The 57,671-nt window shown below is 72.1% G+C and carries 43 protein-coding genes (2 of these 43 only partly in view); 15 read left to right on the top strand and 28 right to left on the bottom strand.

Features of this window, described 5'->3' with window-relative positions:
• On the bottom strand, positions 1–21 hold the 5' end (the start) of the coding sequence (pta, locus tag ABFY07_RS15330; RefSeq protein WP_346175025.1) for a phosphate acetyltransferase. It extends 2,085 nt beyond the left edge of the window; 21 of the gene's 2,106 nt are visible here — the first part of the coding sequence; the start codon lies at positions 19–21; its stop codon lies beyond the left edge, outside the window.
• 269 nt (positions 22–290) lie between these two features.
• Here pta and ABFY07_RS15335 point away from each other — a divergent pair, with 269 nt between their 5' ends.
• From ABFY07_RS15335 to ABFY07_RS15355, 5 genes are all read left to right on the top strand, one after another.
• On the top strand, positions 291–1,316 hold the full coding sequence (locus ABFY07_RS15335; RefSeq protein ID WP_065964717.1) for an ATP-dependent 6-phosphofructokinase: 1,026 nt from the start codon (positions 291–293) through the stop codon (positions 1,314–1,316).
• 178 nt (positions 1,317–1,494) lie between these two features.
• Complete coding sequence (locus tag ABFY07_RS15340) at positions 1,495–2,889, top strand: hypothetical protein (protein ID WP_346175026.1); 1,395 nt, start codon at positions 1,495–1,497, stop codon at positions 2,887–2,889.
• Positions 2,889–4,049, top strand: a complete 1,161-nt coding sequence (locus ABFY07_RS15345) for a hypothetical protein (RefSeq protein ID WP_346175027.1) — start codon at positions 2,889–2,891, stop codon at positions 4,047–4,049. Before ABFY07_RS15340 ends, ABFY07_RS15345 begins: the two co-directional genes overlap by 1 nt.
• Positions 4,050–4,172: 123 nt before the next feature.
• Positions 4,173–4,388 (top strand): type II toxin-antitoxin system VapB family antitoxin, encoded by a 216-nt coding sequence (locus tag ABFY07_RS15350; RefSeq protein ID WP_014179945.1) that lies wholly within the window; start codon positions 4,173–4,175, stop codon positions 4,386–4,388.
• Positions 4,385–4,801, top strand: coding sequence for a PIN domain nuclease (locus ABFY07_RS15355; RefSeq protein ID WP_346175028.1), 417 nt, complete (start codon positions 4,385–4,387; stop codon positions 4,799–4,801). The genes ABFY07_RS15350 and ABFY07_RS15355 overlap by 4 nt, the downstream gene beginning before the upstream one ends.
• A gap of 80 nt (positions 4,802–4,881) precedes the next feature.
• Here the strand turns inward: ABFY07_RS15355 and ABFY07_RS15360 are convergent, their stop codons facing one another.
• The 4 genes from ABFY07_RS15360 to ABFY07_RS15375 all read right to left on the bottom strand — a co-directional run bounded on the left by ABFY07_RS15360 (position 4,882) and on the right by ABFY07_RS15375 (position 8,261).
• On the bottom strand, positions 4,882–5,682 hold the full coding sequence (locus ABFY07_RS15360) for a carbohydrate ABC transporter permease (protein ID WP_346175064.1): 801 nt from the start codon (positions 5,680–5,682) through the stop codon (positions 4,882–4,884).
• 291 nt (positions 5,683–5,973) lie between these two features.
• The gene (locus ABFY07_RS15365) at positions 5,974–6,627 is read right to left on the bottom strand and encodes a class I SAM-dependent DNA methyltransferase (protein ID WP_346175029.1); all 654 of its coding nucleotides are present in this window, start codon (positions 6,625–6,627) and stop codon (positions 5,974–5,976) included.
• A 28-nt stretch (positions 6,628–6,655) separates the two neighbouring features.
• The gene (gene pip, locus ABFY07_RS15370) at positions 6,656–7,636 is read right to left on the bottom strand and encodes a prolyl aminopeptidase (RefSeq protein ID WP_346175030.1); all 981 of its coding nucleotides are present in this window, start codon (positions 7,634–7,636) and stop codon (positions 6,656–6,658) included.
• 172 nt (positions 7,637–7,808) lie between these two features.
• Positions 7,809–8,261 carry an ATP-binding protein gene (locus ABFY07_RS15375; RefSeq protein ID WP_346175031.1) on the bottom strand — a complete coding sequence of 151 codons (453 nt, stop codon included), beginning with the start codon at positions 8,259–8,261 and terminating at the stop codon, positions 7,809–7,811.
• Positions 8,262–8,472: 211 nt separating this feature from the next.
• Here ABFY07_RS15375 and ABFY07_RS15380 point away from each other — a divergent pair, with 211 nt between their 5' ends.
• Together ABFY07_RS15380 and ABFY07_RS15385 are read left to right on the top strand one after the other, a co-directional pair.
• Entirely contained in the window at positions 8,473–9,336 is an 864-nt protein-coding gene (locus ABFY07_RS15380) for a helix-turn-helix domain-containing protein (protein ID WP_346175032.1), read from the top strand.
• A gap of 3 nt (positions 9,337–9,339) precedes the next feature.
• Positions 9,340–9,540 (top strand): DUF397 domain-containing protein, encoded by a 201-nt coding sequence (locus ABFY07_RS15385; RefSeq protein WP_346175033.1) that lies wholly within the window; start codon positions 9,340–9,342, stop codon positions 9,538–9,540.
• Here ABFY07_RS15385 and ABFY07_RS15390 read toward each other — a convergent pair.
• From ABFY07_RS15390 to ABFY07_RS15415, 6 genes are all read right to left on the bottom strand, one after another.
• Positions 9,510–10,418, bottom strand: coding sequence for a carbohydrate ABC transporter permease (locus ABFY07_RS15390; protein WP_346175034.1), 909 nt, complete (start codon positions 10,416–10,418; stop codon positions 9,510–9,512). The two genes, ABFY07_RS15385 and ABFY07_RS15390, sit on opposite strands and share 31 nt — an antisense overlap.
• On the bottom strand, positions 10,418–11,779 hold the full coding sequence (locus ABFY07_RS15395; protein ID WP_346175035.1) for an extracellular solute-binding protein: 1,362 nt from the start codon (positions 11,777–11,779) through the stop codon (positions 10,418–10,420). Before ABFY07_RS15395 ends, ABFY07_RS15390 begins: the two co-directional genes overlap by 1 nt.
• Positions 11,780–11,923: 144 nt before the next feature.
• Positions 11,924–12,982, bottom strand: a complete 1,059-nt coding sequence (locus ABFY07_RS15400; RefSeq protein WP_346175036.1) for a chitinase — start codon at positions 12,980–12,982, stop codon at positions 11,924–11,926.
• A gap of 208 nt (positions 12,983–13,190) precedes the next feature.
• Positions 13,191–13,907 (bottom strand): response regulator, encoded by a 717-nt coding sequence (locus ABFY07_RS15405; protein ID WP_346175037.1) that lies wholly within the window; start codon positions 13,905–13,907, stop codon positions 13,191–13,193.
• Positions 13,904–15,610 carry a sensor histidine kinase gene (locus ABFY07_RS15410; RefSeq protein ID WP_346175038.1) on the bottom strand — a complete coding sequence of 569 codons (1,707 nt, stop codon included), beginning with the start codon at positions 15,608–15,610 and terminating at the stop codon, positions 13,904–13,906. The genes ABFY07_RS15405 and ABFY07_RS15410 overlap by 4 nt, the downstream gene beginning before the upstream one ends.
• A 72-nt stretch (positions 15,611–15,682) precedes the next feature.
• A complete protein-coding gene (locus ABFY07_RS15415) occupies positions 15,683–16,903 on the bottom strand; it encodes an RNA-guided endonuclease InsQ/TnpB family protein (RefSeq protein ID WP_346175039.1) in 1,221 nt (406 codons plus the stop codon).
• A 394-nt stretch (positions 16,904–17,297) separates the two neighbouring features.
• Here ABFY07_RS15415 and ABFY07_RS15420 point away from each other — a divergent pair, with 394 nt between their 5' ends.
• Complete coding sequence (locus ABFY07_RS15420; protein WP_428836930.1) at positions 17,298–18,737, top strand: cation:dicarboxylate symporter family transporter; 1,440 nt, start codon at positions 17,298–17,300, stop codon at positions 18,735–18,737.
• Between the two features lie 82 nt (positions 18,738–18,819).
• Here ABFY07_RS15420 and ABFY07_RS15425 read toward each other — a convergent pair whose 3' ends face one another.
• Positions 18,820–18,963: a hypothetical protein gene (locus ABFY07_RS15425; protein WP_346175040.1), complete on the bottom strand. Its 144-nt coding sequence runs from the start codon at positions 18,961–18,963 to the stop codon at positions 18,820–18,822.
• A 137-nt stretch (positions 18,964–19,100) separates the two neighbouring features.
• Between ABFY07_RS15425 and ABFY07_RS15430 the strand changes: the two genes are divergently transcribed.
• A complete protein-coding gene (locus tag ABFY07_RS15430; protein WP_346175041.1) occupies positions 19,101–23,054 on the top strand; it encodes an nSTAND1 domain-containing NTPase in 3,954 nt (1,317 codons plus the stop codon).
• Positions 23,055–23,193: 139 nt separating this feature from the next.
• Here the strand turns inward: ABFY07_RS15430 and ABFY07_RS15435 are convergent, their stop codons facing one another.
• Positions 23,194–23,361, bottom strand: a complete 168-nt coding sequence (locus ABFY07_RS15435; protein WP_346175042.1) for a hypothetical protein — start codon at positions 23,359–23,361, stop codon at positions 23,194–23,196.
• Between the two features lie 444 nt (positions 23,362–23,805).
• Here ABFY07_RS15435 and ABFY07_RS15440 point away from each other — a divergent pair, with 444 nt between their 5' ends.
• Positions 23,806–26,757 carry an AfsR/SARP family transcriptional regulator gene (locus ABFY07_RS15440; protein WP_346175043.1) on the top strand — a complete coding sequence of 984 codons (2,952 nt, stop codon included), beginning with the start codon at positions 23,806–23,808 and terminating at the stop codon, positions 26,755–26,757.
• A gap of 34 nt (positions 26,758–26,791) precedes the next feature.
• Here the strand turns inward: ABFY07_RS15440 and ABFY07_RS15445 are convergent, their stop codons facing one another.
• The 9 genes from ABFY07_RS15445 to ABFY07_RS15485 all read right to left on the bottom strand — a co-directional run bounded on the left by ABFY07_RS15445 (position 26,792) and on the right by ABFY07_RS15485 (position 42,569).
• Entirely contained in the window at positions 26,792–28,264 is a 1,473-nt protein-coding gene (locus ABFY07_RS15445; RefSeq protein WP_428836931.1) for a glycoside hydrolase family 16 protein, read from the bottom strand.
• A 140-nt stretch (positions 28,265–28,404) separates the two neighbouring features.
• Positions 28,405–30,768 carry a 1,4-alpha-glucan branching enzyme gene (gene glgB, locus ABFY07_RS15450; protein WP_346175067.1) on the bottom strand — a complete coding sequence of 788 codons (2,364 nt, stop codon included), beginning with the start codon at positions 30,766–30,768 and terminating at the stop codon, positions 28,405–28,407.
• Between the two features lie 254 nt (positions 30,769–31,022).
• Positions 31,023–32,624, bottom strand: coding sequence for a maltokinase N-terminal cap-like domain-containing protein (locus ABFY07_RS15455; protein WP_346175044.1), 1,602 nt, complete (start codon positions 32,622–32,624; stop codon positions 31,023–31,025).
• 311 nt (positions 32,625–32,935) lie between these two features.
• Positions 32,936–34,672 carry a maltose alpha-D-glucosyltransferase gene (gene treS / locus ABFY07_RS15460; RefSeq protein WP_346175045.1) on the bottom strand — a complete coding sequence of 579 codons (1,737 nt, stop codon included), beginning with the start codon at positions 34,670–34,672 and terminating at the stop codon, positions 32,936–32,938.
• Entirely contained in the window at positions 34,669–36,663 is a 1,995-nt protein-coding gene (locus tag ABFY07_RS15465) for an alpha-1,4-glucan--maltose-1-phosphate maltosyltransferase (protein ID WP_346175046.1), read from the bottom strand. Before ABFY07_RS15465 ends, treS begins: the two co-directional genes overlap by 4 nt.
• A gap of 329 nt (positions 36,664–36,992) precedes the next feature.
• Positions 36,993–37,943 carry a helix-turn-helix domain-containing protein gene (locus tag ABFY07_RS15470; protein ID WP_346175047.1) on the bottom strand — a complete coding sequence of 317 codons (951 nt, stop codon included), beginning with the start codon at positions 37,941–37,943 and terminating at the stop codon, positions 36,993–36,995.
• Between the two features lie 74 nt (positions 37,944–38,017).
• On the bottom strand, positions 38,018–38,818 hold the full coding sequence (locus ABFY07_RS15475; protein WP_346175048.1) for a pectate lyase: 801 nt from the start codon (positions 38,816–38,818) through the stop codon (positions 38,018–38,020).
• A 62-nt stretch (positions 38,819–38,880) separates the two neighbouring features.
• Positions 38,881–40,785 carry a rhamnogalacturonan lyase gene (locus ABFY07_RS15480; protein ID WP_346175049.1) on the bottom strand — a complete coding sequence of 635 codons (1,905 nt, stop codon included), beginning with the start codon at positions 40,783–40,785 and terminating at the stop codon, positions 38,881–38,883.
• A gap of 215 nt (positions 40,786–41,000) precedes the next feature.
• Entirely contained in the window at positions 41,001–42,569 is a 1,569-nt protein-coding gene (locus ABFY07_RS15485) for a sensor histidine kinase (protein WP_346175050.1), read from the bottom strand.
• Between the two features lie 149 nt (positions 42,570–42,718).
• Between ABFY07_RS15485 and ABFY07_RS15490 the strand changes: the two genes are divergently transcribed.
• The 4 genes from ABFY07_RS15490 to ABFY07_RS15505 all read left to right on the top strand — a co-directional run bounded on the left by ABFY07_RS15490 (position 42,719) and on the right by ABFY07_RS15505 (position 46,305).
• A complete protein-coding gene (locus ABFY07_RS15490) occupies positions 42,719–43,360 on the top strand; it encodes a LysE family translocator (protein WP_065964836.1) in 642 nt (213 codons plus the stop codon).
• A 109-nt stretch (positions 43,361–43,469) separates the two neighbouring features.
• A complete protein-coding gene (locus ABFY07_RS15495) occupies positions 43,470–43,943 on the top strand; it encodes a carboxymuconolactone decarboxylase family protein (RefSeq protein WP_346175051.1) in 474 nt (157 codons plus the stop codon).
• A 47-nt stretch (positions 43,944–43,990) separates the two neighbouring features.
• Positions 43,991–44,914 (top strand): RNA polymerase sigma-70 factor, encoded by a 924-nt coding sequence (locus ABFY07_RS15500; RefSeq protein ID WP_346175068.1) that lies wholly within the window; start codon positions 43,991–43,993, stop codon positions 44,912–44,914.
• A gap of 167 nt (positions 44,915–45,081) precedes the next feature.
• Positions 45,082–46,305: a right-handed parallel beta-helix repeat-containing protein gene (locus tag ABFY07_RS15505; protein WP_346175052.1), complete on the top strand. Its 1,224-nt coding sequence runs from the start codon at positions 45,082–45,084 to the stop codon at positions 46,303–46,305.
• Between the two features lie 75 nt (positions 46,306–46,380).
• Here ABFY07_RS15505 and ABFY07_RS15510 read toward each other — a convergent pair whose 3' ends face one another.
• The 3 genes from ABFY07_RS15510 to ABFY07_RS15520 all read right to left on the bottom strand — a co-directional run bounded on the left by ABFY07_RS15510 (position 46,381) and on the right by ABFY07_RS15520 (position 52,394).
• Positions 46,381–48,066 (bottom strand): M4 family metallopeptidase, encoded by a 1,686-nt coding sequence (locus ABFY07_RS15510; RefSeq protein ID WP_346175053.1) that lies wholly within the window; start codon positions 48,064–48,066, stop codon positions 46,381–46,383.
• Between the two features lie 130 nt (positions 48,067–48,196).
• Positions 48,197–49,885, bottom strand: a complete 1,689-nt coding sequence (locus tag ABFY07_RS15515; RefSeq protein ID WP_346175054.1) for a M4 family metallopeptidase — start codon at positions 49,883–49,885, stop codon at positions 48,197–48,199.
• Between the two features lie 286 nt (positions 49,886–50,171).
• On the bottom strand, positions 50,172–52,394 hold the full coding sequence (locus ABFY07_RS15520; protein ID WP_346175069.1) for a M4 family metallopeptidase: 2,223 nt from the start codon (positions 52,392–52,394) through the stop codon (positions 50,172–50,174).
• A 488-nt stretch (positions 52,395–52,882) separates the two neighbouring features.
• On the opposite strand from ABFY07_RS15520, the gene ABFY07_RS15525 reads away from it, so the two are divergent.
• Entirely contained in the window at positions 52,883–53,407 is a 525-nt protein-coding gene (locus ABFY07_RS15525; protein ID WP_346175055.1) for a DinB family protein, read from the top strand.
• A gap of 49 nt (positions 53,408–53,456) precedes the next feature.
• On the opposite strand, the gene ABFY07_RS15530 is transcribed toward ABFY07_RS15525, so the two are convergent.
• The 3 genes from ABFY07_RS15530 to glgX form a co-directional block, all read right to left on the bottom strand.
• Positions 53,457–55,343, bottom strand: a complete 1,887-nt coding sequence (locus tag ABFY07_RS15530; protein WP_346175056.1) for an ABC transporter ATP-binding protein — start codon at positions 55,341–55,343, stop codon at positions 53,457–53,459.
• Positions 55,340–57,268, bottom strand: a complete 1,929-nt coding sequence (locus ABFY07_RS15535) for an ABC transporter ATP-binding protein (protein ID WP_346175057.1) — start codon at positions 57,266–57,268, stop codon at positions 55,340–55,342. The genes ABFY07_RS15530 and ABFY07_RS15535 overlap by 4 nt, the downstream gene beginning before the upstream one ends.
• Before the next feature lie 35 nt (positions 57,269–57,303).
• Positions 57,304–57,671, bottom strand: part of the annotated coding region (gene glgX / locus ABFY07_RS15540; RefSeq protein ID WP_428836932.1) for a glycogen debranching protein GlgX (this coding region is incomplete at its 5' end). Its footprint extends 1,871 nt past the window's final position; 368 of its 2,239 annotated nt are in view.

The following is a 57,671-nucleotide window of genomic DNA, read 5'->3' on the forward strand; positions in this document are numbered from 1 at the left end:
CACGTACACGCTGCGCGTCACGCCCTGCACTCCGATCCTTGTCGACTCTGTCCTTCTCGACTGCGCTCGACTGCGTCAGGCCGAAACTTCCCCAAAAACGGCCGTAAAGGCGGCCCTGTCCCCTTGACAATACCTGCGGGCGCGGATAAAGCGCGCGTCAGGTATGCGTCATGTGCGGGTCAGTCAAGCGTTACCCACGGGTCAGCTCCAGCGGGGCCACAGCACGGCCGGGCCCATGAAACAATCGGACTGGCTCACATCTACCCGTAGGCAGCAGGAGACACAGCACGATGCGCATCGGAGTTCTCACCGCAGGCGGCGACTGCCCCGGCCTGAACGCTGTGATCCGGTCGGTCGTCCACCGCGCGGTGGCCGGACACGGTGACGAGGTCATCGGGTTCGAGGACGGTTTCAAGGGGCTGCTCGACGGCCGCCATCGCAAGCTCGACCTGGACGCGGTGGCCGGCATCCTCTCCCGCGGCGGCACCATCCTCGGCTCCTCCCGCCTGGAGCGGGCGCGGCTGCGCGAGGCCTGCGAGACCTCCAAGGACCACGCCCGCGACTACGGCATCGACGTGCTGATCCCGATCGGCGGCGAGGGCACCCTCACCGCGGCCCGGATGCTCTCCGACGCCGGGCTGCCCATCGTCGGCGTGCCCAAGACGATCGACAACGACATCTCCTCCACCGACCGCACCTTCGGCTTCGACACCGCCGTCGGCGTCGCCACCGAGGCCATGGACCGGCTCAAGACCACCGCCGAGTCGCACCAGCGGGTCATGGTCGTCGAGGTCATGGGGCGCCACGCGGGCTGGATCGCGCTGGAGTCCGGCATGGCCGGCGGCGCCCACGGCATCTGCCTGCCGGAGCGGCCCTTCGAGATCGACGCGCTGGTGAAGATGGTCGAGGAGCGCTTCTCCCGCGGCAAGAAGTTCGCGGTGATCTGCGTCGCCGAGGGCGCGCACCCCGCCGAGGGCACGATGGAGTACAAGAAGGGCGAGATCGACCAGTACGGCCACGAGCGGTTCACCGGCATCGGCAACCGCCTCGCCGCCGAGCTGGAGCGCCGCCTCGGCAAGGAGGCCCGCCCGGTCATCCTCGGCCACGTCCAGCGCGGCGGCACCCCCACCGCGTACGACCGGGTCCTGGCCACCCGCTTCGGCTGGCACGCCGTGGAGGCCGCCCACCGCGGCGACTTCGGCATGATGACCGCGCTGCGCGGCACCGACATCACGATGGTGCCGCTCGCCGAGGCGGTCACCGAGCTCAAGACGGTGCCGGTGGACCGCATGGACGAGGCCGAGTCGGTCTTCTGAGCTGTCGGTCTTCTGAGCTTCTGACGCGCGCTTCGACCGCTTCCGGTTCCGCTCCCGCACCTCTCCCGGCCCGCGCCCCGGCGGACACGCCTCTGGTACTGTCCCGGCTTGATCAACGCCACTGGCCGATCGGACTGATCAAGGCTCTGATCAAGGGGGACGAAGGAGCGGGGGCGGGATGCGTCGGTTGTGGGCCCGCGTGTGGCTGCGCCACACGGCCCTGGTGGTACTCGTCACGGCACTGGTCGCGGTCGTCGTCATCGCGGTCCGCGACGGCGACGACGGCGGCCATCTCGCGGCCAACCGCGCCCAGTTGCGCAAGGCGTGCGACGGCGCCCTGCCGTACGAGGACCTGAGGCGGCTGGTCCCCGACGGCCGGGCGGGGGAGCTCACCCAGCACGGCACCATGCTCGAACCCGGCCAGGAGTCCCGCTCGCTGCTGGACTGCTCGCTGTCCTGGGGAGACGGGTACGGCGTCACGGTCCACGCCGAGGCGCTGGTCTCCGACGTCCCCGAGGGCATGCAGACCGACGACCTCCTCGGCACCGCCGGCGCCGACGGCACGTACGTGGCCCCCGGGACCACTGGCCAGTACGGCAGGCGCGGCGCCTGGGTGGTGGCCGAGTGCGTGGGGGGCCTGCGCGGCCGGGTCCGGCCCACGACCGACCTGTATGTCGCGGTCCTCGTCACCGACGGCGAACACCAGGGCGGCGACAGCCAGGCCGAGCGCGAGAAGCGCGCCAGGGCCGACCGGGCCACCGCCCTCACCGGCTTCCGCACCGCCGTCCACGTCGCGAACGCCATCACCAAGGCACAGAACTGCGGAAGCGCCCCGCTGAAGGTGCCCACCCGGGTGCTGGACACCTACCAGGCGTACAACGACAACGCCGACTGGCAGTCGGAACGCGTCGAGGAGCCCGGCCGCGACCTGCGCAAGTGCGGCTGGATCAACCCCCGCTCGCTGCCCGGCCTGATGTCCGGGCCCTGGACCACGCTCGGCGACATCGAGGACTCCGGCCTGGTGAGCGCCTGCCAGGGCACCTGGGACGCCGAGGCCGAGGACAACGACGGCACACAGCCGCGGGACTGGCAGATCACCGGGGTCGAGGCGGCCAGTTGGGCGGGCATCCTCGGCCGGACCGCGTACGACGCGTACGAGCGTGAGGGCCATGTGCCGGGGTGGGGAGCGACCCAGAGCCGGGGAAGGCCGTCGGGCGACGGCGGGAACGGCGACGACGGGAACAGCGACAGTGGGAAGGGCGGGAACGGCGGCCGGGAGCAGGCGGGCGCCCAGGGCGAGGACCGCATCTCCTCCTACGCCGACGACCCCCAGCTCGCCCTGTGGGCCCGCTCGGTGTGCGACGGCCGGGAGACCTACCACCGCGTCTCGGTGATCCCCGCGATCCTCATCGAGGACGGCGCGACCGCCACCCTCAGCGCCAAGGAGCACGCCAAGCTCTCCCGTACGGCGCGCACGGTGCTGGACCGCTACCTGAGCGCCGCGGACGGCTGGCCCAAGTCGGCGGGGTGCCGCGACACGAAGGTGCTCGGGGAAGTCGAGGAGTGGCACTGATGGCACTGAACGGACCGGCACTGAACGGACTGCGCGGTGCCGGGTGGCTCACCCGCCGCCGGCTGTGGGGCCTCGGGGCCGCCGTACTGGCGCTCGCCGCGCTGGCGGGCGCGATCGTGTGGATGGCGGGCAGCGACGACCGCGCGCTCGACGCGGCCTGCGACGGGGTGCTGCCCGCGAAGGATGTCCGCGCGGTGCTCGGGGACGGCGACATCAGCGTGAGCAACCGCACCGAGGGCACGTTCGACGCCGAGGCCAAGAGCACCAACACCCTGGCCGTACGCTGCGAGGTGACCGCGGACGGCAAGGGCAGCGTCCGGGTGACCATCGCGGGCGCGCCGCGCCCCCGCACCGGGTACGGCATCGCCGGGCTGTACACCTCCGTCCCCGGGGGAGACACCATCGCGGTCCCCCTCGGCCACGGCTGGTCCGGCCTCTTCGGCACGGAGAACGTGCGCCAGGGCGACAGCGAGGACGGCGAGGCGACCACCGCCGTGCTGCTCGACTGCGCCAAGGGCGGCAGCAGCCTGCTCATCACGGTCGAGACCAAGCTCGGCGGCGTCACCCTCGACGACCCCGCCGCCCGCCCCGACTTCGTCCGCACCGCGACCGCCACCGCCAAGGCGGCCAACGACCACTGGGGCTGCGGCGCGCGCCTGGGCACCCCGGTCCGCACGGTCGGCCTGCCGGTCAACGAGGACGAGTACGAGCCGCTCCTGGGCGCCAAGGGCACCTGCGCCGGCGTCCCGACGGCCGCCCGCTCCAGCGTGTCCACGGCCCGCGAGACCGCCCGCGACCGGGCCCCCCGCGAGACCTGCGCCCTCGGCGCACGCGACGGCTCGCCGCGCTACCGCCTCGACGCCTACTACGGCCCCTACGCCGAACAGGCCCGCGCCGAATACGCCGACGCCCCCACCCAGGACGGCCCCGCCCCCGCCGACAAACCCGCCGGCCGCCTCGGCCGCAGCGCCTACTGGGCCACCGCCGCCTGCCCGGACGGCGCCGAGGACGCGCTGTTCCTGGTCCGCGCCGACGGCACCGAGGACAACACCCGCCGCCGCCCCGACCTGTCGTACGAGCGCACCGCCCTCAAGGCCTTCGCGGAACGCTCGGCCCGCGGCCACGGCTGCGGGGCGCCGGTCACGCCGAAGGGCGGGTGACCAGGGCCGGCGGCCAGGGGTATGCAGTCGCCGCTCTGGTCGCACGGCCCACCGCGCGATATCTGATCGCGTAAAATTCGATATCCTGAAAGAGGTATGGGGCATCGTTCCGGAGGAGGGCACATGGCACGAACCGTCATCGACGTCGACGACGAGATGCTCGCCGAGGCCGCGGAGATCTTTGGCACTACGACCAAGGTCGCTACGGTGAATGCCGCGCTGGAAGACGCGATCAAGCGTCGCAAACGCGCATCGTTCCTGAACTGGCTGGCCGAAGGTGGGCTGCCCGACCTGACGGGTCCCGTGGAGGCTCCGGCTGATCCACACCAGGCCGCATGACCGATCGCTACCTCATCGACAAGTCCGCGCTCGCCCGTTACCCGAAGCCGGCCGTCCGTGCGGTGATCGAGCCGCTGCACAACGCGGGTCTGCTTGCCGTGTGCGGCGCCGTCGAGCTGGAGGTGTTGCACAGCGCCCGGTCGAAGACGGACGCGGAACGCATCCGCGACGAGATGCGCGGCTTCGACTGGCTTCCGACCCCTGATGAGGCATGGGACCGTGCCCTTGATGTGCAGACCCAGCTCATCGCGGCTGGTAACTGGAAGGCGCTCTCGGTATCGGACCTCGTGATCGCGGCGACCGCCGAACGTCACGGTGCTGTCGTCCTGCACTATGACGGCGACTACGACATGATCACAGCCGTGACGGGGCAGCCAATGCGATGGGTCGTGCCCCCCGGCACAGCGGACTGAGGCGCCCGCCTGCCCGGCTGGCGCCGAGGCCGCGCTGCTCCCGGTGCCCGCGGACGGCGGGCGCCCACGGCGGGTTCCCATCACCCCTTGACCGCCCCTCCGAGCGCGAAGCCGCCGCCCATCCGGCGGGCGATCAGCACGTACAGCAGGATCACGGGGGTCGAGTAGAGGATGGAGAAGGCCGCGAGCTGGCCGTAGGCGACCTGGCCGTAGTTGCCGAAGAAGGTGAAGATGGTGACCGACGCCGGAAGTTGGTCGGGGCTGAGCAGCAGCATGAAGGGCACGAAGAAGTTGCCCCACATCATGATGAAGCTGTAGATCATCACGACCGTCATGCCCGGCCCCATCAGGGGCAGGATCACGCGGGTCAGGGTCTGTGGCCAGGACGCGCCGTCCGTCCACGCGGCCTCTTCGAGGATGACCGGGACGCCGTCCATGAAGTTCTTCATCAGCCAGACCGCGAACGGGAGTTGGGAGGCGGCCAGGAACAGGGCCGTGCCGTACATCGTGTCGACGAGATCGACCTGTACGAAGAGGCCGTAGACCGGGACCATGATCGCGGTGATCGGTAGGCAGGTGCTGAACAGGATCGTCATCAGGTACGGGCGCACGAGGCGGGAGCGGAACCGGGACAGCGGATAGGCCGCGAGCGCCGCGCAGGCCACGGTGAGGACGGTGGCTCCGCCGCACAGCAGCAGGCTGTTGAGCATCGGAGTGAAGGTGATCTCGTCCGTCCACACCGCCTGGAAGTTGTCCAGCGTGGGGGAGTCGGGGACGGACACGCGCAGGGTGGCCTCGCCGTCCAGGGAGGCCAGGAGGAGCCAGGCCAGGGGGAGCACGAAGGCCGCGGCGACGACGAGCAGGGCGGCGTCGGCGGCCAGTCGGCGGCGGGTGCGGGGGGACCAGGCGGCGGGGGACCAGGCGGCGGGCGGCCCGGCGGTACGCGGTCCGGACGGCGGCTGGGACGTGGTGGGCCGGGACAACGTGCGGCCGGGCAGTGCGGACAACCTCGGACCTCCTCGCGCCTGCCGGCGCAGTCGATCAGCGTGTTGATCAGCGTCCCGTCTATGAAACCGTCCGCCCGGCCGTGGGGGAAGACTCCCGTCACATCAACGGAATCGAGCCGCGAGCGCGGCGCGTAGCACCGCGCTCGGCCGGCTCGTGGAGCGAGGTCACCCGAGCCGCTCGTCCTTACGCATCAGCAGACGGCCATGGCGGAGCGGCCGTTCGCCCTCGCACGGCTGGCGCGTCATCCGGCCGATCTCGGTGAATCCGGCGTCGCCGGCCAGCCGCGCGAGGTCGTCGATCGGCCACGCGTAGGCCGTGGTCACCTTGTGGTCGAACGGCGTGACCTGCTCGTCCTCCGCCTCGAAGAAGCCGGGCAGGAGGTGGCCGCCGGGTGCGAGCACCCGCCGGAACTCGGCGAAGTACGCGGGGAGGTGCTGCGGTGGGGTGTGTATGACCGAGTACCAGGACAGGATGCCGCCCAGCTCGCCGTCGGCGAGGTCCAGGGCGTCCATGGAGCCGACCTCGAACCGCAGGTCCGGGTAGGTCTCCCGGGCGGTGTCGATCATCACCGGCGACAGGTCCACGCCGAACACGTCCAGCCCCAGGTTCCGCAGATGCGCGGTCACCCGTCCCGGGCCGCACCCCAGCTCGGCGACGGGCCCGCCGCCGGCGGAACCGGCCAGCTCGGCGAACGCGGCGAGCACGGCCCGGTCCAGCGGTTGTCCGTCGAGTTCGTTCCGGAAGAGTTCGGCGTAGAGGACGGCCACGGCGTCGTAGGAATCCGCCGTGGTGGCGAGGTAGGAGGAAGGTTCAGTCACAAGCGAGGACCTTAGAACGTCCCCCGCCTCACCTCGACTTGTTTGAACGGCCGTTCGCACCGAACCGCGCGATCGCCTCCAGGACCGCGTCCCGCATCGCGGGGCTCCCCGTGTGCCCCGAGTCGTCGATGACCTTCAGCTCCGCGTCCGGCCATGCCTTGGACAGCTCCCACGCGGTCTTCAGCGGGCTGCCCAGGTCGAGCCGGCCGTGGATCAGCACCGCCGGGATCCCCGCCAGCCGGTGCGCGTCACGGAGCAGTTGTCCGTCCTCCAGCCAGGCGTCGTTGGCGAAGTAGTGGGCGCAGATCCGGACGAAGGCCATCAGTCCGTCATCGGGCTTGTCGCTGTAGTAGCCCGGGTGTCCCAGGGCCTCATGGGCGATGACGGCGTCCTCCCAGGCGCACCAGTCCCGCGCCGCCTTGACCCGGACTGCCTCGTCCGGGCTGTTCAGCAGCCGGTTGTACGCGGCCACGATGTTGCCGCTCCGGTCCGACTCCGGCAGCGCGTCGCGGAACGCCTCCCAGGCGCCGGGCAGCAGGCGTCCGACGCCCCGGTAGAGCCAGTCGGTTTCTTCCGGCCGGGTCATGGTGACACCGGCGATGACGATCTCGGAGACCCGCTCCGGGTGGCGCTCCGCGTAGGCGAGGATCAACGTCGAGCCCCAGGAACCGCCGTAGAGCAGCCAGCGCTCGACGCCCAGGTGCTCCCGCAGCCGCTCCATGTCGGCGATGAGGTGGTCGGTGGTGTTGTGATCGAGGCTGACGGCCGGGTCGGAGGCGTGCGGCAGGCTCTCACCACAGCCCCGCTGGTCGAACAGGACGATCCGGTAGACCTCGGGATCGAACATCGCGCGACTCCCGCGCCCGCCCCCGCTGCCGGGGCCGCCGTGCACACACAGGGCCGCCTTCCCGTCGGGGTTCCCGCTGGTCTCCCAGTAGATCCGGTTTCCGTCGCCGACGTCGAGGAGGCCGTGCGCGTACGGCTCTATGGGCGGGAAGGGCTCGGTCATGGCGGTCTCCTCAAGGGCGCGAACAACGACCTTGCGAGGCTAGACCCGTTGCCAGTGACTTTCCCCCCAATACGTGGGTGCGGTGAGTATCGGACAGCGACACGCCGACACCACGGCGTGTCGCTGTCCGATACTCACCGCAAAGTCGCTGGCATCGAGGCGGCTGGGGTGGTCAGGGTCCGGCCAGTGGGCGGGCGATGTCCAGCTCGACCCACACCTCCTTGCCCACGATCCGCTCCCGCACGCCCCAGCGGGCCGCCAGCGCACGGACGATGAGGAGCCCGCGCCCGAACTTGTCGTCGGGGGTGGGGCGGCGCGGCCGGGGGACACGTTCCCCCTTGGCGTCGGAGACGGCGATGCGCAGGTGGTTTTTGGTGAGGGTGAGCCGGACGCGGAAGTGGCGCCCCGGCACGCTGCCGTGGAGCACGGCGTTGGCGGCCAGCTCGGAGACGATCAGCTCGGCGTCCTGCGCGAGGGCGGGATGGCCCCAGTGGGCGACCAGCCGCGCGGTGTAGCGGCGGGCGGAGGTCACGCTTCTGGGGAAGGGGGCGTAGTCGACGCGGTCGTCCTGGAGGACGGGGTCGTCGGGGTCGGGGATCCGGGGGTCTTGGGGCGCGAATGCCATCGCGTCACCTCCAGCAGGCGGTTTCGGGCCTGGGCGCGCGAGGGCGTGGCGGATCGCCGGTCCGGACAACCTCGCTGCGCAAGCGGTTCATCACGGACCGTATTGCCGACTTCTAGATCAACACAAGTTCCTCCCGGAGGAAATCCTCCGGACGTGTTTGCGGTGCTGTGCCCGGCGAGGCCAGACTGTCCATGTGACGAGAAGTCAGCCGATGCAGGGAAACAGCACCTCGACCGTTCTGGGCCGCAGACTTGGCGGTGAGCTGATCAAGCTCCGCACCGGGGCGGGGCTCACCCAACTCGACGCCGCCACAGCGCTTACGGCGTCAACGACCAAGGTCGCCAAGATGGAACGCGGCTGGGTCCCCATGCGCGATCCGGACATCCGGGCCCTGTGCGAGCTGTACGGCGTGAGTGATCCGGCGGTGGTGGGCGGACTGTTGGAGCTGGCGCGGGTGGATCGTGGGCGCCGTAAGGCCAAGGGCTGGTGGAACGACTTCCCCGACCTCGGTGAGATGCAGGAGTACGTCGCCCTGGAGAGCGTGGCGACCAGCATCAGGACGTGGCAGCTCAGCTATGTGCCTGGTCTGCTGCAGACTCCGGACTACCTCCGCGCATTGGCTCAAGGCGCCTCGATGCGCGACCACCCGGACAAGGGCGAGAAGTTGGTCGCCGCCCGAGTCGCCCGTCAGCGGCGGCTCTCCGAAGAACCCGTACTGGCCCTGTGGGCGGTGATCCACGAAAGCGTGCTTCGGCAACAGGTCGGCGGACGCGAGGTGATGCGCTCGCAGTTGGCGCATCTGTGCCACGTCGCGGAAGAACCGCACGTCACGATCCAGGTGCTGCCGTTCACGGCCGGGGCGCACGTGGGTATGGGTGGCGCCTTCAACATCATCTCGTTCGCCGAGCCCGGGGCGATGGATCTGGTGTATACAGAGATCGCCCTCGGTCAGTTGTGGGTCGAGGGAGGCGACGAGGCAGCCCAACATCAGAAGCTGTTCGAGTGCATTTCCCGAAGCGCCCTCACTGAGCCAGAGAGCAGGTCATTCATCAACGTCCTCCGCGAAGAGGTGTGAGAAATGAACGCTCTTGAGTTTCGCAAGTCGAGCTACAGCTCCGCAGACCGCGAGTGCGTCGAGGTGGCCACCAACCACCCCGACACCGTCGCGATACGCGACTCCAAGCAGCCCGGGGGCCCCATACTCCACGTGGCGCCCGCTGCCTGGGCCGCCTTCCGGGAGGCCGTCGTTCAGACCTCCTCGCGCATCAGCCGCAGGTAGACCACCGAGAACACCGCGCCGACCAGCAGCAACAGCAGGGCCACCGCCGTGCCGTAGCCGATGAGCGACTTGTTGAACGCCTGGTCGTACATGAAGACCGGGAGGGTCTGGCTGCGGTTGCCGGGGCCGCCTCGGGTCATGGCCCAGATGAGGCCGAAGACGGACAGGGTCTGGAGGGTGTTGAGCATCAGGTTGGTGCCGATGGAGCGGCGGATCATCGGCAGGGTGACGTGCCAGAAGCGGCGCGGGCCGCTCGCGCCGTCGACTTCCGCGGCCTCGTTGATCTCCTGGGGGATCTCGGAGAGCGCGGCGGAGTAGACGAGCATGGAGAAGGCCGTGCCGCGCCAGACGTTGGCGAAGGAGACGGCGAGGATGGGGAGGGTGTAGAGCCAGTTCTGGGACGGCAGGTGGAGCCAGTCCAGAACGGCGTTGAGGGTGCCCTCGCGGCGGAAGAAGGCGTACAGCAGGAAGCCCGCGACGATCTCGGGCACCACCCAGGCCGCGATGACGATGGAGCCGGTGAGGGTGCGGATCGGCTTGGAGGCGCGCCGCATGGCGGTGGCGAGGGCGAGGCCGAGGGTGTTCTGGCCGATGAGCGAGGACAGGAAGGTGAAGACGAGGGTGAGGACGACGGCGTTGCGGAAGTCGTCGTCGGCGAAGGCGCGCCGGAAGTTGTCGAGGCCGACGAAGTTCGTGGTGGCGGCCCCGGTCAGCTGCATGTCGGTGAAGGCGATGTAGACGCAGTAGCCGATCGGCCCGCCGAGGAAGAGCAGCAGGAGGGCGGTGGCCGGGGCGAGGGGGAGCCAGCGCAGGGGGCGGCGGCGCCCCGGCCGCGTCGGGGCGGCCGGGGCCGCCGCCACCTTGGTCGCGGTCGCCATCAGCCCTTGGCCACCGTGGCGCCGTCGGCGATCGAGTCGAGTTGACCGCCGTACGACTTCGCGGCCTCGCCGGGTGAGGCGTCACCCGTGGTCACCGACTCCATGGCCTCGCCGATCGCGGTGGAGACCTGCGGGTAGACGGGGAGCGCCGGCCGGTAGTGGGTGTACTTCACCAGGCCGGTGAAGAAGGTGATGCCGGGCATGGAGGACAGATAGCGGGGGTCCTTGGCGACGTCGTCGCGGACCGCGATCTGGGCGCCGACCACGCACCATTCGACCGCGTTCTTCTTGGTCTGGAGCTGCTCGATGAACTTCCAGGCCAGGTCGGGGTTCTTGGACTTGGCGGTGATCGCCCAGGTCCAGCCGCCGGACATGCTGACCTTGCCGGGTGCCTGGCCGTTTTGCGTGGGCATGGCCGCCTGGCCGAGGGTCTTGGACCACTCCGGCCAGGGCTTGCCGCCGGTCTTCAGCCAGTTCTGGCCGAGCCAGGAGCCGTCGAGGGCGATGGCGAGCTTGCCTTCCGGCAGCCACTCGCTGTAGACGGTGGTGCCGACGTTGGGGTCGAGGGCGTCGGAGACGTCGGGGCCCAGCTTCTCGGAGTAGACGGTCTTGAGGAAGTTCAGGGAGTCCTCGAAGCCCTTGCCGCCGGTGACCCACTTCTTCGCCTTCGGGTCGTACAGCGGGTTCTCGCCCGTGCCGTACAGCAGCATCTCGAAGCTCTGCATGACGGCGGTCTCGCCGGGGGCCTTGCCGGTGTAGACGTTGAGCGGGGTGACGCCGGGGACCTTCTCCTTGATGGTGCGGGCCGCGTCGAGGATCTCGTCCCAGTTCTTGGGCTGCCAGTCGGCCGGCAGCCCGGCTTTCGCGAAGATCTTCTTGTTGAACCACAGGCCGCGGGTGTCGGTGCCGTCCGGGACGCCGTACGTCTTGCCGTCCTCGGCCTTGGCCGCGGCCTTGGCGGTGTCGACGAACCGGTCCCAGGTCTTCCACTTGTCCAGATAGTCGTCGAGGGGGCGGAGATAGCCGGCCTTGATGTCGGAGTTGATCCGGAAGGTGTCCTCGTAGACCAGGTCGGGCGCGGTCTTGGGGGACCGCATCATCTGCTGGACCTTGGTGGCGTAGTCGTTGTCCTGCGCCTGGATCGGGATCAGCTTGACCTTTTTGCCGGGGTTCGCCTTCTCGAAGTCCTTCTTCACCCCGGCCAGGTAGTTGTCCTTGAATCTGATCTTGTTGTCGGTGCTGCGGGGGTAGGCGACCTTGACGGTGTCCGGGTCGCTGCCCGAGCCGCCGCCGCAGGCGGTGAGTCCCGCGGCGGCGACGAGCGTGACTGCGCTGAGGATCAGTGGGGCGGTGGGGCGCACGGGCACGACCTCCTTGCTGGCCTCTGGGGCTGCGGGCCGACCGTACGGTCGGCTCCCGGGCAAGGTCAATCCCCGTGACCAGGAACGCCCTTGATCGAACGTCAGCCCGTAAACCCCGGATCCGGCCTGGCCGTGCCCGCCCGCTCAGCCGGTGTAGCCCGCCAGCACCTTGGTGAAGTCGTACGTGCCCTGGTTGATGCCGCTGCATGCGTCCGCGTCCGAGCCGGAGCCGCACGCGCGGTCGCGGTTGAGCGACCAGAAGCTGACCCGGGCCAGGTGGTGGCTCTTGGCGTAGGAGACCACGGACTTGAAGTTGTCGAGGGTGACCGTCTCGCCCGCGACATCGGTCTTGCCATTCATGGAGGAGAAGCCGGACTTGCGGTACGCGGCGTCGGAGGACAGGCCGTAGGCGCTCGCGACCGTGTTCTTCAGGCCGTCGACCGCCGACTTGGTGGCCGCCGCCATGTCGAGGGAGCCCTGGCCGAAGTCGAACGGCATGACGGTCCAGCCGTCCACGTCCACGCCGCTCGCCGCGCCGCGCCTGACCAGGTCCTTGCCATTGGCGTCGGGGCCGCTGGTGGTCGTCCCGAAGGTGACGTACACCTTGATCCCGCTGTTCTTCTGCTTGACGATCTTCAGCGCGTCGATCACCCGCTGCCGGACCGTGGCGTTCTCGAATTCGCTCGCCTCGATGTCGATGTCGATCGACTTGAGCTTGTAGGCGTCGATCACCTTCTGGTACGCGCCGGCCAGCGCGGAGGCCGAGGAGCACTTCTCGCCGAGCTTGGCGCCGCTCCAGCCGCCGAAGGATACCGTGACGTCGCCGCCGGCCGAGCGTATGGAGTTGATCGTGGACTGGTCGGCGCCGCCGGTGAGCGCGCGGGAGCCGTCCCACTTCGGGTTGCAGCCGCCGTCCGAGAGGATGAAGGCCATCGTGAACTGGGTGGTGCCGGTGGCCGCCATCACATCCGTGGCCCTGGGCGGGCTGCCCCACCCGAGGTAGAGGTACGGCCCGGTCTGGCCGCTGGCCGCGGCCATGGCGCCCGGGGCGGCGGAGTGCGCGGCCGTGGCGTTCGGGGCGGCGGCGCGAGGGGCGGCGGCCTGGGCGCCGGTGGCGGCGAGGGCGGCCGTACCACCGGTGGTTATCAGCCCACAGGTGGCGACGAGCGCGAGTCTGCGGGAGCGCTTGGACTTCTTTTCCATGGGGGGTGTCCTCCGGGACAACACGCGCAACGAGGGCGACAGGGGAGCATACGTGCACCGAACAGCTGTCCATTGAGCGAGGTTGCGGACGTGAACGCTAGCGAGTGGTGTGGTCGGCCGACAAGATGTCGGATAGGAAAGTTTCCTATTGCTCTACGAGCCGGAGTCCGGGGCCCGGCTCGCACCGTGGTCGCTCAGTCCTGATCGCTCAGTCCGCGTGGTGCCCGGTCAGCCAGCGGTAGACCAGTTCCGGGCGGCCGACCTGCCCGTACTGCGGGGCCCGCGCCGCCCGGCCCGCGTCGACCAGGTGCTCCAGATAGCGGCGCGCGGTGATCCGCGAGATCCCCACCGCCTCGGCCGTCGAGGCGGCCGAGATGCCCTCCTCGGCCGCGCGCAGCGTGTCGGTCACGGCTTGCAGGGTGGCCGGGGTCAGCCCCTTGGGCAGCTCGGCCGGCTGCGGCGCGCGCAGCGCGGCCAGCGCGCGGTCCACCTCGTCCTGTCCGCTGGCCTCGCCCACGCTCGCGCGGAACTCCGCGTAGCGCAGCAGCCGGTCCCGCAGCGTTGCGAATGTGAACGGTTTGAGGACGTACTGCACCACCCCGAGCGAGACCCCTTCCCGGACCACCGCGAGGTCGCGGGCCGAGGTCACCGCGATGACGTCCGCGGTGTGGCCCGCCGCGCGCAGCCCCCGCACGAGCTGCAGCCCGTGTCCATCGGGCAAATACAGATCCAGGAGCAGGAGATCGGCGGGCGTCCGCTCCAGCAGGCGCTGCGCCTCGCCGCGCGTCCGCGCCGCGCCGACGACGGTGAAGCCGGGGACGCGCTCGACGTACATCCGGTGTGCGTCGGCGGCGACGGGGTCGTCCTCGACCACGAGGACCCGGATCGGGCCGGGCGGCGCCGGGTTCGCCTGCGCCGGGCTCATCGGGCGGATTCCTCTCGCGAGGCGGGGGACGCCGGCTCGTTGCGGGGCGCGAATTCGGCTGCCGGTTCGTCGCGGGGCTCGGTGTCGTCCCCCTCCGCCGGGTCGGCCAGGGGCAGGCGGACCGTGAACTCCGCGCCGCCGTCCGCCGCCCGGGAGACCTCGATCGTGCCGCCGTTGCGGGACACCGCCTGCCGGACCAGGGCGAGCCCCAGCCCGCGGCCCGGGGACTTGGTGCTCCAGCCCCGCCCGAAGGCGTCCTCGACCGCCGCCGGGTCAAGACCGGCGCCCGTGTCGCGTACGCACAGCGTCAGCTCGCCGCCCGCCGCGCGGGCGGTGACCGTGACCCGGGCGCTGCGGGCCGCGCCGCGGCCGGCGCCCTCGGCGGCGGCGTCCGTGGCGTTGTCGATGAGATTGCCGAGGATCGTCACCAGGTCGCGGGCCGGGAGGCCGGGTGGGAGCAGCCCGTCGTCGATGCGGCTGTCGGGGGCGAGGACGAGTTCCACGCCGCGCTCGTTGGCCTGGGCGGCCTTGCCGAGCAGCAGGGCGGCCAGCACCGGCTCGGCGACGGCCCCCACGACCTGGTCGGTGAGCACCTGCGCCAGCTCCAGCTCGGCGGTCGCGAAGTCCACCGCCTCCTCGGCGCGCCCCAGCTCGATCAGCGAGACGACGGTGTGCAGCCGGTTGGCGGCCTCGTGGGCCTGGGAGCGCAGGGCCTCGGTGAAGCCGCGTACGGAGTCCAGCTCGCCCGACAGCGCCTGGAGCTCGGTGTGGTCGCGCAGCGTGACGACGGTGCCGCGCTGCTCTCCGCTGCTGACCGGGGAGGTGTTGACGACCACGACCCGCTCGGCGGTCAGGTGCAGCTCGTCCACGCGCGGCTCGGCGGCGAGCAGGGCGCCGGTCAGCGGCGGGGGCAGGCCGAGGTCGGCCACGTACCGGCCGACCGAGTCCCCGGAGAGGCCGAGCAGCTCCCGCCCGGCGTCGTTGATCAGCGCGATCCGCCGCCGACCGTCGAGCATCAGCAGCCCTTCCCGCACGGCGTGCAGCGCGGCCTGGTGGTAGTCGTGCATCCGGCTCAGCTCGGTGGCGTTCATGCCGTGGGTGTGGCGGCGCAGCCGGGCGTTGATGACGTAGGTGCCGATGCCGCCGATCGTCAGCGCGGCGAACGCGACCACGAGCAGCGCCAGCATCTGGCGGCGCACCTGCGCGCTGATGGTGTCCACGGTGATGCCCGCGCTGACCAGCGCGGTGATCCTGCCCCCGGCCCGCGCGTCGCGCACCGGGGCCACCACGCGCACGGACGCGCCCAGGGTGCCGGTGTACGTCTCGTCGAAGATGTGGCCGCGCAGCGCGGGCCCGGTGTTGCCGAGGAACTTCTCCCCTATGCGGTCCGGGTCGGGGTGGGTCCAGCGGATCCCGCGCGGATTCATGATCGTGACGAAGGCGACCCCGGTGTCGCGGCGCACCCGCTCGGCGTACGGCTGGAGCCGGGCGGAGGGGTCGTCGGAGCGTACGGCCTCGGCGACCGCGGGGGAGTCGGCGACCGCGGTGGCCGCGGCGGTGGCCTGGCGCCGGGCGGACTCCTCCGCCTGGCTCCGCCCGGAGACGTACGAGAAGATCGCGCACCCCGCCACCACGGCCGCGACCAGGACGACCTGCATCGCGAACAGCTGGCCTGCCAGGCTCCGGGGGCGGGGGACGCGCATGCCACACAGTGTGCCCTGCACATGGCCGTTTCTTGAATCCTCCCCTCCCTGCAAGGGGAGGGGATTCCTGGCTCAGGCTGCCTGCGGGAGCAGCGCTCCCGCAGGTCTTACGCCCTCGGCACCAGCCGGGTCGAGACCGGCCCGGACCAGCATCACGCGGGCGGAGTTCTTGTCCCTGGGGGAGACGGCTCCGCACGCAGCGCAGGTGTAGGTGCGTTCGGACAGCGGGAGTGCGTGCTTGGTTCTCGCTCCGCACGATCCGCAGTCCATGGTGGTGTACGCGGGGTGCACCAAGCGGATGTCCCGCCCGTGCTTGCGACCCATCTCGATCAGGGCCTTCTTCACCGCGCCGATCGCCGCGTCCGCCGCCTTCCGCGTCATCGAGGACTTGGCCAGGAACTGGGGTTTGAAGTCCTCCACGGCGATGGCGTCATGGTCGCGCACGGTCTTCTTCGCCCACTTGCGACCGGTGTCCTGGCGCTGCCGGGCGATCTTCGCGTAGGTCTTCGCCCGCCACTTCCTCGCCTGGCGGTAGCCCCTCGAGGCGGCCTGCCCCTTCTTCGGTCTGCGGCGGGCCATCATCCGGTCATACCGGCTCAGCCTGGCCTGCGCCTTGCGGCCGTACTGCGCGTGCGGGAGATCGTGGGCGTTGGAGGTGGTGGTCGCTATCTGCTTCACGCCCCAGTCCACGCCCAGCACCCGGCCGGTCTCCGGCAGCGGCTCCACCTGGGCGGGGACCACGAACGAGCAGTACCAGTGCCCGACACTGTCCTGGTACACGCGCACCGAGGAGGGTTCGGCGGGCAGGCCCCGCGACCACACCACCGACAGCACGATCCCGCCCGCCAAGTGCAGACGCCCGTCCCTGAGCCTGAACCCGCGCCGGGTGTAATTCAGCGTCGGCAACGCCTCACGCTTCCTCTTCCATCCCGGCATACCCGCCCGCCGCCGCTGAGGCACACGCTCCCGGATGTCCTTCTGAGCCTTGGCACGCGACTTAGCGAAGTCCCGGATCACCTGCTGCTGCACCACACTGGAGCCCTCACGCAGCCACGGCATACACTCCCGCGCCCGCGTCAGCATCCTGTCGAGCTGCGCCGGGCCACAGGTCCGCTTCTCACCCGTGGCCTTGTTGTGCAGGTGGGTGGCCCTGGACTTGGCCACGCACTCGTTCCAGATCCACCGGCACCGAGCCCATTCCGCCAACAGCATCGTATGGGCGGTCGAGGACACGCGAAGCCGGTACGTGTACCGGGCATACCCGGCCCCCTCGGCTTCACTCGACGTCGTCATGCCGTCAACGTAGTGTCATCGTTCGGATTCCACTCCGTGTTCCGGCAGCACTACTCGAACGGGTGACCGCCCAAGCTGCTACGGAATGGCGGCCCCTCAACTCCGGGAGAATTACCACCCTTCTTGGAGGTCGCCCTCACAGCTCCCCGGGCGCGGACCTCGGATCCACCCGGCGGCGACCCTGCTTCCCCTGCCCCGTTACGCGGGAATCCGGACTCCTCCCCGGTCTGAAGGCCAGGGCATCCGCCGGGAAATCCCGGTGAACGAAATGAACGGAAGGGTGACCGCCGTCACAGGCGGGGTGCATAGTCCTCGGGACCGTCCAGGGCGAAGTGCGAGCCGCACGACGCATCAGCCGGGACAGCTGGACGGCAGAGCAGAAGGGGGCAGCACCGTGGCTGCGCAGACCTCGCCGCCCGATTCCGTGGGTACGGATGCCGGGCGGCCGAAGAAGGACCGGATTCACTACCTCTACATCGCGGTGATCGCCGCGGTCGGGCTCGGCATCCTGGTGGGCTTCGTCGCCCCCGATACGGCGGTGGAGCTCAAGCCGCTCGGCACCGGCTTTGTGAATCTCATCAAGATGATGATCTCGCCGGTCATCTTCTGCACGATCGTGCTCGGCGTGGGTTCGGTGCGGAAGGCCGCGAAGGTCGGCAAGGTCGGTGGCCTCGCGCTCGGCTACTTCCTGCTGATGTCGACCGTGGCGCTCGCCATCGGCCTGGTCGTCGGCAACATCATCGAGCCGGGCAGCGGGCTGCACCTGACCCACGAGGCGGCGCAGGCCGGGCAGGGCCAGGCGGAGGGCGCCCACGAGTCCACCACGGACTTCCTGCTCGGGATCATCCCGACCACGATCGTCTCCGCCTTCACCGTGCCCGAGGTGCTGCAGACCCTGCTGGTCGCGCTGCTGGTCGGCTTCGCGCTGCAGGCCATGGGCAAGAGCGGCGAGCCGGTGCTGCGCGGGATCGGCCACATACAGCGGCTGGTGTTCCGGGTGCTGGCCATGATCATGTGGGCGGCGCCGGTGGGTGCCTTCGGCGCGATAGCCGCGGTGGTCGGCGAGACGGGCGTGGACGCGCTGAAGTCGCTCGCCGTCATCATGATCGGCTTCTACATCACCTGTGCGCTGTTCGTGTTCCTCGTACTGGGCACGGTCCTGCGGCTCGTCTCGGGCGTGAGCATCTTCTCGCTGCTGAAGTACCTGGCCCGCGAGTTCCTGCTGATCGTGTCGACCTCGTCGTCGGAGTCCGCGCTGCCGCGCCTGATCGCCAAGATGGAGCACGCGGGCGTCAGCCAGCCCGTCGTGGGCATCACCGTGCCGACCGGCTACTCGTTCAACCTGGACGGCACCGCGATCTACCTGACCATGTCCTCGCTGTTCATCGCCGAGGCCATGGGCAACCCGCTGTCGATCGGCGAGCAGATATCCCTGCTCGCGTTCATGATCATCGCGTCGAAGGGTGCGGCGGGCGTGACCGGCGCGGGCATGGCCACGCTGGCCGGCGGGCTGCAGTCGCACCGCCCGGACCTGGTGGACGGCGTCGGCCTGATCGTCGGCATCGACCGCTTCATGAGCGAGGCGCGCGCCCTCACCAACTTCGCGGGCAACGCGGTCGCGACCGTCCTGGTCGGCACCTGGACCAAGGAGATCGACAAGGAGCGCATGCGGGAGGTGCTCGCCGGGCGGCTGCCGTTCGACGAGACGACGCTGTCGCCCGACGGGCACGGCGTGGAGGCCGCGGACGACTCGGACGGCGCGGACGGCGCGGGCTCGGCCGTGCCGGAGCGGCGCGGCGGCCCGGACACGGCGAAGGAGCACGCCGCCCTCTGACCCGCTCCGCCCGTGCGGCGCGCACCGCACGCACGGCCGACGCGGCCCTGCCCTCCTGAATCGGGGCAGGGCCGCGCTCGTTTCACCCCCCGCCCGCGGACCTCGCGGGGACGTGCACGACCCCCGTCGCCGTCTCCGCGTGCACCCCCGGGAAGACGGGGAGCAGCGGGGCGACCAACAGGGCGACCCCCAGGACCGCCGTGGCGATCCGCCCCCAAAGAGACATACGTCCGGCTCCCTTCCCTCCGCCACGTCTTCACCCCCGTGGAAGACGTACGGTCCACTTCAGCGGCCCGGCGGTTGTTCGGCAGCCCCCGCCGCCGTACGGAACAATGGGAAGAGCGTCTGACGGGGGGATGGAGCATGGGCCGTCGGGAGAGTCCGCTGGATCCGAGCGCGGGCCCGGTCCAGCGTTTCGCCTACGAGCTGCGCAAGTTGCGGACCGAGGCGGGCGGGCCGACCTATCGGTCCATGGCCCAGCGGGCCCCGTACTCCGTCACCACGCTGTCCCAGGCCGCCGCGGGAGAACAACTCCCCTCGCTGCGGGTCGCCCTCGCGTATGTGGAGGCGTGCGGTGGCGACCGGGCCGCATGGGAGGCCCGCTGGCGCGAGGCCGCGGAGGAGGTGGCCGGCCGCCCCGCCGACGACGAGGACGCCACCCCGCCGTACCGCGGCCTGGCCCGCTTCGAGCCGGGCGACCACGACCGCTTCTTCGGCCGCGACCAACTCTTTGCCGAGCTGCTGGAGTTGGTGGCCGAGAGGAGGTTCGTCGCCGTCTTCGGCCCCTCGGGCAGCGGCAAGTCCTCGCTGCTGCGGGCCGGCCTGATCCCCGCCCTGCGCGACGGCGCGCCGACCGTGCCGCGCCCGGCCGTGATCCGCGTCCTCACCCCGGGCGACCGCCCCCTGCGTACCCACGCCGCCGCGCTCGCCCCGCTCGGCTCCGACAAGGGCGGCGGGGACGGGGACACCTGGCTGGTGGTCGACCAGTTCGAGGAGGTCTTCACCCTCTGCCGGGACCCGGCGGAGCGCGCCGGGTTCATCGAGCGGCTGCTGTCCGCCCGGGACGAGAACAGCCGGCTGCGCGTGGTCCTCGGCGTACGGGCCGACTTCTTCGGCCGCTGCGCCGAACACCGGGAGCTGACCGCGGCGCTGCGCGGCGCCACCTTGCTGGTCGGGCCGATGGGGCGGGCGGAGCTGCGGGAGGCGATCGTCAAGCCGGCCGCCGCGGAAGGTCTGATCGTCGAACGGGCGCTGACCGCCAGGATCGTCGAGGAGGTCGCCGACGAACCCGGCGGTCTGCCCCTGATGTCCCACGCCCTCCTGGAGACCTGGCGCCGCCGCCGGGGGCGGACGCTGACCGAGGAGGCGTACGAGGAGGCGGGCGGCGTCCAGGGGGCCATCGCCCTGACCGCGGAACGGGTGTACGGGGAGCTGAGCGAGCGGCAACTGGAGGCCGCCCGGCGGATCATGCTCCGGCTGATCACCCCGGGCGAGGGGGCCCAGGACACGCGGCGCCCGGTGGACCGGGAGGAGCTGGGGCTGGACCCGGCGGAACGGGGGGCGGGCCCCGGCGGCACCGACCACGATTCCGCCCGGGGTCCCGGCCCCGGCACCGACCCCAATTCCGACACCGACCCCCTCCCCGACACCGACAGCACCCCCGACACCGACGCCGACACCGACCCCGATCCCGGCGCGGCCGGCGACACGGCCCTGGTGTTGGAACGCCTGGTACGGGCGCGGCTGGTCACCCTCGACGAGGGCACGGTCGACCTCGCCCACGAGGCGCTGATCACGGCCTGGCCCCGGCTGCGCGGCTGGATCGACGAGGACCGCCAGCGGCTGCGGACGCACCGCAAGCTGACGGAGGCCGCCCGGGCCTGGGAGGAGCTGGGGCGGGACCCCGGCGCGCTCTACCGGGGCGCGCGGCTGGCGGAGGCGTGGGAGGCGTTCGGCGAGGCGGGCCGGTCGGACGAACTCACCGCAGCCGAACGGGACTTCCTGACGGCCAGCCGGGCGGCGGGCAAGCGCGAGCGCCGGCGGCTGCGGGCGTTCGTGGGCTCGATGGCGTTGCTGCTGGTGCTGGCGCTGGTGGCCGGGGTGGTGGCGTGGCAGCAGAACCGGACGGGTGAGCAGCGGCGCGCGGAGGCCACCTCCCGCCGGATCGCCTCCGTCGCGGAGAACATGCGGTACGCGGACCCGGTGACGGCGCTGCGGCTGAGCGTGGCCGCGTGGAAGATCAGCCACACGGTGGAGGCGAGATCCGCGCTGCTGGGGGCGGTGGCGCAGCGCGAGCGGGACACCTTCACCGCCACCGGGGCCGGTGTGAACGACCTGGCGTCGCTGAGCGCTGACGGCCGTACGCTCGTCACCTCCGACGGGCAGAAGGGCCGGACGGTCGCCTGGGATGTGCTCACCCACCGCCGGATCGGCTCGTTCAGGACGAGCGACGAGTCGGAGACCGTGACGGCCGTCTCCCCGGACGGGCGGCAGGTGGTGACGGACGGGGAGAGCGGGTTGCAACTGCGGGACCGCGCCTCCGGTCGGCCCATCGGCCCTCGTTTCCCCTTTTCCGGGAACGGTGAAGTCTCCTTCGGGCCGAGCGGACACACCCTCCTCGTCGAGGACGGACACCGGCTCCGGCTGTGGGACATCCGGCACCGCCACGTCCTGTTCCAGCGCGCCGGCGAGACCATGCAGCAGCCGGCGCTCAGCGCGGACGACCGGAGGCTGGCGCTGTGTTCGGACCAGAACGAGCTGGAGGTCTGGGACGTCCCCGCGCACCGCCGGATACGCACGCTCCCGGCCGCCGCCTCGCGCGCGGCCTGCCCTGCGGGCGAGGACAGCGACGGCGTGGAGTTCGTGCTCACTGCGGACGGCGGGAAGCTGCTGGTCAGCACCGTGAAGGGGGTCCGCGACTGGGCGCTGGACTCCGGGAAGGAACTGCCGGGCATCTCCCACGCCGGGCTCTGGGACCTCGCCCCCAGCCGTGACGGGCGACTGCTGGCGGCCACGGATGGCCAGGAGATCCTGATGTGGCGGATCGACAGCCCGGACAGGCCGGTCTACCGGCACCCCTTGGCGGGGCGGCAGATCGCCGGTCTGTGGCTGGACGCGGACCACGGGGTGATCCGCTACCAGGAGGGCGAGGGCATGGGGGGCGACCCGGTGCGCACCCTCCACCTGGGAGGCGCCACAGCCGCCGGTTGGGGGCCGAAGCGGGACGGGGAGGCCCTGTTCAGCCCCGACGCGAGCCTGATCGCGGAGGTACGGACCTCGGGCGGGCGCGCACGGATCGAGCTGCGGCACACCGGCGACGGAACCCCGGCCGCCGCCCTGCCCCCGGCCGACTGCCGGGCCACCGCGCGACCGGGGCACAAGGGTTGGTCCTGCCAACCGCTCATGGCGTTCAGCGCGGACGGGCGCACCTTCGCCTATGGGTTCAGCGAGCGGGACGACCGCACCGGCGGGCACCGGGCGGAGCGGGTCACGGTGTGGGATGTGCGCCACGGCCGCAAGACGGCAGACCTCCCCCTCACCCCGAAGGAAACGAGCGACCCGGGTGTGGAGTCGATCGCGTTGACACCGGACGGCGGGACCGTGGTCGCCTATCGGCGGTTCTCGGAGATCCTCGACCTGTGGCGAGTGCGTAGCCGTACGAGGGTGACGCGGCAGGCGCCCGGACTGGCGGACGTCCTGGTCGGCGGTTCCGGCGACCTCGCGATGTCCTTCACCGACTCCGCCGCCCTCGCCGTGCGTCCCGACGGGCGATTGGTCACCACGGCGTCCGGCCGGCGATTCACCCTCCCTTCAGGACACCCGGCCCGGTCGACCCCCTCGCAGGACTCGGTCTACGCGCTGGCCTACAGCCCCGACGGTGAACAGCTGGCCCTGGGCACGGACTCGGGACAGGTGACGCTGTGGGACGGGGACGCGCTGCGCCGCCTGGGCGTCGTCTCGGGGACGCTCACCGGCGAGGGGCGCGAGACGGCCGAGCCCGTGGAGGCCCTGGCCTACTCGCCCGACGGCACGATCCTGGCCGTGGCGGGGGACAAGGGGACGGTGCGGCTGTGGGACACCGCGTCCAGCCGCCCGCTGGGATCCGCCCTGATCACCGCGGGGGACGCGGTCCGGGCCCTCTCCTTCGGCAAGGACGGCCGGACCCTGCTGGTCGCCGGCGAACACGTCCCCCTCCAGAGGTACGCCGTCGACCCCGACCGGGCCACCGCCGCCGTCTGCGCGCGGGCCGGGGGCGGGCTCTCCCGGGCCGAATGGAAGACGTACATCCCGGAGGTCCCGTACCGCGAGGTGTGCTGAAGTCCCGTACCGCGAGGTGTGCCGATACCGCGGATCGGGGACAGCCGACAACCCCGCGCCTCCCCCCGTGGAAGGCGCGGGCGAACAGGGACGCTCGTATCAGCGAGAGATAAGCGCGGGTTAAGCGCTTGCTGAGTGATTACCGAGCGTTATCGGAAAACCGGCGTTCGCCGTCCACGGCGACCCGGAGCTGCTCGGGCAGCGCGGTCCATTCCGGGCCGTCGTTCTGGGGCTTGACCCAGGCGACGTTCCCGCCGGTGTCGATATAGGCGACGCGGCCGATGGCCTCGCGCTCGATGTCGTACACGAGATCGCCTATCCGAGGAAGTGTGCGAGCCTGTCCCGGTGCCGTCATGAGCTGCCCTTTCGCCGTCGCGCCACCTGTCGGTGCGCGTCTAGCCGCCTCGGCCCTGTGACCGGCCGCCCCGAGGAATCCGACCGCGAGGAGTCCCGCGGCCAGGGCTCGGTGGTACCGGCCGCTCGACCGGCGTGGTCTCGCCGGTCTGGTGGTCGATATGCGAGTCAAGCCCCCCATGCCGCCCCCGTTTGTCTTCGTGCGGAGGGCTCCCCGTTACCGCGGGCTCCCCACCCGGCGGATATGAGCCGGACGTGAGCGTGGGTGCGCCGCGGCGCCCTCGTTGCCCGTAGCGTGCAATGGATTGCTGATCTCCCGCTGATGCGGCGCTGACCTGTGACTGTGGGTAGGCTGCGAGATGGCCGCAGGAATCTCAGGTACCGACGGGGGAAACGCGTGCACGGGACCGAGTTTCGTCTGTTGGGCCCGGTCGGGATATGGCAGGGCGAGCAGGGGCTCGGCCCGACCGCCGCCCAGCAGCGATCCGTCCTGGCGATGCTGTTGCTGGAGCCCGGCCGGGTGGTGTCCGTGGACCGGCTGGTGATGGCCGTCTGGGGCGAGGACCCGCCGGGGTCGGCGCGCAACGCCGTACAGGTCCAGATATCCAAGCTGCGCAGGATCCTGGCCGCCCTGCCCGACACCGAACTGTCCACCTCCGCGCAGGGCTACTGCCTCACCGTCGACCCCGAGCGGGTGGACCTGCACCGGTTCCGGGAGCTGGTGCGCGAGGCGCGGAAGGCCGGCGACGGCCCGGCGGGCGAGCTGCTGCACGCGGCGCTCCAGCTCTGGCGCGGCCCGGCGCTCGCGGATGTCGCGGGCGGCTGGCTGCCCGGGACCGTCGGGGCGGGGCTGGAGGAGGAGCGGCGCGCCGTGGTGGAGGAGTGCGCCGCGATCGATCTGCGCTCGGGGCGGCATCAGCAGGCCGCCGCCGTGCTGTCGCCCCTGGTGGCGGAGCACCCCTTCGCCGAGCGGTCCGTGGGCCTGCTGATGGAGGCGCTCAGCCGGTCCGGCCGGCGGGCGGACGCGCTCGCGCTCTTCCGCGCCACGCGGCGGCGCTACGTCGAGGAGCTGGGCATCGAGCCGGGGGACGACCTCCAGCGGCTGCACCAGCAGGTGCTGGAGGAGGAGACCTCCCCCGAGCCGTCCCCGACGCCGTCCTCGTCCCCGGCCCCGACCCCCTCCCACGCCCCGTCCCCGGCCCACACCTCTGCCGACCCCCCTTCCGACGCTCCCTCCCCACGCCCCTCCCCGTCGGCGTCCCCGCCCCCTTCCGCATCGCCATTGCCTTCGGGGTCCCCGCCGGCCGGCGGGCTCGCGGTGCCGCAGCAACTCCCCGCCGACGTCGCCCACTTCACCGGGCGCGAGCGGGAGCTGGCCGGCCTGGACGCGCTGCTGCGACCCGAGCCGGAGCCCGGGGCCGAGGCCGGGCGGGCGCCCACCGCGGCGGTGATCTCGGTGATCGCGGGCAGCGGCGGGCTGGGCAAGACGACGCTCGCCGTGCACTGGGCCCACCGGGTCCGCGACCGCTTCCCCGACGGCCAGCTGTATGTGAACCTCCGCGGCTTCGGCCCGACCGGATCGGCGATGACCCCCTCGGAGGCGGTGCGCGGCTTTCTGGACGCCTTCCAGGTGCCCGCGCACCGGATACCGGCGACCGTCGAGGCCCAGACCGCCCTGTACCGCAGCCTGTTGGCCGACCGGCGGGTGCTGATCCTCCTCGACAACGCCCGCGACGCCGACCAGGTCCGTCCCCTGCTGCCCGGGGCGCCCGGCTGTCTGGTGCTGCTGACCAGCCGTAACGAGCTGACCAGCCTGGTCGTCGCCGAGCAGGCCCAGCCCCTGCCGCTGGACCTGCTCGACCGCGCCGAGGCGCGTGAACTGCTCGCCCGGCGGCTGGGCTCCGAGCGGGTGGCGGCCGAGCCGGGCGCGGTGGAGGACGTCATCACGGTGTGCGCGGGGCTGCCCCTCGCGCTGGCCATCGTCGCGGCCCGCGCGGCCACCCACCCCGGCTTCACCCTCGAGGCCCTCGCCCGCGAACTGCGCGACGCCCGCGGCAGCCTGGACGCGTTCGACGGCGGGGACGCCACCACCGACGTCCGCGCGGTGTTCTCCTGGTCGTACCACGCCCTCGGCGCCGACGCCGCCCGGCTGTTCCGGCTGCTGGGCGTGCACCCCGGCCCGGACATCGCGGCCGCCGCCGCGGCCAGCCTGGTGGGGCTGCCCGTGCCACAGGCCCGCCGGCTGCTGCTCCAGCTCACCCGGGCCCATCTGCTCACCGAGCGCAGCCCGGGCCAGTACGCGCTGCACGACCTGCTGCGCGCCTACGCCATCGAGCTGACGCAGGCGTACGACTCCGAGGCCGACCGGCGCGCCGCGCTCCACCGGACGCTCGACCACTACCTGCACACCGCCCTCGCCGCCGGCCGCGTGTTCACCCCGCACCGCACGCCCATCACCCTCCCCGCCGCGCGGCCCGGCGTCAGCCCCGAGCCGCTCGCCGAGTACGGGGAGGCGCTGACCTGGTTCACCGTCGAGCACCCGGTGCTGGTCGCGGTGCAACAGCAGGCGGCGGAGAGCGGATTCGAGACCCACGCCTGGCAGTTGGCCTGGACGCTCGCCGAGTTCCTCGACCAGCTCGGCCACTGGCACGACCAGGACGTCGTGCACACCGTCGCGCTGGAGGCGGCCCGGCGTACGGACGACCTGGCCGGCCAGGCCCACGCCCTCCACGGCCTCGGCCTCGCCGACCTCCGCATGGCCCGCTACGACCGGGCCCGCGAGCGCCTGCTGCGCGCCCTGGACCTGCACGGCAAGACCGGCAACCCGGCCGGCCAGGCCCTCATCCACGTCGCGCTCAACCTGGCCGGCGAACGGCAGGGCCGTCACAAGGAGGGCCTCTACCACGCGCAGCGCACCCTCGAGCTGTACCGGGAGGTCGGCCACCGCGGCGGGGAGGCGTACGCCCTCAACAACGTCGGCTGGGCCTACGCCATGCTCGGCGAGTACCAGCAGACCCTGATCCACTGCGAGAAGGCCCTGCGCATGCTGCAGGAGGCCCATGACGGACGCGGCGCCTCCGCCGCCTGGGACAGCCTCGGCTACGCCCACCACCGCCTCGGCGACCACCAGCAGGCCATCACCTGCTACCGGAACGCGGTGGAGCTGCGCCAGGAGCGCGGCGAGCGGGTCCGCGGGGCCGAGTCCCTCTACCGCCTGGGCAGCGCCCAGCTCGCCGCCGGTGACATCCCCGGCGCCCGCGACTCCTGGCAGCAGGCCCTGACCATGTTCGACGTCCTCGGCCACCCCGACGCCGGCCGGGTCCGCGAGGAACTCGGCCGGCTGGGGTGATTCCGGGCCGGACGCCGACGGGCCCGGCTCGGACTCAGCCGAACGGGATCCGGACGTACGACTGGTTGCCCGTCCCCAGGGTGCTGCTGCCGTTGCCGATGGCGTTCCAGACCTCCACCCGTACCTTCCCGTTGCTCAGGTTGCCGAGCGATCCGGTGGCGGACTTGAGCCCGCGGGCCTGGGTGTAGTGCTCGTAGCCCGCGACGGGGTCGGTGGCGAAGTACTGGTAGGTCTCGGTGCGGTCCCAGCTGCCGTCGCCGGTCAGGTCGTAGGAGATACGGACCTGCTGACCGTTGGCCACGGTGGTGCCCGCGTCCACGAACAGGTCGAACTGGGTGGCGCCGCCGTTGTAGGTGGCGTTCAGCCCGGAGGCGAGGAAGGTCTGCGGCTGGTACGGGGTGCCGTCGTGGTTGGTGCCGCCCGCCGAGGCCAGGGTCGCGGCGGAGGCGGAGGTGGAGGCGGCGCCGAGGGTTCCGCCGCTGCCGAGGTAGCGGGTGGCGGAGCCGGTGGGCGGGTCGGTGGGGCCGCCGCCGCGGGTCCAGACGGCGACGTAGTCGACGAGCATGGGGTGGCCGGGTTCGGTGGCCGCGGTGGGGGTGGCGGAGCCCTGGACGGCGTCGGGGAAGGCGCCGCCGATGGCGACGTTGAGGAGCAGGAAGTAGCCGGCGTGGTCGGTCATCCGCGACCAGGTGTCGGCGTCCACGCTGTTCTGGCTGACGCTGTGGAACTGCTGGTCGTCCACGTACCAGCGGAGCTGGTTGGGTGTGGTGGAGCGGTCCCACTCGAAGCGGTAGGTGTGGAAGGCGGACTGGCAGCTCGCGCCGGGGCAGGTGCGGCTGGCGCCGAGGCCGGTGGTCTCCTGGCAGGGGCCGCCGGGGTTGACGCCGCAGTGGAGGGTGCCCCAGACGGAGTTGATGCCGTTGACGTTCTCCATGAGGTCGAACTCGCCGACGCCCGGCCAGTTCTGGTAGTTGCCCCGGTACGGGCTGCCGAGCGCCCAGAAGGCGGGCCAGTAGCCGAGCGCGGCGTTCCCGGTGACGTTCGGCATCTGGATCCGGCCCTCGATGCGCAGCACGCCGCCCGCCGGGGCCTTGAAGTCGGCGCGCCGGGTCTCGATGCGGGCGGAGGTCCAGTTGCCGGAGCCGTCCCGGAGGGGGGTGATGCGCAGGTTGCCGTTGCCGTCGAGGCCGAGGTTCCGGGTGGAGTCGGTGTAGCTCTGGATCTCGCCGGTGCCCCAGTTGCCGGGGCCGCCGGGGTAGGAGTGGCCGGTGTCCAGCTGCCAGTTGGCTGAGGACGGCAGGGTGTTCGCGGAACCGTTGAAGTCATCGCTCCACTGCAGGGTCCACCCGGCGGCGGGCGGCACCGCGCCCCGCGCGGGCGCGGTGCCGAACAGCGTGGCGAGGGCGGTCAGCGCGAGCACGGCGGCGGCCAGCGCGGCGGTGAGGGGTGTGGTGAGGGGTATGGCGAGGGGTGCCCTGGGTCTGGTGCTCGTACGTCTCGTGTTCACGGGGACGACCTCCAGCAGGCTGTGGGGGGTGTCGCGGGCATGAGAGCGCTCTCACGTTTATGTAGGTGCACGCGGGGAGGTCGTCAATGGTCCGCGCGCGTTCGTTTCCCGAAGATGGGAAAGGGCCTGCCGCGGTGGTGTCAGGCGGGCCGCAGCCAGATGGTGGCCAGCGGCGGCAGCACCGGCAGGATGCTCGCGGGCCGTCCGTGCCAGGCGGTGGGCTCGGCCTTGAGCGGTTCCGGGTTGCGGACGCCGCTGCCGCCGTAGCGGCCGTCGTCGGTGTTCAGCACCTCACGCCACAGGGGGATTCCGTCGGGCACGCCGACGCGGTACTCCTGGCGCACCACGGGCGAGAAGTTGCTGATGGCCAGCAGGGGGGAGCCGTCCGCGTCGAAGCGCAGGAAGGCGAAGACGTTGTCCTCGGCCCCGTCGCCCTCGACCCAGGCGAACCCCTCCGGGGCGGTGTCCCGCTGCCACAGCGCGGGCGTGGCCAGATACGTCCGGTTCAGGTCGCGCACCAGGTCGCGCACGCCGCGGTGGTCGGGCTCGGCGGAGTACGAGGGGTCGAGCAGCCACCAGTCGGGGCCGTGGCTCTCCGACCACTCGGCGCCCTGCGCGAACTCCTGCCCCATGAAGAGCAGTTGCTTGCCCGGGTGGGCCCACATGAAGCCGAGGTACGCGCGGTGGTCGGCGCGCTGCTGCCACCAGTCGCCCGGCATCTTGGACACCAGCGACCGCTTGCCGTGCACCACCTCGTCGTGGGAGATGGGCAGCACGTAGTTCTCGCTGTAGGCGTACACCATCGAGAAGGTCATCTCGTGGTGGTGGTACCTGCGGTGCACCGGCTCGTGCGCGACGTAGTCGAGCGAGTCGTGCATCCACCCCATGTTCCACTTCAGGCCGAAGCCGAGGCCGCCGAAGCCGCTGGGGCCCACGTGGTGGGTGGCGCGGGTGACGCCGTCCCAGGCGGTGGACTCCTCGGCGATCGTCACCACCCCGGGGCAGCGGCGGTAGACCGTCGCGTTCATCTCCTGCAGGAACGCGACGGCGTCGAGGTTCTCCCGGCCGCCGTGCGCGTTGGGCGTCCACTGGCCCGGCTCGCGCGAGTAGTCCAGGTAGAGCATGGAGGCCACGGCGTCCACGCGCAGGCCGTCCACATGGAACTCCTCGCACCAGTACACCGCGTTGGCCACCAGGAAGTTGCGCACCTCCGTGCGGCCGTAGTCGAACTCCAGCGTGCCCCAGTCCGGGTGCGCGGCCCGGGCCGGGTCGGCCGGCTCGTACAGCGGCCTGCCGTCGAACTCGGCCAGCGCCCAGTCGTCCCGGGGGAAGTGCGCGGGCACCCAGTCGACCAGCACCCCGATGCCCGCCTGGTGCAGGGCGTCGACCAGGTACTTGAAGTCGTCGGGGGTGCCGAGGCGGGCGGTGGGCGCGTAGAAGCCGGTCACCTGGTAGCCCCACGAACCGCCGAAGGGGTGCTCGGCCACCGGCATCAGCTCGACATGCGTGAAGCCGAGGTCCTTGACGTACGCGGGGAGCTGCTCGGCGAGCTGCCGGTAGTTCAGTCCCGGCCGCCACGAGGGCAGATGCACCTCGTACACCGAGAACGGCGACTCGTGGACGCGGTGGCCCGCCCGCGCGGCCATCCACGCGTCGTCGCCCCAGCGGTGGTGGGAGGTGTGCACGACCGAGGCGGTGGCGGGCGGACACTCCGTGCGGCGCGCCATCGGGTCGGCACGCAGGGTGTGGCTCCCGTCCGGGCGGGTGATGTCGAACTTGTACACCGCGCCCTCGCCCACACCGGGCAGGAACAGCTCCCATACGCCGCTGCCGCCCAGCGAGCGCATCGGGAAGGCCGTGCCGTCCCAGTAGTTGAAGTCCCCCGCCACCCGCACGCCCCGCGCGTCCGGCGCCCACACCGTGAACCGCGTCCCGGCGACGCCCTGGTGCGTCATCGGCCGCGCGCCCAGCGCGCGCCACAGCTCCTCGTGGCGGCCCTCGCCGATGAGGTACAGGTCCAGCTCGCCGAGGGCGGGGAGGAAGCGGTACGCGTCGTGCTGCTCCTCTTCCCTGTCCCCGCCCTTCTCGCTGTCCTCGTAGGTGACCAGCAGCCGGTAGTCGGGGATCTCCCGCAGTGGGATGACCCCGGAGAACAGGCCGTCCCCGTCGGGCCGCAGCCGCGCGCGCAGCCCGCCGGCGGCGACGGTCACGGACCGGGCGTACGGGCGCAGCGCGCGGAACAGGATCCCGTCGCGCACGGGGTGGGCGCCGAGCAGGGAGTGCGGGTCGTGGTGCGAGCCGGAGAGCAGCCGCTGCCGGTCGGTGTCCCCGAGCGGCGCCGCGGCACGTACGCCGTCGTCACTGCCCTCGCGACGATCCCTGCCGCCGCCGATGGCCGGTGGCGCGGCCTCGGCGGGCGGCTGTCCGGTGGGTGCTGGGGGTGTGGTGGGGGGTGTCGCCGGGGCCCGGGGGGTGGGTGGGGCGGTGTAGGAGGAGCGGGACATGGGGCCGTCGCCCGTGCCGTGCGCGGCGGCGCGGTGGGCCGGGGGTCGGCCGGCGGTCGGGCGGAAGGTGGCCGGTACGGAGGCGTCGCCGGCGTGGGCGGAGGCGGGGCCGGCGTCGGCTGGTCCGGTGGAGGCGGGGCCGGTGGGGGCGCGGCCGGGGTCCGGGGCCTCGTCGGACGGGGAGGGGTTGGCGGGCGGGCGTGCGGTCACGGGGATGTCCTCCCAGGAGGGGCTGGGGATCGGCACGGGTGGGGTCAGGGGCGGGCCGCGGCCAGGCGGCGGATGGCGGACATCGGGACGGGCAGCCACTCGGGACGGTGGCGGGCCTCGTAGACCACCTCGTACACCGCCTTGTCCGTCTCGTGGGCCCGCAGCAGCTCCGGCTCGTCGCGCGGGTCGGCGCCGGACGCCTCCGCGTAGCCCGCGCAGTACGCGGCCCGGGTACGGCCGGCCCAGTCCTGGGGGCTGTCGTGGCCGCCCACGGCCGCCGCGTAGTCGAACGAGCGGAGCATGCCCGCGATGTCGCGCACCGGGGGCTGCGGGCGGCGGCGTTCGGCGAGCGGGCGCGAGGGCTCGCCCTCGAAGTCGATCAGGGACCAGCGGACCCCGGTCTCCTCGCTCCCGCCCCCGCCGCTCCCCGCACCACTCTCCCCGGCCCCGGTAGCGGCCCCGGCCCCGGTCCCGCCGTCCTGGACCGTCCGCAGCACCTGGCCCAGGTGCAGGTCGCCGTGGATGCGCTGCGCGGTCCAGGTGCGGCCCGCGCGGCCGAGCGCGGCCAGGTCCTCGTACGCGGCGTGCAGCGCGGCGCGGTAGGGGTGGAGCGCGGGGACGGCCGCGGCGGCGGAGTCCAGGCGCTCGGACATGGCGGCCGCGAGGTGCTCGATCTGCGGGCGGCGCAGGACGGTGGTGGGCAGCGCGCGGGCCATCGCCAGGTGGACCTCCGCGGTGGCCTGCCCGAGGGCGTGCGCGGCCTCGGTGAAGTCGTCCCGCGCGGCCAGCGCGTCGAGGGCGAGCTGCCAGCCGTCGGTGGAGCCGGCGAGGTAGGGCTGCAGCACACCGAGGGTGAAGGGGTCGGAGCGGGGGCCGGCGCCCTCGGCGGGCGGGGCGGCCTCGAACCAGGCGGCGGGGGCGGGCACCCGGGTGCAGCCCGTCCGGGCGAGGGCCAGGGGCAGCTCGAGGTCGGGGTTGGTGCCGGGGCTCACCCGACGGAAGAGCTTGAGGATAAACGTATCTCCGTAGATGACGGAGGAGTTGGACTGTTCGGCGGTCAGCAGCCGGGGAGCGAGCGCCTGGGGGATGGCCGCGGACGGCTCGCGCAGGAAGCGCAGCGGCCCGAGGGTGCCGGGCATCCGCAGCCGTTCCAGCAGGAGGGTGGCGAGGTGGGGGTCGAGCAGCGCCTCGTAGACGGCCCGGCCGTCCAGCGGCCCGCCGGTGGGGCGGCCGATGAGGGCGGGGGCGAGCCGGGGCGGCAGGGCGGGGCGCACGCCGAGCAGGAGCTGGTAGCAGTCGCTGGCCGCCGCGCCGCGCGGGTGGCCGCAGCCCGAGCCGTGCCGGTGGCCGGGGGGCTCGGGCTGCTGGGCGCGGACGAGCAGGTGGAGCAGCCCTGGTGTGGTGCCGGTGGTCGCGCAGGGCAGCAGTTCGGTCGCGGACACGAGGGAGAAGCCGGTGATCGGGCGGCCCTTGCCGGCGAACCAGCGCTGGCGGGGCAGCCATTCCGCGAGCAGGGGGGCGAGGGAGGTGAGCAGCCCGGCGGGGCCCGCGGCCGTGGTGGCAAGGGGCGCGGAGGGCGGGGGGTCGACCCGCGGTACAGCGGTCGGCGGGTGCTGTGCCCCCCGGGAGAATGAAGCTTCCGGCATGGCGTCGCGTCCTTTCCCCGGGCACACGACAGTCAGGGCAAAGTGTCCCGGATTGCGGCATTGACCGTGCGACGGTGCGGGACGTGTCGGGCGAGGATCGTCCGTACGGCCAATCTTCCGTGTGGCCACTAGGCCGTACGGCCAATCCTCCGTAGGACCCCCTACGGAGTGCGCGGTCGGCTTCGCCCGTGCGGTAGTAGGGAACCTGCCCCCGATGTGGGGTCGAAAACGCCCGTACGCGCCCCAGGTGGGCGCGTACGGACGGAAGCGGGCCAGGCGCGGGGCCGCCGGGCCGCCCAGGGGACGGCGGGTCAGTCGGTCCAGTGGCCCGCCGCGTCCGAGGGCCGCAGCCGGAACCAGTAGAAGCCGTGGCCCCCGAGGGTCAGCAGGTAGGGCAGCTCGCCGATGGCGGGGAAGCGCACGCCGCCGATCAGCTCCACCGGGTGACGGCCGCTGAAGGCCTGCAGATCCAGCTCGGTGGGCTGGGCGAAGCGCGAGAAGTTGTTCACGCACAGCACGAGGTCGTCCCCGCCCTCCTCGTCCCCGGGTGCCTCGCGCAGGAAGGCGAGGACGGCGGGGTTGGAGGAGGACAGCTCGGTGAAGGAGCCGAGGCCGAAGGCGGGGTTCTGCTTGCGGATCTCGATCATCCGGCGGGTCCAGTGGAGCAGCGAGGAGGGGCTGCTCATGGCCGCTTCGACGTTGGTGACCTGGTAGCCGTAGACCGGGTCCATGATGGTGGGCAGGAACAGCCGTCCGGGGTCGCAGGAGGAGAAGCCCGCGTTGCGGTCGGGGGTCCACTGCATGGGGGTGCGGACGGCGTCGCGGTCGCCGAGCCAGATGTTGTCGCCCATGCCGATCTCGTCGCCGTAGTAGAGGATCGGCGAGCCGGGCAGGGACAGCAGCAGCGCGGTGAACAGCTCGATCTGGTTGCGGTCGTTGTCCAGCAGGGGGGCCAGTCGGCGGCGGATGCCGATGTTGGCGCGCATCCTCGGGTCCTTGGCGTACTCCGCGTACATGTAGTCGCGCTCTTCGTCGGTGACCATCTCGAGCGTCAGCTCGTCGTGGTTGCGCAGGAAGATGCCCCACTGGCAGCCGGAGGGGATGGCCGGGGTCTTGGCGAGGATCTCCGAGACCGGGTAGCGGGACTCGCGGCGCACCGCCATGAAGATGCGCGGCATCACCGGGAAGTGAAAGGCCATGTGGCACTCGTCGCCGCCCTTGCTGAAGTCGCCGAAATAGTCGACGACGTCCTCGGGCCACTGGTTCGCCTCGGCGAGCAGCACGGTGTCCGGGTAGTGGGCGTCGATCTCGGCGCGGACCCGCTTGAGCATCTCGTGGGTGCGGGGCAGGTTCTCGCAGTCGGTGCCCTCCTCCGCGTACAGATACGGGACGGCGTCCAGCCGGAAGCCGTCGATGCCCAGGTCCAGCCAGAAGCGCAGGGCGGCCAGTACCTCTTCCTGGACGGCGGGGTTCTCGAAGTTGAGGTCCGGCTGGTGCGAGAAGAAGCGGTGCCAGTAGTACTGCTTGCGCACCGGGTCGAAGGTCCAGTTGGAGGTCTCGGTGTCGACGAAGATGATCCGGGCGTCCTGGAACTGCTTGTCGTCGTCGGCCCACATGTAGTAGTCGCCGTACGGTCCCTCCGGGTCGCGGCGGGACTCCTGGAACCACGGGTGCTGATCGCTCGTATGGTTCATGACAAAGTCGATGATCACCCGCATGCCCCGCTGGTGGGCGGCGTCCACGAACTCGACGAAGTCGGCGAGGTCCCCGAACTCCGGCAGCACGGCGGTGTAGTCGGACACGTCGTAGCCGCCGTCGCGCAGCGGGGAGGCGAAGAAGGGCGGCAGCCACAGGCAGTCCACGCCCAGCCACTGGAGATAGTCGAGTTTGGCCGTGAGTCCCTTGAGGTCGCCGATGCCGTCGCCGTTGCTGTCCTGGAAGGAGCGCACCAGCACCTCGTAGAACACGGCGCGCTTGAACCATTCGGGGTCGCGGTCCTTGGCCGGAGTGTCCTCGAACTTGTCCGGTACGGGCTCGTTGACGGTCATGATGTGGGTGACCCTCCGATCGGTGAGGACGGTCGCAGGGACAGCACATGCGCGGGAGCCATGGGGCGGCCCGGCTCCAGGCGCACATAGTTGTCCCTGCCCCAGTGATAGGTCTCGCCGGTGAGCTCGTCGCGCACCGGGGCGGACTCATGCCAGTCGAGGCCGAGTTCCGGCATGTTCAACGAGACCGTCGCCTCCTGGGTGTGGTGGGGGTCCAGGTTGACGACCGTGAGCACGCACGAGTCGCCCGTCCGCTTGGAGTAGGCGATGACAGACTCGTTGTCGACGTGGTGGAATCGCAGGTTGCGCAGTTGCCGCAGGGCCGGGTGGCGGCGCCGCAGCCGGTTGAGGCAGGTGAGCAGCGGGGTGATGGTGCGCCCCTCGCGCTCGGCGGCCGCCCAGTCGCGCGGCCGCAGCTGGTACTTCTCGCTGTCCAGGTACTCCTCGCTGCCGGGGCGCAGCGGGGTGTTCTCGCACAGCTCGTAGCCCGCGTAGACGCCCCAGGTGGGGGAGAGGGTGGCGGCCAGCACGGCCCGCGCCTCGAAGGCGGGGCGGCCGCCCTCCTGGAGATAGGCGTGCAGGATGTCGGGAGTGTTCACGAAGAGGTTCGGCCGCATGTATCCGGCCGCTTCCCCGGACAGCTCGGTGAGGTAGTCGGTGAGCTCCTGTTTGGTGTTGCGCCAGGTGAAGTACGTGTACGACTGCTGGAAGCCGATGGCGCCGAGGGTGTGCATCATGGCCGGCCGGGTGAAGGCCTCGGCGAGGAAGATGACATCGGGGTCGGTGCGGTTGATGTCGCCGATCACCTTCTCCCAGAAGACCACGGGCTTGGTGTGCGGATTGTCCACGCGGAAGATCCGCACACCGTGGGAGATCCAGAAGCGCAGCACCCGCTCGGTCTCGCGGACCAGCCCCGGGAAGTCCGTGTCGAAGGCGATCGGATAGATGTCCTGGTACTTCTTGGGCGGGTTCTCGGCGTAGGCGATCGAGCCGTCGGCGCGCCGGTGGAACCACTCGGGGTGCTCGGTCACCCATGGATGGTCGGGCGAGCACTGCAGCGCGAAGTCGAGCGCGACCTCCAGGCGCAGCTCGCGGGCGCGCGCCACGAAGTGGTCGAAGTCGTCGAGGGTGCCGAGGTCGGGGTGGACCGCGTCGTGGCCGCCGTCGGCCGAGCCGATCGCCCAGGGGGAGCCGACGTCGTACGGGCCCGCCGACAGGCTGTTGTTGGGGCCCTTGCGGTACGAGGTGCCGATGGGGTGGATCGGCGGCAGGTACACCACGTCGAAGCCCGCCGCGGCGACGGCGGGCAGTCGCTCGGCGGCGGTGCGCAGGGTGCCGCTCACCGGCCGCCGGTCCTCGGCGACCTTGGCGCCCTCCGAGCGCGGGAAGAACTCGTACCAGGAGCCGAACAGCGCGCGCTCCCGCTCCACCAGCAGCGGCATCGGGCGGGAGGCGGTGACCAACTCGCGCAGCGGGTGGCGGTCGAGGACCTCGGTGACCTCGGGGGCGAGGGCGGCGGCGAGCCGGTCGGCCACCGGGCGCCGCTCGTCGCGCAGCGCGTCGACGGCCCCCAGCACCGCCTCGCGGCCGTCGCTCTTGGGGACGGCCCCCGCCGCTCGCTCGTGGAGCCGCGCGCCTTCCTCCAGGACCAGGTCGGTGTCGATCCCGGCGGGGATCTTGACGGCGGCGTGGTGGCGCCAGGTGCCGATCGGGTCGCTCCACGCCTCGACCGTGTACGACCAGCGGCCCTGTGAGGTCGGGGTGACGTCGGCGCCCCAGCGGTCGGTGCCGGGGGCGAGTTCGCGCATCGGGGTCCAGGGCCCGGAGCGCCCGGCCGGATCGCGCAGTACGACATTCGCCTTGACCGCGTCGTGGCCTTCCCGGAACACGGTGGCGCTGACTTCGAACGTCTCGCCCACCACCGCCTTCGCGGGGCGGCGGCCGCAGTCGATGAGCGGGCGGATGTCCAGGACGGGGATGCGACCGATCATAGGATCACCTGACGGCGTTGCGGGCGTATATGCTGTGGCGGCTTTTGTCCTTTGTATCGGTTCTGCCGCCTTGCGACGGGTTGCGGGCATGACAGCTCCTGTCCGCGTTCACTCTGGTGGGCGGATGGGGTCGGCCATGGGGGGCGTGTTGGGAAAGCCTTCCCACGCGGCGCGGGGCGACAATCCGGGTTCCCGTTAACTTCCCGTGCGTAACGCGACTCGGCCCCGCGCGAGCCTGAAACAGGACAAGCGCGGGGCCGACGGGTTTCTCCCGGGGCGGGCTTGGGGCGGCCCTGGGGGCGTGCTCGGTGCGGGCGGTGCCGGTGGGGTCAGGGGCGCGCCGAATTCCGGCCGTTCCGGGCGGAGTTACGGGGAAGGGACCGGGATGCGGGCCGGGACGCGGCCCGGGACTCGGGCTCGGTCGCGAGACCCGAGGCCAGCAGCCGAAGCGCCGCCTCCGACGGGGACCCCGGCTCCGCGCCGTACATCAGCAGGCGCTGGTCCCCCGAGTCCGTGAGCCCCGTCATCTCGAAACTCAGCTCCATCGGCCCGACCAGCGGGTGGTGGAAGGACTTGACACCGTAGGAGCACTGGCGCACCGGGTGGCGCGACCACAGCGCCGCGAACTCGCCGCTCTTCATGGTCAGCTCGCCGATCAGCTCCGCCAGCCGCCGGTCGTCCGGGTGCGCGCCGGCCGCCAGCCGCAGCGCGGAGACGGCGAGCCGCGCGTCGCTCTCCCAGTCGGGGTAGAGCTCGCGGGTGTGGGGGTCCAGGAAGAGCAGCCGCTGGGTGTTGGGGCGGTCGGCGGGGCGCTCGGGGGCGTCGGCGGCCAGGTGCCCGGCGACCAGGGCGTGCCCGAGCGGGTTCCAGGCCAGGACGTCGAAACGAGCCGTCAGGACCAGCGCGGGCACCCCGTCCATGGCCTCGATCAGCCGGCGGGTGCTCGGCCGGGCGGCCTCGGCGCGCGGCGCCGGGCGGCGCGCGGCCCGCGCCGGGCGGGCCAGATTGCGCAGATGCGCGTGTTCGTCCGGGGTCAGCCGCAGGGCCCGGGCGATCGCGTCGAGCACGCCGTCCGAGGCGCCCGACGACTGGCCCTGCTCCAGCCGCGTGTAGTACGCGACGCTCACCCCGGCCAGCTGCGCCAGCTCCTCCCGGCGCAGCCCGGGCACCCGGCGTCGGGTCCCGTACGAGACCAGCCCGACGTCCTCGGGGCGGAGGCGGGCGCGGCGGGTGCGCAGGAATTCCCCCAGCGCGGGCGGTGTGTCGATGGGCCTGTCCATGGACACCAGTGTCCGACAGCCGGGCCCGGCGTGCCTGCCCCTGCCGGGGTCAGGCACGCCGGGTCGGCCCCTCATCACTTGTAGGTGATGTCCGAGCTGGAGTACTTGCAGTACGTGCCGTCCGGGCCGGATCCGTTCGTCGTGGGCTCGGCGCCGGTGTTGTTCCCGATGTACTTCTGGCAGGGGATGATCTTCTTGCTGGTGTCACCGACGATGGTGATCCCGCGCAGGGTGACGCTGTCGCCGTAGTTGGTGTTGATCCCGGCGAGGCGGCTGCCCTTGTAGGTGGCCTCCAGGGTGTTGACGTTGATGGTCCGCTTGTACTGGGTCTTGCAGTTGCCGCAGGAGCGGACGAAGGTGCCGAAGTTCTTCACGGCGAAGTTGTTGATGTTGAGGGTGCCCGCGCCGTTGAACTGGAAGACCTTGTCCGAGGCCTCCTTGGCGCCGCCGCCGTTGACCGTGTAGACGGCGGAGGACGAGCTGCCCTTGAAAGTGGCGGCGTCCTCGCCGACATCCTCCCACCACACGTTCTGCAGCGTGCAGCTGCCCAGGCAGTGGACGCCGTCGGCGGCCGGGGAGCCGAGGATCACGTTCTTCAGGGTCGCGCCGTCCTTCAGCTCGAACAGCGGGCCCTGGTCCTCGTCCTGGCCGCCGGTGCCCAGGTCGCCGGAGCCGTAGTAGCGCTTCATGCCCCCGTCGTAGCTCCCGCTGACGGGGATGGTCTTGGTGACCGCCTGGGGGGTGCCGCTCGGCGTGGGCCAGGTGGCGGCCGAGGCGGTGGGGACGGTCAGACCGGTGGCGATGGCGCCCGCCGTGAGGGCGGCGGCGCCCAGGAGGCCGGCCATCGCCCGCTTCCTGCTCAGATGCTGTGCCATGTTCACACTCCTCGTTTCCGTGATGCGTGGGAGGTGCGGATGGAACGGTGCGGGACGGTCGTTCAGGGGGTGGCGATCTTCGGCCGCGGCGGGGTCGCCATCTTGTTCCCGATGAAGAAGCCGGGGTGCGGCGGCTGGTTGTACGCGGTGTTCTGCCAGGCCAGGGCCACCCGGTACGGCCGGTCATGGAGCAGCGTGGTGATCTTCCGGTCGGTCTCGTACGGCGTGGAGTAGATCCGCAGCGCCTTGTTGTCCGAGGTCGGCCAGATCACCTCCTCGCGCCAGTCCCCGAGGATGTCGCCGGACAGCGACGGGGTGGCCTTGGTGCCGTTGTTGGAGTGCACCCCGGAGCCGGTCAGCAGCCGGGTGTCGGCGGAGGTGCCGTACTTGTCGATGTGCGTGCCGTCCAGCAGCTCGCGCACCGGGTCGCCGTCCCACCACGACAGGAAGTTGACCGAGGACGGCTTGCGGCCCTTGGCGGCCCCGCTCCTGTCGCGGATCGAACCGTCGGCGGCCGACCACATCTCGGCACCGTCGCTGCCCGCCCAGATGTCCCCGGCCACGCCGCGCCCGTTGTCGCCGCTCGCCGGGGTGGACCACAGCACCTGGCCGGTCCTGGCGTCGGCGTAGTACGACGACGGCTTCGACGAGTCCTCGTCCACCTTGAAGTACTCGAGACCGGGCCGGGACGGGTCCAGGTCGCCGAGGTGGGCCGCGTCGCCGTGGCCGTTCCTGGTCGTCCACAGGCCGGCGCCGTTGTCGTCCACGGCCATCGAGCCGTACACGATCTCGTCCCTGCCGTCGGCGTCCACATCGCCGATCGTCAGCGCGTGGTTGCCCTGCCCGTCATAGCCCTTGCCGGCGTTGGTGGAGCTGTTGGTGTCGAACGTCCACGTGCGGGTGAGCTGCACGCCGCTGTAGCTCCAGGCGCTGATGACCGTACGGGTGTAGTAGCCGCGCGCCTCGATCAGCGAGGGCTTCGAGCCGTCCAGGTAGGCGGTGCCGGCCAGGAAGCGGTCCACGCGGTTGCCGTACGAGTCGCCCCACGAGGACACCGTGCCGCGCGGCGGGACGTAGTCGACGGTGGAGACCGCCGCGCCCGTCCGGCCGTTGAACATGGTCAGGAACTCGGGCCCGCTCAGCACATAGCCGCTGGAGTTGCGGTAATCGGCGGAGGCGTTGCCGATCGTCCTGCCGGTGCCGTCGACCGTGCCGTCCGCGGTCTTCATCGCGACCTCGGCCTTGCCGTCGCCGTCGTAGTCGTACACCTGGAACTGGGTGTAGTGGGCGCCGGAGCGGATGTTGCGCCCCAGGTCGATCCGCCACAGCCGCTGCCCCTGGAGGGTGTAGCCATCGACGATCGTGTTGCCGGTGACCCCGGACTGCGAGTTGTCCTTGGCGTTCGTCGGCTGCCACTTGAGGACGAGGTCGAGATCGCCGTCGCCGTCCAGGTCGCCCACCGAGGCGTCGTTGGCCTCGTAGGTGTAGTCCGAGCCGCCCGACGGGGGCGAGACCGGCACGTCGTAGTAGCCGGACCGGAACTGCACGGCGCTCGGCGAGGCGGGCTGCTCCACGCCGCCCACGACCGCGCGGACCGTGTAGTCAGCGCTGTTGGGGGCGTCCTTGTGGAGGTAGTTGGTGGTGGTGAGGGGCGAGGAGTTGACCTTGACGCCGCCCCGGTAGAGGTTGAACGTCACGTCGTCCGGGTCGGTGGCCAGCCAGCGCCAGCTCACCAGGTTGTCATTGCCGGTGTGCACGCTGACCAGCCCGCGGTCGAGCCTCTCCAGCTGGGTCGCCTGGACGGCGGCGGCCTGGGGGGAGGCGGTCCGCGTGCCGTCGGCCGGGGCGGCGTGCGAGAGCGCGGCCGGGCCGGTGGCGAGCAGCGCGCCGGCGGCGGCCGCGGCGAGCGCGGCGCGTCCGGCCCGGCGGCGGGCGGAGGGAGCGGGCGAACCGTGCGGGGGTGCCACGGGACCTCCTGGGGGGGGAGTGTGCGGGGCGGGGGGTGTCGGGGTGTGGTCGCCGCTCTGACCGGAAAGGTTGCCGCCCCCCGCGCGGATTTCCCGGCCGCGGAGTGACGCGCCGGACCCCGCGCCCGGCGGCGGCTCCCGCGTCCGGCCGCGGATGGCGCGCCGGACCGCTCGCCCGGCGGCGGGTGACGCGCCGGATCCCTCGCCGCTCCCCCCTACCGGCTGGTTACCACGTCCTTGCCGACCAGCCGCCCGTCCGCGAAGCACAGCCGGTACGCGGACCGCCCGTCGTACGGGCGCACCCCGTAGTACGCGCAGTCCCAGCCCGGGGGCGGCGCGGTCACCCCGTCGGGGGCGCCGTCCATCGTGTACGGCGGCATCCGCGACTCCACGTCGGCGCGGGGCTCGCCGAGCTCAAGGCTGTCGTACACGGTCCGGTCCAGCACCGAGTGGGACTGCGTATAGAAGTGGAACCCGCCCCACAGGACGGCCAGCCCGGCGGCCACGGCCAGGGGCACCGTGATCGACTCCACCAGCCTGCGCCGCACCCGCTGCCTGGCCCGGGCCAGCTCCCGCGCCGAGGTGGACGTCGGGGCCGCCGCCCGCCCGGCGACCAGCGCGACCCCGGGCGCGAGCGGCAGCCGCGCCGACACCTCGAAGCCGCCGTCGAGGGAGGGGCCGTGGGCCAGCACCCCGCCGGCCAGCCGCACCCGCTCGTCGAGCCCCACCAGGCCGTTGCCGCCCGAGGCCGGCTCGGGGACACCGCTGTCCGCCGGGCGCGGGCCGTTGGCGACCGACACCGTGATCTCCCCCGCCACCGGGTCCCGCACCAGCCGGACGCGGACGGCCGCGCCCGGGGCGTGCTTGGCGGCGTTGGTCAGCGCCTCCTGCACCACGCGGTACACGGCCCGGTCGGCCATGGGCAGCAGGCCGGGGCCGCCGGGGCGGTCGGCGCCGCCGTCCTCCAGCTCGACGGCCAGCCCCGCGGCCCGCGCCCGGTCCACCAGCGCGCCGACGCCCTCGTCGGCGGGGGCGGTCGGGGCCGGGTCGTCCCCGGTCCGCAGCACGCCGATGATGTCCCGCAGCTGCCCGGTGGCCGCCGCGGCCGCCTCCCGCAGTTCGGCGGCGGCCGCCCGGTGGCGGTCGCTCAGCTCCGGATCGACCTGCAGCGCCGCGGCGCGCAGCGCGATCAGGGCCAGATCGTGGCCCAGCGAGTCGTGCATGTCCCCGGCGATCCGGGACCGCTCGCGCAGCCGCGCGCGGTCGGCGACGGCCCGCTGCTCCCGCTCCATCCGGTCGGCCAGCTCCCAGCCGGCGCGGACCAGGTGTTCGTACTGCCTCCGGTAGCGGCCCAGCAGCCAGGGCAGCACGACGAGCAGCAGCAGCGTGGTCAGCGCGGCGAACCAGACCCAGACCCCGGCGCCCGTCAGCCCGGCGGCCAGCGCGTCCACCACGGCCACGGCCGCGAAGAACCACAGCGCGGGCCGCGCGCCCGCCGTCCACCGCCCCGTGAGATAGCCCCACAGCGCCAGCGCCGCCCAGTAGGAGGACGTGAACAGCTCGACGCTGAGGCCCAGGCTCAGCCCCACCGCCACCGCCAGCCCGACCAGTGGCCGCGTCCGCCCCACCGCGGCCGCCCCCGCCAGGAGCGGGAACCCGGCCAGCAGCACCCACAGGTCGCGCCCGTCCGCCGACGTGGCCTTCAGCAGGACGGGCGCGCAGGCCGCGAGCCACAGGACCAGGGCGCTTCGCGCGGCACCACTGCGTCGTATCCACCGGATCATGCGCCACAGCATCCCCCGCGACGGGCCCCGCGCGCCCCTGACGAAAGTATGGCCTCGCGGGCCGCCCGCGGCGGAGCACCCGCGACCGGCGCCCGCCTGCGGAAAAACACGTACGACGCGGGGAGACCCCGCGTGTTTAGATGTGCGCCATGGTGTCCACCGATCGTCTTCTCGCCTTCGCGGCCATGTCGTTCCTGCTGATCGTGATCCCCGGTCCCAGCGTGCTCTTCGTGATCGGCCGGGCGCTGGCGCAGGGGCGCCGGGCCGCGCTGACCACCGTCATGGGGAACACGGTCGGCGCGTATGTGCTCGTGGTGGCCGTGGCGCTGGGGGTCGGCTCCGTCGTGGAGCGCTCGGTGCTCGTCTTCACGGCGCTCAAGCTGGTGGGCGCCGCGTACCTGGTGTACCTCGGCGTCAAGGCGATACGGCAACGGGGCTCGCTGCGCGCCGCGTTCAACGGGGAGGGCCCGGCGGGGCAGAGCGCCCTCCGGACGTTCTGGGAGGGGTTCGCGGTCGGTGTGGCCAACCCCAAGACCATCGTCTTCTTCGCCGCCGTCCTGCCCCAGTTCGTCGACCGCGACCAGGGGCACGTCGCCCTGCAGATGCTGCTGCTCGGCCTCGTCTTCAACATCATCGCCGTGACCTCCGACAGCGTCTGGGGCCTCGTCGCCGCGACCGCGCGCGGCTGGTTCGCCCGCTCACCGCAGCGGCTGGCCATGGTCGGCGGGGTCGGCGGGCTCGCCATGATCGGGCTCGGTGTCACCGTGGCCGCCACGGGCCGCAAGGACTGACCCGGCCGAGGGGGCGGGGGAGACGCAGGTCACACGCGTCCATGTCACAGGAGGTCGGGCCACCTCGTCTCGGGGGTGTAGCCACCGAACGACCTCAGAGGAGCACACCATGGACGCGCGACTGAACTACTTCGCCAACCCGAGCGCCGGCAAGGCCCTCAAGTACTTCATGTCGGCGGGCAAGGCGCTCAAGGAGGCGCCGCTGCCGGCCGCGACCCAGGAGCTGGTGGCGCTGCGCGTGAGCCAGATCAACGGCTGCGCCGCCTGCATCGACATGCACACCAAGGAGGCCGCCGCGGCCGGCGAGACCGCGGTGCGGCTCAACCTGGTCGCGGCGTGGCGGGAGGCCACGGTCTTCACCGAGGCCGAGCGCGCCGCGCTGGCGTTCGCGGAGGAGGGGACCCGGGTCGCGGACGCGGCCACGGGGGTCGGCGACGAGGTGTGGGCGCACGCCGCCGAGCACTACGACGAGGACCAGCTCGCCGCCCTGGTGATCCTGGTCTCCTTCATGAACGCGGTGAACCGGCTGAACATCATCACCCGGCAGCCGGCCGGCGACTACCGGCCCGGCCAGTTCCACTGAGCCGCGTACGGCCGGATGTGAGGGGGCCAGCGGGCATGGGAGTGGACGTGGACAAGGCCGAGGAGTTCGAGGAGCTGCGGCCGCTGCTGTTCTCGATCGCCTACCGGATCCTGGGCAGTGTGGGCGAGGCCGAGGACGCGGTGCAGGAGACATGGCTGCGCTTTGACGGCTCGTCGACCCTGCCCACGTCCACCAAGGCCTTTCTGTCGGCCACGGTGACGCGGATCTCGATCGACGTACTGCGCTCGGCGCGGGTGCGTCGGGAGGAGTACGTGGGCCCCTGGCTCCCCGAGCCGCTGCTCAGCGATCCGTATCAGGACCCGGCGCGGTCGGCGGAGCTGGCCGACTCGGTGTCGATGGCGGCGCTGTTGCTGCTGGAGCGGCTCAGCCCGCTGGAGCGGGCGGTGTTCGTGCTGCGCGAGGTGTTCGGCTTCGGGTTCGACGAGATCGCCGACACGGTGGGGCGGTCGGAGTCGGCGTGCCGGCAGCTGGTGGTGCGGGCGCGGCGGCACATGCGGGAGGGGCGGCCGCGGTTCGAGGCGGACCGGCAGGAGCGGCGGGAGCTGGCGACGCGGTTCTTCGACGCCTTGAAGGGCGGCGATGTGGGCGGGCTGCGGGATCTGCTGACCGGCGACGCGCAGTTGGTCGGGGACGGCGGCGGCAAGGCGCCGCAGCTGGGCAAGGCGGTCATGGGCGCGGACAACGTGGCCCGGGTGCTGGGCACGGCCTTCCCCCTGCTGCTGCGGATCGACGTGACCATGGAGCCGCGCGAGGTCAACGGCCAGCCCGGGGCGGTCTTCCGCGACCGGGACGGCAGGATTCTGCACACCATGGCCCTCGACGTGCTCGACGCGCGGATTCAGGCCGTCCGCGTGGTGATCAACCCCGACAAGCTCGGCCACATCGGGCCGGTCGCCGACGCCTGGGCCATCGACCGCGAGGTGAAGCGGGCCCGTCGGCGGGCGAACTGACCTCCAGGGGGGGCCGGAGGTCCGCCCCGGCGCCACCCGATGGCCCGAGCTATTGACGTGGCCATGGCATGCTCCTAGCGTAGCAAGCGCTTTCACCGTCCCCTCTCTCGTGCCGAGAGCACCCCCTGCGCGGCGCGCAGGCGACCACGGAGAAGGAGCACCCCCCCATGAACCCCAGATCCGCACTGTCCTTACTGGCCTCCGCCGCCCTGGCGGTCGGCGCGGCCGCCGCCCTGCCCGGCGCCACGGCGGCAGCCGCGCCGCCGCCCGGTGTCACGGCGCAGAACGGCGTCACGGCGCAGGCGGCCGGCGCGCTGTACGTCGCGCCCAACGGCACCGACGGCGCGGCCGGTACGGAGTCGGCCCCCACGACGCTGACCTCGGCGATCAGCCGCGTCACCCCGGGCGGGACGATCTACCTGCGCGGCGGGACCTACCGCTACGCGCAGACGGTCACCATCCCGCCCGGCAACAACGGCACCTCGAGCGCCCGCACCGTGCTGTCCGCCTACCCCGGCGAGACCCCGGTCCTGAACTTCTCCGCCCAGACCGAGTCCTCCTCGAACCGCGGGCTCGCCCTCAACGGCTCGTACTGGCACCTCAAGGGCATCGTCGTCGAGCGCGCCGGGGACAACGGCATCTTCGTCGGCGGCAGCAACAACGTCATCGAGCGCACGGTCACCCGCTTCAACCGGGACACCGGGCTGCAGCTCTCGCGGATGGCCTCCAGCACGCCCAAGGACCAGTGGCCGTCCAACAACCTCATCCTGAGCGCGGAATCGCACGACAACGCCGACTCCGACGGCGAGGACGCCGACGGTTTCGCCGCGAAGCTCACCTCGGGCCCCGGCAACGTCTTCCGCTACGCGGTGTCCCACAACAACATCGACGACGGCTGGGACCTCTACACCAAGTCGGACACCGGCCCCATCGGCCCGGTGACCATCGAGGACTCCCTCTCCTACAACAACGGCACCCTCTCCGACGGGACCCAGAACTCCAGCGGCGACCGCAACGGCTACAAGCTCGGCGGCGAGGACATCAAGGTCAACCACGTCATCCGGCGCAGCATCGCCTACCACAACGGCAAGCACGGGTTCACGTACAACAGGAACCTGGGCACGATGTCCGTGTCGGACAACGTCAGCATCGACAACGCCCAGCGCAACTTCTCGTTCGACGGCGGCACCTCGGTGTTCCGGAACAACGTCTCCTGCCGCAGCGGCAGCGGGACGAACGACAGGACCGTGGGTGACGTCGACGGCTCGAACCAGTTCTGGTCGGGCACGAACGGCTCCCGGTGCGCCTCGTACGGCGGCGCCCTGAAGTGGTCCTTCGCCTCGGACGGCCGCCTGGTCGTGACCTTCGGCGGCAATCGGGTGACCCGGTAGCCGCACGTCAGGCGTGGGTCGGCCGGGCGGGCCGCGTTGTGCCCACCCGGCCGACAGCCAGGTCACGTCAGTGCGTCACCGCACGTTGATGCCGCCCCAGGCGTTGTCGACCGCCTTGTACTCGGCGCTGGTGCCGCCGTACAGGGCCTTCGCCGCCTTGAGCGTCGCGGTGCGGGCCTTGGCGTAGTTGGTGGTCGAGGTCATGTACGTGGTGAGCGCCTTGTACCAGATCTTCTCGGCCTTGGCGCGGCCGATGCCCTTGACGGTGCGGCCGTCCTTGGTCGGGCTGTCGTAGGTCACGCCGTTGATGACCTTGCGGCCGCTGCCCTCGGAGAGCAGGTAGAAGAAGTGGTTGGCGGGGCCGGAGGTGAAGTGCGGGTCGTCCTCGCCGATGCCGCTGGCCCAGTAGTCGTAGGACAGGCCGTCCTTGCTGGGCTTGTCCATGTAGCGCAGCGGGGTGCCGTCGCCGTTGATGTCGATCTTCTCGCCGATGAGGTAGTCGCCGACGTCCTTGCTGTTCTTGGCGTAGAACTCGACGGCGGTGCCGAAGATGTCGGAGGTGGCCTCGTTCAGGCCGCCCGCCTCGCCGCTGTACTCGAGGTTGGCGGTGGCGGAGGTCAGGCCGTGGCTCATCTCGTGGCCCGCCACGTCGAGCGAGGTGAGCGGCTTCTTGTTGCCCTCGCCGTCGCCGTACGTCATGCAGAAGCAGTCGTCGTCCCAGAAGGCGTTGACGTACTCGTTGCTGAAGTGCACGCGCGAGTAGGCGGCCTTGCCGTTGTTCTGGATGCCGTTGCGGCCGAGGACCTTCTTGTAGTAGTCCCAGGTCTTGGCCGCGCCGTAGTGGGCGTCGACGGCGGCGGTCTGGGCGATGGTCGGCTTGCCGTTGCCCCAGACGTCGTCGGCGTCCAGGAACTTCGACCCCTTGCCCTCTTCGGCGTGCTTGAGGTTGTAGGTCATGTGGCCGCCGCGGGCGGTGTCCTTGAGCAGGTACTGGCTGCCGCTCTTGGTGCTGCCGACGGTGACCTTGCCGTTGTGCTGGCCGTTGCCGGTGCCGTTCTGGACGGCCTGGAACTGGTACAGCTTCTTGCCGGTGTCGGCGTCGGTGATGACGTGCAGCTTGCTGGGGGTGCCGTCCTCCTGGAACCCGCCGACGACGGTCTCGTACGCGAGGACGGGCTTGCCGCTGGCGGCCCAGATGACCTTGCGGGCGCTGCCGGTGGTGTCCGACTTGGCGCCGGCCTCGGCCTTGGCGGCCCGTACGGCGGTCCGCTCGGCGCCGGACGGGGTGATCGCGGCCTGGGTGTCGGCGACCTTGATGGTGGCCTCGGTGGCCTTGGTGACCTCCTGGACCGTGCCGCTCGCCGACTTGTGCACGACCAGGTCGCCGCCGAGCACCGGCAGCCCGTCGTAGGTCCGCTCGTAGCGGGTGTGGACGGTGCCGTCCGCGTCCTTGATGACGTCCCGTACGACCAGCTTCTCCTTGGCGCCGAGCCCGAGGGAGCGGGCGGTGGCGGCCGTGGCGGCGTCGGCCTCGCGCAGCAGCTCCGCGCGGACGGAGGGGGAGAGCGCGAGGGACGGGGCGCCGGCCGCGGTGGGCGGCGGGGTGGCCGCGCCCGCGGCGCCGGCGGTGAAGGTGGCCGCGATCAGGGCTCCGGTGAGCGTCGCCGCCCCCGCGGCGACGACGGTACGGGAGCGCCTGCGCGCGGTGGCGCGGGATATCGGGGAGGTGCTCGATCTGCCGGAGGTCGATCCTTGCGTCACGTTGTCTCCTGTTGCTGTGGGGTGCCGGGCGCCGATGTGGCCGCCCGGCGGAACCAGGTGCGGAAACATGACGGTGCCCGGGAACGGGCCCCGGGCACCGGCTATGTGGTGCACCTTGTCTGACGCGTTTTTACGGCGTGACGTTCACTCCGGCCCACGCCGAATTCACGCCTTTGTACTCGGCGCTGTCCGCGCCGTACAGGTCGCTCGCGGCCTTCAGCGTGGCCTCGCGCGCGGCGTGGTAGTCGGTGGTGGAGGTGAAGTACGTGGTGAGCGCCTTGAACCAGATCTTCTCGGCCTTGTCGCGGCCGATGCCCTCGACCTTCGAGCCGTCGGCGGTCGGGCTGTCGTACTTGACGCCGCCCACCTCCTTGGCGCCGCTGCCCTCGGACAGCAGGTAGAAGAAGTGGTTGGCGACCCCGGAGGAGTAGTGGACGTCCAGGTCGCCGACGCCGTCGGACCAGTTGTCCGCGGAGCCGCCGTCCTTGCTGGGCTTGTCCATGTAGCGCAGCGGGGTGCCGTCGCCGTTGATGTCGATCTTCTCGCCGACCAGGTAGTCGCCGGGGTCGCTCGCGTTCTTGGCGTTGAACTCGACGGCTGCGGCGAAGATGTCGGAGGTGGCCTCGTTGAGGCCGCCGGACTCACCGCTGTACTCCAGGCCGGCGGTGGCGGAGGTGACGCCGTGGGTCATCTCGTGGGCCGCGACGTCGATCGAGGTGAGCGGGGCCTTGTCGTCCTGGCCGTCGCCGTACGTCATGCAGAAGCAGCTGTCGTCCCAGAACGCGTTGACGTAGCCGTGGCCGTAGTGGACCCGGGAGTACGCGCCCTTGCCGTCGCCCGCGATGCCGTCGCGGCCGTGCACGTTCTTGTAGTAGTCCCAGGTGAGGGCGGCGCCGTAGTGGGCGTCCACGGCCGCGGTCTGCGGGTCGTCGGCCTTTCCGGTGCCCCAGGTGTCGTCGTCGTCCGTGAAGGCCGCGCCCTCGCCGGACTCGGCGCCCTTGAGGTCGGTGGTCCGGTGGCCGCCGCGGTCGGCGTCGGTCAGGGTGTAGCCGCTGCCGTCCTTGGCGGTGCCGAGCTCCACCGTGCCGCTGTACTGGCTGGTGCCGCTGCCGGTCTCGATGCCCTGGTACTCGTACAGCTTCTCGCCGGTGGCCGCGTCGGTGATGACGTGCAGCCGGTTGGGGGTGCCGTCCTTCTGCACACCGCCGACGACGGTGTCGTACGCGAGGACGGGCTTGCCGCCGGCGGCCCAGATCACCTTGCGCGGGGCGCCGTCGGCGGTGGCGTGCCGGGCGTCGTCCGCCCGGGCGCGCTTGACCGCGGCCCGCGCGGCGGAGGCCGGGGTCACCTCGGCGGTCGTGGAGGGGACCGCGATGGTGGCCTTGACCGCCTTGGTGACGCCCTTGACGGTGCCGCGGGGGCTCGTGTGGACGACGAGGTCGCCGCCGAGGACGGGCAGCCCGTCGTAGGTGCGCTCGTAGCGGGTGTGGACGGTGCCGTCGGCGTCCTTCACGACGTCCTTGACGACCAGCTTCTCCTTGGCGCCGAGGCCCAGCGCCTTGGCGGTGGCGGCCTTGGCGGTGTCGGCGTCGCGCAGCAGCTGGGCGCGGGCCGGGGCGGTGAGGACGGCGGGCCGCGCGCCGGCCGTGGTGCCGCCGCCCGTGGTGGCCGCGCCGGTGGTCGCGGCGCCGGCCTGGCCGGCGGTGACGCCGGTGGCCAGCAGGGCCGCCACCACCATCGCGGCACCGGCGGCGGACGCCGCGCGGCGCTTCCCGCGGGAACGCGCGGGGGAAACGGGCAGGTTCGAGGTCTTGCTCACGCGAACTCCTCGTTGTTGTGGGGGGTCAGGACCGGGCGGCGGGGAAGAGCCGCCCGGGCCTGAACAAGAGGTGCGGATGCGATCGCGTGGGCAGACTGTCATACAAGGCGCGTACATGTCACGGGGATCGGCGCAGGTGGGCGGGAAAATGTTCGTTTAGCGTTGATCAATTTTCGGAATGCGGACCGCTTTTGGGTGGCTCCGGACGGCACATGAGGCGCCGCCAGGGGGAGTCGGGTCACCCCTGGCGGCGCCTGTCCATGGCCGGGTTACCTGGCCGGATTGCTCAGAAGGTCAGCTTCCAGCTGTTGATGTAGCCGGTGTCCTGCGCGTAGACGTCCTGCACCCGCAGCTTCCAGGTGCCGACGGCCTGTTCGGAGGAGGCATCGACGGTGTAGGTCGTCTTCACGTTGTCCGCCGAGTCCAGGGAGCTGGAGTTCTTGAGCCGGTAGGCCGTACCGTCCGGCGCCACCAGGTCGATCACCAGGTCACCGCGGTAGGTGTGCACGATGTCCACGCCCACCTGAAGGTTGGACGGCGCGTTGCCGGCCCGGCTCACCGTGATCGGGGAGGTGACCGCGGCCCCCGCGTCGGGGATGGCGACGTCCGTGGTGTTCTCGAAGACGTTGCCGCCGGTGGTGTTCACCGTCCAGGTGAAGGAGGCCGTGGCCGACTTGCCGGCCGAGTCGGTCACGGTGACCGTCACGGTGCCGGATCCGGTGGTGGTCGGGGTGCCGGAGACCAGACCGGTCGAGGAGTTGATCGACAGCCCGGCGGGCAGCCCGGAGGCGGCGTAGGTGAGCGCGCCCGGGTTGGAGCTGGTCGCCGTGATCTGCAGGCTGACGGCCTGGTTGACGATGCTGGTCTGGTCACCGGGCGGGGTGATGGAGACACCCTCGACGATCCGCGACCCGACGTTGACCGCCGCCCAGGTGTTGGCCACCGTGTTGTACTCGGGGCTGGCCTGGCCGAACAGCTCGCCCGCCGCCCACAGGGTGGCGTCCCGCGCCCCCGCGTAGTTGGTGTTGGACGTCATGCGCTGGGTGAGCGCCTTGAACCAGATCTTCTCGGCGTTGGCCCGCCCGATCCCGGGGACCGGCAGGTTGTCGTAGGTCGGGCTGTTGTAGCTGACCCCGTTGATCACCTTCGCGCCGCTGCCCTCGGACAGCAGGTAGAAGAAGTGGTTGGCGATGCCGGAGGAGTAGTGCACATCGACGCCGCCGACCCCGGAGTACCAGTTGTCCTTGGACGCCCCGTCCTTGCTGGGCTTGTCCATGTAGCGCAGCGGGGTGCCGTCGCCGTTGATGTCGATCTTCTCGCCGACCAGGTAGTCGCCCGGGTCGCTCGCGTTGGCGGCGTTGAACTCGACGGCGGCGGCGAAGATGTCCGAGGTCGCCTCGTTGAGGCCGCCGGACTCTCCGCTGTAGGTGAGGTTGGCGGTCGCGGAGGTGACCCCGTGGGTCATCTCGTGGGCCGCGACGTCGATCGAGGTGAGCGGCTTGGCGTTGCCCGAGCCGTCGCCGTACGTCATGCAGAAGCAGGAGTCCTGCCAGAAGGCGTTGACGTAGTTGCTGCTGTAGTGGACCCGGGAGTACGCCCCGACACCGTCGCCCCTGATGCCGGTGCGGCCGTGCACATTCTTGTAGTAGTCCCAGGTCAGCGCGGCGCCGTAGTGCGCGTCCACACCGGCGGTCGCGGCGTCCCCGGTCGTCCCGTTGCCCCAGACGTCGTCGGCGTCGGTGAACAGCGTGCCGGTCCCCGAGGTGCCCCGGTTGAGGTTGTACGTCTTGTGGCCGCCGCGGCCCGCGTCGGTCAGGTTGTACGAGCCCGAGCCGCCCGAGGTGCCGAGGGTGACCTGCCCGCTGTACTGGCTGTTGCCGGTGCCCTCCTTGACGCCCTGGAACTCGAAGAGCTTGGCGCCGGTGGTCGCGTCGGTGATGACGTGCAGCTCGTTCGGCGTGCCGTCCTCCTGGAGGCCGCCGACGACCGTCTCGTACGCGAGCGTGGGCGTGCCCTTGGCCGCCCAGATCACCTTGCGCGGCGCCCGCTCGGCCTCCGTCCTCCGCGAGCCCTGCGCGTTCGCCGCCTTCACCGCCGCCTTCTCGGCGGCGGCGGGCGCGACGGTGGCGGTGGTGTCGGCGACCTTGACCCGCGCCTTGGTCGCCTTGGCGACCGTCCGCACGGCGCCGCTCCTGGACTCCTCGACCACCAGGTCGCCGCCGAGGACGGGCAGGCCGTCGTACGTGCGCTCGTAGCGGGTGTGGAGGGTGCCGTCGGCGTCCTTGGTGACGTCCTTGACGACCAGCTTCTCCTTGGCGCCGAGGCCGAGCGCCTTGGCGGTGGCGGACTTGTCGGCGTCGGCCGCGCGGATCAGCTCGGCGCGGCGGGCGGGGGACAGCGCCACCGGCAGGGCGCCGGGGTCCGGCTTGGCGAAGGTGGTGCGGGCGGCCGGGGCCGTGTCGTCCGGGCGGGCGGCCGCGGGGCCGGTCTGCACGCCGACGGCGAGCATGGCCGCCGCCGCGACCAGGGCGCCGGTCGCGACGGCGCGCCGGCGGGGTGTGTGGGAGGTCGGGGGTCTGTGGGGGCGTTCGGAGGTCGGTCTCACACTGGCTCCTTCTGCGCTGGCCGCGCGGTGGCGCGACCGGGTACCACCGGGCGGCCGGGTGAGGCCGTCCGGGCATGGCGAGGCAGAACGCATGGGGGGAACGTGCGAAAGCGGGTGCCGAGGGTGTCGGGGCCCAGCGGCGAGCTGTGGGGGAGCTGTGCACCGATCGAGGGAAGGGTGCCACCGGTGGACGTGACCTGTCAGGAGCGCGACAAAAACTTGGCCGGAAAGTGTCCGTTGACATGCGGCGGGTGTTCGGATTTCGGATGCGGGGGCCGGCGTCGGGACCGGTGGCCGGACCGGTGTCGGCGCGGGTGGCGGGGCCGGTGCCGGCGCGGGGGCGGGCGGGGGCCCCGGGAGGGGGCATCGGCGCCCGCCCGTACCATCGCGCCATGCCGACCCCCGTGAACCCCATCGACGAGCCGCCCAGCACCCTCACCGACCCCCGCGAGATGCTCGACGCCTACCTCGACTACTACCGCGGCGTCGTCCTCCACAAGCTCGACGGCCTCGGCGAGACCGAGCTGCGCACCACCCGACTGCCCTCCGGCTGGACCCCGTTGGAGCTGCTCCACCACCTCACCCACGTCGAACGGCGCTGGCTGCGCTGGGGGTTCCTCGGCGAGCCGGTGGAGGCGCCCTGGGGGGACCGGGGCCCCGACGACCGCTGGCACGTCCCCGAGGACCTGCCGCCGGCGGAGGTCCGGGCGCGCTTCGAGGAGCAGTGCGCCTGGTCGCGCCGGACCGTGGCCGGCGTCCCCCTCGACCGCCGGGCTCGCCCCGGCGGCCGCTTCGCCACCGAGGCCGAGGCCCCGGCGCTCGGCTGGATCCTCTTCCACCTGCTGCAGGAGTACGCCCGGCACGCCGGGCAGCTCGACGTCGTCCGGGAGCTGGCCGACGGCACGGTCGGGGAGTGAGCGGGACCCCACGTGCGTACGGCGCTCGGACGGAGCTGGTACCCGGAGGTCAGGCCAGGCTCTCCCGCCACGCCTGGTGCAGCGCCGCGAAGCGGCCCTCGCCCGCGATGAGTTCCTTCGGCGAGCCGTCCTCGACGATCCGGCCGTCCGCCATCACCAGCACCCGGTCGGCGATCTCCACCGTCGACAGCCGGTGCGCGATGACGACGGCGGTGCGGCCGTGGAGCACCGTGTGCATGGCGCGCTGCACCGCGCGCTCGCCCGGGATGTCGAGCGAGGAGGTCGCCTCGTCCAGGATCAGCACCGAGGGGTCGGCGAGCAGCGCCCGGGCGAAGGCCACGAGCTGGCGCTGACCGGCCGAGATCCGCCCGCCGCGCTTGCGCACGTCCGTGTCGTAGCCGTCGGGCAGGGCGGCGATGAAGTCATGGGCGCCGATGGCCCTGGCCGCCTGCTCGATGTCGGCGCGGCCGGCGTCGGGGCGGCCGAGGGCGATGTTGTCGGCGACCGTGCCGGAGAACAGGAACGCCTCCTGCGTGACCATCACCACGCCGCGGCGCAGCTCCGGCGTGGCCAGCTCGCGCAGGTCCACGCCGTCGAGCAGGACCCGGCCGTCGGTGGGGTCGTAGAAGCGGGCGAGCAGCTTGGCGAGCGTGGACTTGCCCGCGCCGGTCGCGCCCACCACGGCCACGGTCTGCCCGGCCGGCAGGGTGAGGTCGAAGCGGGGCAGCACCTCGCCGCCCGTGCGGTAGGCGAACCGCACGCCGTCGAAGACCACCTCACGGCCGGGCAGCCCCGAGGAGCGCGGCGGCAGCGGGCGGGGGTCGGCGGGCTCGGCGACGGAGGGCCGCTGGGCGAGCAGGCCCGCGATCTTCTCCAGCGAGGCGGCCGCGGACTGGTAGGAGTTCAGGAACATCCCCAGGCGGTCGATGGGGTCGTAGAGCCTGCGCAGATAGAGCGCGGCCGCGGCCAGCACGCCCAGCGCCAGGCCCCCCGAGGCCACCCGGTAGGCGCCCCACAGGACGATCGCGGCCACCGCCGCGTTGGCGACCATCCGGGAGCTGACCACATAGCGGGCCATCTCCAGGATCGCGTCCCCGTTGATCCGCTCGTGGCGGTGGTTGAGCTCGTGGAAGTGCGCGTCGTTGACCCGCTCCCGGCGGAAGGCCTGCACCGGCCGGATGCCGTTCATGGTCTCGGCGAACTTGACGATGACCGCGGCGATGGCCGTGGACCGCTTGCGGTAGACGCGCATCGAGCGGCGCTGGAAGGAGCGGACCAGGAGGTACAGCGGCCAGAAGGAGAGCAGGGCCGCGGCGCCCAGACCCCAGTCCAGGTACAGCAGCGTCACGGAGATGTACACGCCGGCGAGCGCGACGCCGAGCAGCTCCTCAAGGCCCTCGTTGAGCAGCTCGCGCAGCGACTCGACATCCGTGGTGGCGCGCGAGATCAGCCGGCCGGAGGTGTAGCGCTCGTGGAAGTCCACGCTGAGCGCCTGGGCGTGGCGGAAGATCCTGCCCCGCAGATCCAGCAGCACGTCCTGGCTGATCCGGGCGGAGGTGCGGATGAAGGCGTACTGCAGCGCTCCGGAGGCGAGCGCACAGCCGAGGTAGGCGGCGGCCACGGCGACGAGGGGGCCGTGGCCGCCGTCGCGCAGGGCGGGCACGGCGGTGTCGATGGCGTACGCGACGAGCAGCGGGCCGGCCTGCACCGCGGCCTGCTGCAGGAGCAGCAGGACGGCCGCCACCCAGACCCGGCGGCGGCGCGGGGAGAGCAGCGAGCGCAGCAGGGCGAGGGAGGCGCCCTTCGGGGCGGGCAGCACGTCCCGGTCGAAGGGGTCGCCGTCCGGCGCCGCCCCGGGTGCCCCGGAGACCCCGGCCCTGGCGCTCTTGGTGCCGGTGCCGGTGCCGTTGCCGGGGCCGGTCGCGGTCTGGGTCATCGATCCTCCTCCCGCTCGTCACCGGACATCAGCGACCGGTACTCCGGACTGTCGCGCAGCAGTTGATGGTGGGTACCGACCGCGGCGATACGGCCGCCGGAGAGCAGGGCGACGCGGTCGGCGAGCAGCACGGTGGACGGGCGGTGGGCGACGACCAGCGCCGTCGTCGTGGCCAGGACCTGGCGGAGCGCGGCCTCCACCAGCGCCTCGGTGTGCACGTCCAGCGCGGACAGCGGATCGTCGAGGATGAGGAAGCGGGGCCGCCCGACGACGGCCCGCGCCAGGGCGAGGCGCTGGCGCTGTCCGCCCGACAGGCTCAGCCCCTGCTCGCCGACCTGGGTGTCGGTGCCCTGGGGCAGGGCGTGCACGAAGTCGGCCTGGGCCACCTCGAGCGCCCGCGCGAGGTCGGCCCGCTCGGCGTCGGCGGCGCCCATCAGGACGTTCTCCCCGGCCGTCGCGGAGAACAGCGTGGGCTCCTCGAACGCGACGGCGACCAGCCCGCGCAGCTCCTCCCGGGGCAGGGTGGTGATGTCCCGCCCGTCGAGGGTGATCCGGCCCCCCGTCGCCTCGTGCAGGCGCGGCACCAGGGCGGTGAGCGTGGTCTTGCCCGAGCCGGTCGCCCCGACCAGGGCCATGGTCTCGCCGGAGCGGATGTGCAGGTCCACCCCGGCCAGCACGGGCGGGGCGTCGGGCGGCGCGTCCGCGTAGCGGAACTCCACGCCCGCGAAACGCAGCCCGTCCGGCTGCTCTGCCGTCGGCTGCTCGCCCTTCGGCCGTTCCGCCGTCGACTGTTCCGCCGTTGACTGCTCGGCCTTCGGCTGTTCCACCGTCGGGTGTTCCGCCGTCGGCTCGTCCATCACCTCGAAGAACCGGTCCGTCGCCGTCGCCGCGTCCTGGCTCATCGCCAGCAGGAAGCCCAGCGACTCCACCGGCCAGCGCAGCGTCAGCGCCGTGGAGAGGAAGGCGACGAGCGTGCCCGCCGACAACTCGCCGTCGGCGACCCGCATCGTGCCGAGGACCAGGGCGGCGCCGATCGCCAGCTCCGGCAGCGTCATGATCAGCGCCCAGATCATCGCCAGCAGCCGCGCCTTGCGCAGCTCCGTCGAGCGGACCCGCTCCGTCAGCGCCTTGAAGGCGCGCGCCTGGCTGCGGTGGCGCCCGAAGCCCTTGACGATGCGGATGCCGAGCACGCCCTCCTCGACCACCGTGGTCAGATCGCCGGTCTGGTCCTGGACGGAGCGGGCGACGACCGCGTACCGCGTCTCGAAGACGGAGCACAGGATCACCAGCGGGACGGCGGGGAGGAGCAGGATCAGGCCCAGCGTCCACTCCTGCGCCAGCAGGATGGCGAACCCGACGAGGACCGTCACCCCGTTGACCACCAGGAAGGTGAGGGGGAAGGCGAGGAACATCCGCAGCAGCATCAGGTCGGTGGTCGCGCGCGAGAGGAGCTGCCCGGACGCCCAGCGGTCGTGGAAGGAGACCGGCAGCCGCTGGAGGTGCCGGTACAGGTCGGCGCGCATCGTGGCCTCCACGAAGGCCAGCGGCCGGGCCACCAGCCAGCGCCGCACCCCGAAGAGCCCCGCCTCCCCGATCCCGAGCGCCAGCAGCAGCGCGCCGCCCAGCCACACCCCGCCCGGGTCCCGGTCGGCCACCGGACCGTCCACCAGCCACTTGAGCACGAGCGGGATGACCAGGCCCAGACAGGAGGCGACGACCGCGACCCCGGCGGCCGTGAAGAAGCGCCCGCCGACCGGGCGCAGATACGGCCACAGGCGCGCCAGCGAGCGGGTGGCCGAGCGCCCCCGCCCGCCACCCCGTCCGGTATCCCGGCCGGCTCCCCGCTCGGCCCCCCGGTCGTCTCCCCCTCGTTCGGTGTCCCGCTCGCTCTCCGCTTCCCCGAGTCGTTCACCTGTGGCAGCCATCACCCGCCGAGACTACGGTCCGGCACCGACAGCGCTCACTCGGTTTTCCGGCCGCCCTCCGCCGCCGTGACGGCGCGTAGGAGCAGCACCGAGCGCCCGGGCAGCTCGATCCGTGAGCCGGCGCGGTGCGGCGTGCCCGGGGGCGCGTGCTGGTCCTCCCGCGAGGTGTCGACGAGGAGTTCGTACGAGGCGGCCCACGGCGGCCCGGGGAGGGCGAACTCCACCGGCTCGGGGCCGGCGTGCAGCAGCACCAGAAAGCTGTCGTCGGTGATCGGGCCGCCCCGCTCGTCGCGCTGCGGGATGTCGCGGCCGGACAGGTACAGGCCCAGCGCGGCGGTCGGCGCGTACCAGTCCGGCTCGGTCATCTCCGTGCCCCGCGCGGTGAACCAGGCCAGGTCGCGCA

The sequence above is a fragment of the Streptomyces sparsogenes subsp. cuspidosporus genome (assembly GCF_039532705.1).
GTDB lineage: Bacteria > Actinomycetota > Actinomycetes > Streptomycetales > Streptomycetaceae > Streptomyces > Streptomyces sparsogenes.

Coding starts and splice junctions, on each gene's coding strand:
- ABFY07_RS15495 (WP_346175051.1), top strand. CDS start 43,470: ATGGACGCGCGACTGAACTACTTCGCCAACCCGAGCGCCGGCAAGGCC.
- ABFY07_RS15380 (WP_346175032.1), top strand. CDS start 8,473: ATGCAGGGAAACAGCACCTCGACCGTTCTGGGCCGCAGACTTGGCGGT.
- glgB (WP_346175067.1), bottom strand. CDS start 30,768: ATGTCCCGCTCCTCCTACACCGCCCCACCCACCCCCCGGGCCCCGGCG.
- ABFY07_RS15410 (WP_346175038.1), bottom strand. CDS start 15,610: ATGCGCGTCCCCCGCCCCCGGAGCCTGGCAGGCCAGCTGTTCGCGATG.
- ABFY07_RS15340 (WP_346175026.1), top strand. CDS start 1,495: ATGCGTCGGTTGTGGGCCCGCGTGTGGCTGCGCCACACGGCCCTGGTG.
- ABFY07_RS15465 (WP_346175046.1), bottom strand. CDS start 36,663: ATGATCGGTCGCATCCCCGTCCTGGACATCCGCCCGCTCATCGACTGC.
- ABFY07_RS15485 (WP_346175050.1), bottom strand. CDS start 42,569: ATGATCCGGTGGATACGACGCAGTGGTGCCGCGCGAAGCGCCCTGGTC.
- ABFY07_RS15345 (WP_346175027.1), top strand. CDS start 2,889: ATGGCACTGAACGGACCGGCACTGAACGGACTGCGCGGTGCCGGGTGG.
- ABFY07_RS15375 (WP_346175031.1), bottom strand. CDS start 8,261: ATGGCATTCGCGCCCCAAGACCCCCGGATCCCCGACCCCGACGACCCC.
- ABFY07_RS15405 (WP_346175037.1), bottom strand. CDS start 13,907: ATGAGCCCGGCGCAGGCGAACCCGGCGCCGCCCGGCCCGATCCGGGTC.
- ABFY07_RS15525 (WP_346175055.1), top strand. CDS start 52,883: ATGCCGACCCCCGTGAACCCCATCGACGAGCCGCCCAGCACCCTCACC.
- ABFY07_RS15390 (WP_346175034.1), bottom strand. CDS start 10,418: ATGGCGACCGCGACCAAGGTGGCGGCGGCCCCGGCCGCCCCGACGCGG.
- ABFY07_RS15470 (WP_346175047.1), bottom strand. CDS start 37,943: ATGGACAGGCCCATCGACACACCGCCCGCGCTGGGGGAATTCCTGCGC.
- ABFY07_RS15355 (WP_346175028.1), top strand. CDS start 4,385: ATGACCGATCGCTACCTCATCGACAAGTCCGCGCTCGCCCGTTACCCG.
- ABFY07_RS15425 (WP_346175040.1), bottom strand. CDS start 18,963: ATGTCTCTTTGGGGGCGGATCGCCACGGCGGTCCTGGGGGTCGCCCTG.
- ABFY07_RS15475 (WP_346175048.1), bottom strand. CDS start 38,818: ATGGCACAGCATCTGAGCAGGAAGCGGGCGATGGCCGGCCTCCTGGGC.
- ABFY07_RS15415 (WP_346175039.1), bottom strand. CDS start 16,903: ATGACGACGTCGAGTGAAGCCGAGGGGGCCGGGTATGCCCGGTACACG.
- ABFY07_RS15490 (WP_065964836.1), top strand. CDS start 42,719: ATGGTGTCCACCGATCGTCTTCTCGCCTTCGCGGCCATGTCGTTCCTG.
- ABFY07_RS15400 (WP_346175036.1), bottom strand. CDS start 12,982: ATGGAAAAGAAGTCCAAGCGCTCCCGCAGACTCGCGCTCGTCGCCACC.
- ABFY07_RS15335 (WP_065964717.1), top strand. CDS start 291: ATGCGCATCGGAGTTCTCACCGCAGGCGGCGACTGCCCCGGCCTGAAC.
- ABFY07_RS15505 (WP_346175052.1), top strand. CDS start 45,082: ATGAACCCCAGATCCGCACTGTCCTTACTGGCCTCCGCCGCCCTGGCG.
- ABFY07_RS15535 (WP_346175057.1), bottom strand. CDS start 57,268: ATGGCTGCCACAGGTGAACGACTCGGGGAAGCGGAGAGCGAGCGGGAC.
- ABFY07_RS15520 (WP_346175069.1), bottom strand. CDS start 52,394: ATGCTCGCCGTCGGCGTGCAGACCGGCCCCGCGGCCGCCCGCCCGGAC.
- ABFY07_RS15350 (WP_014179945.1), top strand. CDS start 4,173: ATGGCACGAACCGTCATCGACGTCGACGACGAGATGCTCGCCGAGGCC.
- ABFY07_RS15455 (WP_346175044.1), bottom strand. CDS start 32,624: ATGCCGGAAGCTTCATTCTCCCGGGGGGCACAGCACCCGCCGACCGCT.
- ABFY07_RS15530 (WP_346175056.1), bottom strand. CDS start 55,343: ATGACCCAGACCGCGACCGGCCCCGGCAACGGCACCGGCACCGGCACC.
- ABFY07_RS15430 (WP_346175041.1), top strand. CDS start 19,101: ATGGGCCGTCGGGAGAGTCCGCTGGATCCGAGCGCGGGCCCGGTCCAG.
- treS (WP_346175045.1), bottom strand. CDS start 34,672: ATGACCGTCAACGAGCCCGTACCGGACAAGTTCGAGGACACTCCGGCC.
- ABFY07_RS15385 (WP_346175033.1), top strand. CDS start 9,340: ATGAACGCTCTTGAGTTTCGCAAGTCGAGCTACAGCTCCGCAGACCGC.
- pip (WP_346175030.1), bottom strand. CDS start 7,636: ATGACCGAGCCCTTCCCGCCCATAGAGCCGTACGCGCACGGCCTCCTC.